At 43.1% G+C, this 57,671-nt stretch carries 45 protein-coding genes, 1 pseudogene and 2 riboswitches (2 of these 48 only partly in view); of the genes and pseudogenes, 26 read left to right on the top strand and 20 right to left on the bottom strand.

Features of this window, described 5'->3' with window-relative positions; all coding sequences use genetic code 11:
- The 4 genes from yidC to rpmH all read right to left on the bottom strand — a co-directional run.
- Nucleotides 1-676, bottom strand: partial view of a membrane protein insertase YidC gene (yidC, locus tag ABWW54_RS02655; protein ID WP_353409830.1) — the beginning only. It extends 992 nt beyond the left edge of the window; 676 of the gene's 1,668 nt are visible here — the first part of the coding sequence; its start codon is at nt 674-676; its stop codon lies beyond the left edge, outside the window.
- Between the two features lie 93 nt (nt 677-769).
- Complete coding sequence (gene yidD / locus ABWW54_RS02650) at nt 770-1,051, bottom strand: membrane protein insertion efficiency factor YidD (RefSeq protein ID WP_353409827.1); 282 nt, start codon at nt 1,049-1,051, stop codon at nt 770-772.
- Nucleotides 1,044-1,424 (bottom strand): ribonuclease P protein component, encoded by a 381-nt coding sequence (gene rnpA / locus ABWW54_RS02645; RefSeq protein ID WP_353409825.1) that lies wholly within the window; start codon nt 1,422-1,424, stop codon nt 1,044-1,046. Before rnpA ends, yidD begins: the two co-directional genes overlap by 8 nt.
- A 200-nt stretch (nt 1,425-1,624) precedes the next feature.
- Nucleotides 1,625-1,759, bottom strand: a complete 135-nt coding sequence (gene rpmH / locus ABWW54_RS02640) for a 50S ribosomal protein L34 (RefSeq protein WP_353409823.1) — start codon at nt 1,757-1,759, stop codon at nt 1,625-1,627.
- Between the two features lie 434 nt (nt 1,760-2,193).
- Here rpmH and dnaA point away from each other — a divergent pair, with 434 nt between their 5' ends.
- The 3 genes from dnaA to gyrB all read left to right on the top strand — a co-directional run bounded on the left by dnaA (nt 2,194) and on the right by gyrB (nt 7,559).
- A complete protein-coding gene (gene dnaA / locus ABWW54_RS02635) occupies nt 2,194-3,543 on the top strand; it encodes a chromosomal replication initiator protein DnaA (RefSeq protein ID WP_502907757.1) in 1,350 nt (449 codons plus the stop codon).
- Between the two features lie 236 nt (nt 3,544-3,779).
- The gene (dnaN, locus tag ABWW54_RS02630; RefSeq protein ID WP_353409819.1) at nt 3,780-4,886 is read left to right on the top strand and encodes a DNA polymerase III subunit beta; all 1,107 of its coding nucleotides are present in this window, start codon (nt 3,780-3,782) and stop codon (nt 4,884-4,886) included.
- Nucleotides 4,887-5,180: 294 nt separating this feature from the next.
- Nucleotides 5,181-7,559 (top strand): DNA topoisomerase (ATP-hydrolyzing) subunit B, encoded by a 2,379-nt coding sequence (gene gyrB / locus ABWW54_RS02625; RefSeq protein WP_353409817.1) that lies wholly within the window; start codon nt 5,181-5,183, stop codon nt 7,557-7,559.
- Nucleotides 7,560-7,749: 190 nt separating this feature from the next.
- Here the strand turns inward: gyrB and apaG are convergent, their stop codons facing one another.
- From apaG to ABWW54_RS02600, 5 genes are all read right to left on the bottom strand, one after another.
- On the bottom strand, nt 7,750-8,160 hold the full coding sequence (gene apaG, locus ABWW54_RS02620; protein WP_353409815.1) for a Co2+/Mg2+ efflux facilitator ApaG/CorD: 411 nt from the start codon (nt 8,158-8,160) through the stop codon (nt 7,750-7,752).
- Between the two features lie 22 nt (nt 8,161-8,182).
- Nucleotides 8,183-9,004: a symmetrical bis(5'-nucleosyl)-tetraphosphatase gene (locus tag ABWW54_RS02615; RefSeq protein ID WP_353409813.1), complete on the bottom strand. Its 822-nt coding sequence runs from the start codon at nt 9,002-9,004 to the stop codon at nt 8,183-8,185.
- A 90-nt stretch (nt 9,005-9,094) separates the two neighbouring features.
- Nucleotides 9,095-9,820, bottom strand: a complete 726-nt coding sequence (locus ABWW54_RS02610) for an MlaA family lipoprotein (RefSeq protein WP_353409811.1) — start codon at nt 9,818-9,820, stop codon at nt 9,095-9,097.
- Between the two features lie 160 nt (nt 9,821-9,980).
- The gene (gene secB, locus ABWW54_RS02605) at nt 9,981-10,460 is read right to left on the bottom strand and encodes a protein-export chaperone SecB (protein WP_353409809.1); all 480 of its coding nucleotides are present in this window, start codon (nt 10,458-10,460) and stop codon (nt 9,981-9,983) included.
- Nucleotides 10,461-10,479: 19 nt separating this feature from the next.
- Nucleotides 10,480-10,914: a rhodanese-like domain-containing protein gene (locus tag ABWW54_RS02600; RefSeq protein ID WP_353409807.1), complete on the bottom strand. Its 435-nt coding sequence runs from the start codon at nt 10,912-10,914 to the stop codon at nt 10,480-10,482.
- Nucleotides 10,915-11,072: 158 nt separating this feature from the next.
- Between ABWW54_RS02600 and ABWW54_RS02595 the strand changes: the two genes are divergently transcribed.
- The 3 genes from ABWW54_RS02595 to ABWW54_RS02585 are packed head-to-tail and all read left to right on the top strand — an operon-like array spanning nt 11,073 to nt 14,395.
- Nucleotides 11,073-12,302, top strand: a complete 1,230-nt coding sequence (locus ABWW54_RS02595; RefSeq protein ID WP_353409805.1) for a murein hydrolase activator EnvC family protein — start codon at nt 11,073-11,075, stop codon at nt 12,300-12,302.
- Between the two features lies 1 nt (nt 12,303).
- Nucleotides 12,304-13,698, top strand: a complete 1,395-nt coding sequence (locus ABWW54_RS02590; protein WP_353409803.1) for a S41 family peptidase — start codon at nt 12,304-12,306, stop codon at nt 13,696-13,698.
- 46 nt (nt 13,699-13,744) lie between these two features.
- A complete protein-coding gene (locus ABWW54_RS02585) occupies nt 13,745-14,395 on the top strand; it encodes an esterase/lipase family protein (protein ID WP_353409801.1) in 651 nt (216 codons plus the stop codon).
- A 22-nt stretch (nt 14,396-14,417) separates the two neighbouring features.
- Here the strand turns inward: ABWW54_RS02585 and ABWW54_RS02580 are convergent, their stop codons facing one another.
- Nucleotides 14,418-14,630, bottom strand: a complete 213-nt coding sequence (locus ABWW54_RS02580; protein ID WP_353409799.1) for a DUF465 domain-containing protein — start codon at nt 14,628-14,630, stop codon at nt 14,418-14,420.
- A gap of 107 nt (nt 14,631-14,737) precedes the next feature.
- Between ABWW54_RS02580 and thpR the strand changes: the two genes are divergently transcribed.
- The 7 genes from thpR (at nt 14,738) to ABWW54_RS02545 (ending at nt 25,826) form a co-directional block, all read left to right on the top strand.
- Nucleotides 14,738-15,319, top strand: coding sequence for an RNA 2',3'-cyclic phosphodiesterase (thpR, locus tag ABWW54_RS02575; protein ID WP_353409797.1), 582 nt, complete (start codon nt 14,738-14,740; stop codon nt 15,317-15,319).
- A gap of 24 nt (nt 15,320-15,343) precedes the next feature.
- Nucleotides 15,344-16,171 carry a PHP domain-containing protein gene (locus ABWW54_RS02570; RefSeq protein WP_353409795.1) on the top strand — a complete coding sequence of 276 codons (828 nt, stop codon included), beginning with the start codon at nt 15,344-15,346 and terminating at the stop codon, nt 16,169-16,171.
- A 2-nt stretch (nt 16,172-16,173) separates the two neighbouring features.
- Complete coding sequence (gene pepN / locus ABWW54_RS02565) at nt 16,174-18,780, top strand: aminopeptidase N (RefSeq protein WP_353409793.1); 2,607 nt, start codon at nt 16,174-16,176, stop codon at nt 18,778-18,780.
- 258 nt (nt 18,781-19,038) lie between these two features.
- Nucleotides 19,039-21,561: a hypothetical protein gene (locus ABWW54_RS02560; RefSeq protein WP_353409791.1), complete on the top strand. Its 2,523-nt coding sequence runs from the start codon at nt 19,039-19,041 to the stop codon at nt 21,559-21,561.
- A 1-nt stretch (nt 21,562) separates the two neighbouring features.
- The gene (locus ABWW54_RS02555) at nt 21,563-23,179 is read left to right on the top strand and encodes a DUF1501 domain-containing protein (protein WP_353409789.1); all 1,617 of its coding nucleotides are present in this window, start codon (nt 21,563-21,565) and stop codon (nt 23,177-23,179) included.
- A 3-nt stretch (nt 23,180-23,182) separates the two neighbouring features.
- On the top strand, nt 23,183-25,012 hold the full coding sequence (locus ABWW54_RS02550; RefSeq protein ID WP_353409787.1) for a PQQ-dependent sugar dehydrogenase: 1,830 nt from the start codon (nt 23,183-23,185) through the stop codon (nt 25,010-25,012).
- Nucleotides 25,013-25,073: 61 nt separating this feature from the next.
- A complete protein-coding gene (locus ABWW54_RS02545) occupies nt 25,074-25,826 on the top strand; it encodes an SDR family NAD(P)-dependent oxidoreductase (protein ID WP_353409785.1) in 753 nt (250 codons plus the stop codon).
- Between the two features lie 150 nt (nt 25,827-25,976).
- On the opposite strand, the gene ABWW54_RS02540 is transcribed toward ABWW54_RS02545, so the two are convergent.
- The 3 genes from ABWW54_RS02540 to ABWW54_RS02530 are packed head-to-tail and all read right to left on the bottom strand — an operon-like array spanning nt 25,977 to nt 28,550.
- On the bottom strand, nt 25,977-26,276 hold the full coding sequence (locus tag ABWW54_RS02540; RefSeq protein ID WP_353409783.1) for a hypothetical protein: 300 nt from the start codon (nt 26,274-26,276) through the stop codon (nt 25,977-25,979).
- A 22-nt stretch (nt 26,277-26,298) separates the two neighbouring features.
- Nucleotides 26,299-26,892, bottom strand: coding sequence for a DUF934 domain-containing protein (locus ABWW54_RS02535; protein WP_353409781.1), 594 nt, complete (start codon nt 26,890-26,892; stop codon nt 26,299-26,301).
- Nucleotides 26,892-28,550 (bottom strand): nitrite/sulfite reductase, encoded by a 1,659-nt coding sequence (locus tag ABWW54_RS02530; protein ID WP_353409779.1) that lies wholly within the window; start codon nt 28,548-28,550, stop codon nt 26,892-26,894. Before ABWW54_RS02530 ends, ABWW54_RS02535 begins: the two co-directional genes overlap by 1 nt.
- Nucleotides 28,551-28,794: 244 nt before the next feature.
- On the opposite strand from ABWW54_RS02530, the gene ABWW54_RS02525 reads away from it, so the two are divergent.
- On the top strand, nt 28,795-29,907 hold the full coding sequence (locus tag ABWW54_RS02525) for an MBL fold metallo-hydrolase (protein WP_353409777.1): 1,113 nt from the start codon (nt 28,795-28,797) through the stop codon (nt 29,905-29,907).
- Here the strand turns inward: ABWW54_RS02525 and ABWW54_RS02520 are convergent.
- The gene (locus ABWW54_RS02520) at nt 29,904-31,136 is read right to left on the bottom strand and encodes a transglutaminase domain-containing protein (RefSeq protein WP_353409775.1); all 1,233 of its coding nucleotides are present in this window, start codon (nt 31,134-31,136) and stop codon (nt 29,904-29,906) included. The two genes, ABWW54_RS02525 and ABWW54_RS02520, sit on opposite strands and share 4 nt — an antisense overlap.
- A gap of 1 nt (nt 31,137) precedes the next feature.
- Entirely contained in the window at nt 31,138-32,355 is a 1,218-nt protein-coding gene (locus ABWW54_RS02515) for a hypothetical protein (protein WP_353409773.1), read from the bottom strand.
- Nucleotides 32,356-32,667: 312 nt separating this feature from the next.
- Nucleotides 32,668-32,767: riboswitch (S-adenosyl-L-homocysteine riboswitch) on the top strand.
- Between the two features lie 29 nt (nt 32,768-32,796).
- On the opposite strand from ABWW54_RS02515, the gene ahcY reads away from it, so the two are divergent.
- The 8 genes and pseudogenes from ahcY to ABWW54_RS02475 all read left to right on the top strand — a co-directional run bounded on the left by ahcY (nt 32,797) and on the right by ABWW54_RS02475 (nt 45,896).
- Nucleotides 32,797-34,218: an adenosylhomocysteinase gene (gene ahcY, locus ABWW54_RS02510; RefSeq protein WP_353409771.1), complete on the top strand. Its 1,422-nt coding sequence runs from the start codon at nt 32,797-32,799 to the stop codon at nt 34,216-34,218.
- Between the two features lie 241 nt (nt 34,219-34,459).
- On the top strand, nt 34,460-35,305 hold the full coding sequence (gene metF, locus ABWW54_RS02505) for a methylenetetrahydrofolate reductase [NAD(P)H] (RefSeq protein ID WP_353409769.1): 846 nt from the start codon (nt 34,460-34,462) through the stop codon (nt 35,303-35,305).
- Nucleotides 35,306-35,337: 32 nt separating this feature from the next.
- Nucleotides 35,338-39,066: pseudogene (metH, locus tag ABWW54_RS02500) on the top strand (methionine synthase).
- 703 nt (nt 39,067-39,769) lie between these two features.
- Complete coding sequence (locus tag ABWW54_RS02495; protein WP_353409767.1) at nt 39,770-41,623, top strand: S41 family peptidase; 1,854 nt, start codon at nt 39,770-39,772, stop codon at nt 41,621-41,623.
- A 191-nt stretch (nt 41,624-41,814) separates the two neighbouring features.
- The gene (locus tag ABWW54_RS02490) at nt 41,815-42,639 is read left to right on the top strand and encodes a hypothetical protein (RefSeq protein WP_353409765.1); all 825 of its coding nucleotides are present in this window, start codon (nt 41,815-41,817) and stop codon (nt 42,637-42,639) included.
- A gap of 221 nt (nt 42,640-42,860) precedes the next feature.
- On the top strand, nt 42,861-43,253 hold the full coding sequence (locus tag ABWW54_RS02485; protein ID WP_353409763.1) for a hypothetical protein: 393 nt from the start codon (nt 42,861-42,863) through the stop codon (nt 43,251-43,253).
- 42 nt (nt 43,254-43,295) lie between these two features.
- Complete coding sequence (locus tag ABWW54_RS02480) at nt 43,296-45,038, top strand: bifunctional helix-turn-helix transcriptional regulator/alpha/beta hydrolase (RefSeq protein WP_353409761.1); 1,743 nt, start codon at nt 43,296-43,298, stop codon at nt 45,036-45,038.
- 21 nt (nt 45,039-45,059) lie between these two features.
- Nucleotides 45,060-45,896, top strand: coding sequence for an acyl-CoA thioesterase (locus tag ABWW54_RS02475; RefSeq protein ID WP_353409759.1), 837 nt, complete (start codon nt 45,060-45,062; stop codon nt 45,894-45,896).
- On the opposite strand, the gene ABWW54_RS02470 is transcribed toward ABWW54_RS02475, so the two are convergent.
- The 4 genes from ABWW54_RS02470 to ABWW54_RS02455 form a co-directional block, all read right to left on the bottom strand.
- Nucleotides 45,879-46,706 carry a phosphotransferase gene (locus ABWW54_RS02470; protein WP_353409757.1) on the bottom strand — a complete coding sequence of 276 codons (828 nt, stop codon included), beginning with the start codon at nt 46,704-46,706 and terminating at the stop codon, nt 45,879-45,881. The genes ABWW54_RS02475 and ABWW54_RS02470 overlap by 18 nt on opposite strands.
- Before the next feature lie 6 nt (nt 46,707-46,712).
- On the bottom strand, nt 46,713-47,315 hold the full coding sequence (gene pnuC / locus ABWW54_RS02465) for a nicotinamide riboside transporter PnuC (protein WP_353409755.1): 603 nt from the start codon (nt 47,313-47,315) through the stop codon (nt 46,713-46,715).
- Nucleotides 47,316-47,558, bottom strand: coding sequence for a hypothetical protein (locus ABWW54_RS02460; RefSeq protein WP_353409753.1), 243 nt, complete (start codon nt 47,556-47,558; stop codon nt 47,316-47,318).
- Nucleotides 47,559-47,646: 88 nt separating this feature from the next.
- Entirely contained in the window at nt 47,647-49,797 is a 2,151-nt protein-coding gene (locus ABWW54_RS02455; protein WP_353409751.1) for a TonB-dependent receptor, read from the bottom strand.
- Between the two features lie 50 nt (nt 49,798-49,847).
- A riboswitch (TPP riboswitch) is annotated at nt 49,848-49,954 on the bottom strand.
- A 365-nt stretch (nt 49,955-50,319) separates the two neighbouring features.
- Here ABWW54_RS02455 and ABWW54_RS02450 point away from each other — a divergent pair.
- From ABWW54_RS02450 to ABWW54_RS02440, 3 genes are all read left to right on the top strand, one after another.
- Entirely contained in the window at nt 50,320-51,459 is a 1,140-nt protein-coding gene (locus tag ABWW54_RS02450) for a glycosyltransferase family 9 protein (RefSeq protein ID WP_353409749.1), read from the top strand.
- A gap of 178 nt (nt 51,460-51,637) precedes the next feature.
- Nucleotides 51,638-54,109, top strand: a complete 2,472-nt coding sequence (locus tag ABWW54_RS02445; RefSeq protein ID WP_353409747.1) for a TonB-dependent receptor — start codon at nt 51,638-51,640, stop codon at nt 54,107-54,109.
- 77 nt (nt 54,110-54,186) lie between these two features.
- Nucleotides 54,187-55,767 carry a tetratricopeptide repeat-containing sulfotransferase family protein gene (locus ABWW54_RS02440; RefSeq protein ID WP_353409745.1) on the top strand — a complete coding sequence of 527 codons (1,581 nt, stop codon included), beginning with the start codon at nt 54,187-54,189 and terminating at the stop codon, nt 55,765-55,767.
- Nucleotides 55,768-55,800: 33 nt separating this feature from the next.
- Here the strand turns inward: ABWW54_RS02440 and ABWW54_RS02435 are convergent, their stop codons facing one another.
- Nucleotides 55,801-57,072 (bottom strand): Xaa-Pro dipeptidase, encoded by a 1,272-nt coding sequence (locus ABWW54_RS02435; RefSeq protein WP_502907746.1) that lies wholly within the window; start codon nt 57,070-57,072, stop codon nt 55,801-55,803.
- A gap of 40 nt (nt 57,073-57,112) precedes the next feature.
- On the opposite strand from ABWW54_RS02435, the gene ABWW54_RS02430 reads away from it, so the two are divergent.
- A protein-coding gene (locus ABWW54_RS02430; protein WP_353409741.1) for a LysE family translocator crosses the window boundary here: on the top strand, nt 57,113-57,671 show its 5' portion. It continues 68 nt past the right edge of the window; the window shows 559 of its 627 coding nt (coding positions 1-559); it begins with the start codon at nt 57,113-57,115; its stop codon lies off the right edge, out of view.

Below are 57,671 nucleotides of genomic sequence, written 5' to 3'. Positions count from 1 at the left end.
GACCAAAGCCACCACCGCTCCCAGCGGGTTCAGTGCGCCTGAACTGTCCATAGAAAAAGCCGCTCCATTGAGAAGAAGTCGTATTATCAATCGTATAGTTAATATCAATAACGTAACTATCTCGTTTGAAAATCAGGTTCTTTGTATACCTAATGCCATCTGTTCCAATGTAGGTAAGAGGCACATTCAGCTGATCTGCGTCACCTAAGTTGTATTCTTTTTTAGCGTATTGGTATGGCGTTCTATGCGTCGGCGCTAAGTTTTCTTTACTTGCGATTAGTAAACCATCTTCGACGATAAACTTTTCTTCGACTTCATTCTTTAATAGAACAAAACCTTGATCAGGAGTTTCTCTAGACGCTAGTTCCTGCTTAAGCTCTAATCGTTCTATCGTTGCACCAATGGTATTGATTGTGGCAATAACCAAATCTGTTTCGACTCTAATTAACGCCCCATCGGTAGCTAAATCATCTTTCTCAGAATATACGTCTTGAGATAATTGGGGAGTCTGCGGAGTTTCACTACTAACGTCAATTTGAGGCACCACTGGTGTGGATTGCTGCTCAACCACAGCGGGTACTTCCGGTGTGGATTTGGAGAATTCTAACCATTTCAAATACAACACCATTGATATGGTGAGGAGGCCAATTAGCAGTAAGTTACGTTGGTTTTCCATAATAAATAATAGTACGAGCAAGAATTGCCTAGATATGGGGGCGTATTCTACCTATTTATAGGGGTAACAAAAGGCGAATAACGAAGATTCACTTTAATCTTTAGTCTTATTTCTTTTCGAATGGTTTGGATTACCTAAATCATCAATATTCTGTCGCACAACATCCGGCACTGGGTCAAAGCCGTGCCCCCCCCAAGGGTGACACCGACAAACTCTCTTAATTGCTAAACAAGACCCTTTGAATGCTCCATGAAGTTCTAATGCATCTCTAGTGTATTCAGAGCACGTTGGCGCAAATCGACAATTTGTCCCCAATAATGGACTAATCACAAGCTTATAAACCCAAAAAACAGCATTGAACAGTTTTTTAAGCATCGTCTCTATTCTGTTGATGTGAGTTCCAACGCTGCCATTTTAATAACTTGACCCAAAGCTCCTCTAATTCAGCTCTCACCTCACCATTAGAGGCATTACGAGCGGCTGGCTTCACGGTAATCACAAGTTTAGCGGCAACTAGCTCCGCTTTTTTATGACGATAAAACTCTCGAACTATTCTTTTCAATTCGTTTCTACGAACGGCCAGCTTAGATACTTTTTTAGAAACGGTGACGCCCAACTGACTTTCATGAGTCACGGATAGAACATTGAAAGTCAACAGCCGTGTATTTCCCCATTGTTTGTTCCCATAGACAAGTTTAAATTCTTCAGGAGACTTTAAACGTTGATGCTTACGTAACTTGAATGACATAGGTTCTTTAGAAGCAGCCTCTTAAGCTGACTAACTATTTGGGAACAAAACTTTTCTTTGATAGAGACTCAGAGGGAATGATTACAAAGTCACTACCCACTAAATATTAAAAGCCGTTTGCTTTTACACAAACGGCTTTTAATATTTCTAGTAAGTGACACACAACTAAGTACGTCGACTTACAGTACACTAACTGAAAATTAAACAGTTAATGATGCACGACCCTTAGCGCGACGAGCATTGATAATGGCTCGGCCATTTTTTGTAGCCATGCGAGCGCGAAAACCATGAGTGCGTTTACGCTTAATTTGACTTGGTTGGAAAGTACGTTTCATTTTAAGGAACCTTTTTTTAACTCAAATTTAATTGAGTGTGACTAAAACTAGTTTTCGTTCTTTCAATCGCGACCTACTCATAAACCATAACTACCTTAAGAGGGTTAATAGTAAACGAATAGTCTGACAGTTAATTAGGCTGTTAAACGACCTACTTCAAACGGGGTGCAAAGGTACTCACTTTATCTACTATAGTCAACAAAATAAGCGCAATCTTTGATGTTTTTTTATAACTCTTTTTTGCCAACTAAATTTTTAAAATCGAGCTGAGAGCGTTATATTATGCGGCCGTCAGCAATGTTTGCGATTCTGGGATGCCAGTACCATTTGGCTAAACGCCAAAGACTATTGTGCAAAAATGGTTTAGCACCACCAAACTCGCTTTGTCTTATGACCAAGCTCACCATCTAATCATTACCAAACTATTTGTAATAATGGAAAATACACTCCTTTGGGATAAGTGCCTTCATAAACTCGAAAGTGAAATAGAGGAACGCGACTTTCACACCTGGGTTCGTCCGTTAACTGCCGACAATAATGACAGTTATCTTATTTTGTACGCTCCTAATCGATTTGTGGTTGATTGGATAAAAGAAAACCTTTTTGAAATCGTTTTGTCTACAGCACAACATTTTGCTGGCAACAGCATTGAAATAGACGTTCGAATGCTCGAAAGCAAGCAACAAGACAAGCCTAAAAGAAGCGCTCCTAAATCATCCGAACCAAACCTAGGTGAATCGATTGATACCTCTTCTGAGTTTGGCACCAACGTACTAAATGCCTCTTTTAGTTTCGAGAATCACGTTGAAGGTAAGTCTAATCAAATAGCTAGAGCTGCCACCAAGCAGGTCAGTGAAAACCCTGGAACCGCGTATAACCCGCTCTTTATCTATGGCGGTGTTGGATTGGGAAAAACCCATTTAATGCACGCTGCTGGCAATTTAATTCATCAAAACAAAAAGAACGCCAATGTTGCGTATGTGCATTCTGAACGGTTTGTGTCGGATATGGTTAAATCCATCGGGAAGAATTCGATGGATAAGTTTAAATCGTATTACCGTTCACTCGACGCCCTATTAATTGATGATATTCAATTTTTTGCTGGCAAGAATCAGTCCCAAGAGGAATTCTTCCATACCTTCAACACATTACTCGAAACTGGTGCTCAAATAATTTTGACCAGTGATAAATTCCCTAAAGAGATCAACAACCTTCAAGAGCGTCTCATCTCTCGGTTCGAGAGTGGCCTAACCGTTAGGATTGACCCGCCTGAACTGGAAACTCGAGTTGCCATCCTAAAAAATAAGGCTCAAAAGAACCAAGTAGAATTAAGTGACGAAGTTGCTTTTCTAGTAGCAAAAAAAATCCGCTCTAACGTCAGGGAGCTAGAAGGGGCCTTACATAGGCTTGTGGCAAGCTCTAGGTTTACCAACCGTGAAATCGATATTGACCTTGCAAAGGACACACTGCAAGACCTTACTCTTTTTCAAGAACGTAAGATATCTATAGAAAATATACAGAAGACCGTTGCTGAGTTTTATAGCATTCGCGTATCAGATTTAAAATCTAAACGACGCAACCGACAAATCGCCAGACCTAGGCAAATCGCCATGGCGCTTTCGAAAGAACTAACCAGTCTTAGTCTGCCGGATATAGGAGACGCCTTCGGCGGTAGAGACCACACAACCGTAATACACGCTTGTAAAAAGGTAGATGAGCTCACTAGAACAGAACCAAAAATCAATGAAGACTATAAAAGCTTATCGAAAATTCTCTCTGTTTAGCTAACCATGATCTCATATGTATAGCACCTAATACCCTGTGGATAACTTCTGTATAATTACGGTATGATTATTTAATAACAGTTATCCACAATTCATCCACAGGTTATGCAAGCCTTGATGATAATGTTATCCACAAGGATAAAATGACGTAGGTTATTGAAAAATAACAATTAATTTCGCTTTTACTAGTTATATACAGCCCTAGTAATAACTATAAAAACCTATAAGTAAACAACATGAATATTAATATACAAAAAGAAACGTTGGAAAAACCGCTTTCGCAAGTAATCGGCGTCGTTGAAAAAAGACAAACACTCCCAATCCTTGGCAATGTGTACATGGAGTTAAATCAAGGAACATTAACGCTCGTTGGCTCAGACTTAGAAACTGAAATAACTACAAAAGTAGATAACGTCAGTGGGCAAGATGGAAGAACGACGGTTTCAGCTAAAAAACTATTTGATATATGTAAATCGCTAAAAAACGAAGCATTGTTAACTTTATCGACAGAAAGCGATAACAAAATGGTTGTCTCGGCTGGTAAAAGTAGATTCACTCTGCAAACATTGTCAGCAGAGGATTATCCCAGATTAGAAGAAACCCATTGGAAGCACGATTTTTCTATTCAACAAAAACAATTGAATAGACTACTGACCAAAACATCGTTTTCCATGGCACAACAGGACGTACGTTATTTCTTGAATGGTTTGTTATTAGAAATACACAATAACGATATCTTATCTGTCGCAACAGATGGACATCGATTAGCCAAAACGCAAGTACAAGTAGACAATACAAATGTCGATTTTGTTCAAAGCATTGTTCCTAGAAAAGCTGTGTTAGAAATAGGTAAGTTTCTTGATGCAGGGAGTGAAGATCTTGTCGAAATGAAACTCAATGCCAGTCACGTATCCATCAAGTCTGGTAATTTCATGTTCATATCCAAGTTGATCGATGGTCGGTTTCCTGATTATGAAAAAGTTATTCCAGCAAATCTTGATAAACACATAATTATTGACCGTGAAAATCTTATCGAAATCTTGAGTAGGGCGGCTATACTGAGCAATGAAAAGTTTAGAGGTGTGTCGCTAAAAGTAGAAAATAACCTACTGCAAGTACGTTCACACAACCCAGATCAAGAGCATGCAAAGGATGAGATGGAGGTGGCTTACGCCGACGCAGCGATAGAAATTGGATTTAATGTCAGTTATTTATTGGAAGCACTTAGAGCTTGCGATTCAGAAAACATCGATTTAGGTTTATTGGACCCAAACACTAGTTGCACTTTTCACGCTGAAGGCTCAGCAGACACGCTCTATTTAATAATGCCGATGCGTCTTTAAGACAAACTATTCATATTAGCCTCGATTAGTACCGAGGCTTTTTTTTGTCTGGTCAAAGTTGGTCTCACATGTTCCACGTGGAACATAACGAGCAAAACACTCACTAAATGTTTCACGTGAAACATACACATCAAAAAGAAGATAATACCCAGATACTCAAAGGAAATGAGGTTGCCCACACTTTTCAAAAATAGATTGAATTAACCGTTATTTAAATAACGGTAACTCAGCTATTCGCCAGATAGTTTGTTACAATGAGTGAGTTAAAAACACGCTCTCACGACGATAAAAATAATGAGTTACGATTCCAGTAGTATTAAGGTATTAAAAGGCTTAGACGCGGTTAGAAAGCGTCCAGGGATGTATATCGGCGACACCGATGATGGCACCGGTTTACATCATATGGTATTCGAAGTTGTCGATAATTCTATTGATGAGGCATTAGCTGGACATTGCTCTGGTGTTAATGTGGTTATTAATCAAGATAACTCTATCTCTGTCTGGGATGACGGGCGTGGTATACCTGTTGGGATTTTAGAGGAAGAGGGGAAATCGGCAGCAGAAATCATCATGACGGTATTGCACGCTGGTGGTAAATTCGATTCAAATTCATATAAGGTTTCCGGCGGATTACACGGAGTAGGTGTGTCTGTTGTAAACGCGCTTTCTGATTGGTTGAAGCTGGAGATTGATCGGGATGGAAAGAAGTATTTCCAAGAATATCATTTAGGAGATCCGCAGGAAGACTTAAAGGAAGTTGGTACATCAGACAAAACGGGTACTAAGGTAACCTTTAAACCCAGTGCTGATATTTTCGCTATAACTGAATATAGTTATGATATTTTGGCCAAACGATTGCGCGAATTGTCTTTTTTAAATTCGGGTGTGCGCGTTGAGTTGTCCGATGAACGGTCCAAAAAACGAGAGGTATTTCAGTATGAGGGGGGTATTGCCGCTTTTGTAGAGCACCTCAATAAAATGAAAACACCTCTAAATAAGGACATTATTCAAGTCCAAGGCGACAAAGATGGCGTCACCGTAGAGGTAGCTTTACAATGGAATGATTCATACAAAGAGAATGTGTTTTGTTATACAAACAATATTCCTCAACGTGACGGGGGGACTCACCTCTCAGGTTTTAAAGGTGCACTCACCAGAACCCTTAATCACTATATTGATGAATCAGGGTTAGCTAAAAAGGAAAAGGTCAACGTAAGTGGGGACGACTCTAGAGAAGGGTTGACGGCTGTTTTGTCCGTGAAAGTACCAGACCCTAAATTTTCATCTCAAACAAAAGATAAACTTGTCTCTTCAGAAGTAAAAGGCGTCGTTGAGTCAGTAATGAATGAGAAGTTAGCGGAGTTTTTGTTAGAAAACCCCGCTGAAGGTAAAAAAATAGCCGAAAAAATAGTGGATGCCGCTAGAGCGCGAGATGCCGCTCGTAAAGCTCGTGAAATGACACGCCGAAAGGGGGCTTTGGATTTGGGTGGCTTACCTGGAAAACTCGCTGATTGTCAAAATAAAGACCCCGCCTTATCTGAAATTTATCTGGTGGAGGGTGATTCAGCGGGTGGTTCAGCTAAACAAGCGAGAGATCGGTCGTTTCAAGCTATTTTGCCATTGAAAGGGAAAATATTAAATGTAGAGAAAGCCCGCTTTGACAAGATGCTCACGTCGGATGAAATAACCATTTTGATTACAGCGTTGGGTGCTGGCATCGGCGATGACGACTTTAATATAGAGAAGTTGCGGTATCACCGTATTATTATCATGACCGATGCGGACGTAGACGGTTCGCACATTCGAACGCTGCTCTTGACGTTCTTCTATAGACAAATGCCCGAACTTATTGAACGAGGCTATATCTATATTGCTCAGCCGCCGCTATATAAAGTGGGGACTGGTAAGTCTCAAAAGTACGTTAAAGACGATATAGAGTTCGAAGCGTATTTACTAGAATTGGCTCTACAAAAGTCTGTGATCATAAATGCCAGCAATAATGTTGAAATAGCTGGAGATGAACTGAAGACAATATGTAGAGAATACTTATCGGTAGAAAAAACAATAGATAGATTATCTCAAGACTATGATCCAGTTGTATTGAAGGCGTTAATAGACAGCTCTGTAGATCAAGATAAATTAACTAATGAAGTGGTTGAAGGAATACAAAACTCTTTAAATAAAGAGGGTTACGAAACTCCTAAGTATGAACTCACTCTGGTTAAGAATGGAGTTGCTAGTTTGAAGATTGAGCGAACTCTTCATGGAATGACATCAGAGAGCGAGTTTGGAGGTGATTTTTGGTCGTCTCCAGAATATACGTCAATCAAAGCGCTTGCCGAAAAACTTGAAACAAGTTTGGGTAGCAATATGTTGGTTCGAAGAGGTGAACGTGAAGTTGAGTGTGACGAGTTTTCTGATGCACTTACGTTTTTGATGAGTAGTGCGAAAAAAGGGCTTAACGTTCAACGGTATAAAGGCCTTGGTGAGATGAACCCTGACCAACTTTGGGAGACAACGATGGATCCTGATGTTCGTAGGCTATTAAAAGTTGTCATAGAAGATGAGGTATCCTCTGATGATACGTTTACCATACTTATGGGGGATCAAGTTGAGCCAAGACGTGAATTTATAGAAAAAAACGCCTTCACAGTATCAAACTTGGATGTCTAAGTAATCACTTTAAAAACAATAACTTAATCCATTTTTTTTGCTGTTTGTGTGTAAATTTTGTCCGCTCTCGCAAATCTTTTTCTGTTTTTAGGGTCGTTACCCAGAATAAGAAGCGAATATGGCAACGATTTTTTACTCGAAGTCATGAAAATCAGAGTTTTATTATTAGAACTCTGGTTTTACTAATTCGTTAGTGAACTGTTCTTGGGATAGTCAGTAAAAACTTAGGAATGGCTACTTCAACCTGATTTCGATTCTCTTCTGTATTGTCTGGAGCGAGAAAATAATACTTCCCTTCCATGGTGCCCATGTCCGTCGCTAAAACCGCACCACTTGTGTATGAATAGCTGGCTCCAGGTTCAATCAAGGGTTGCTCTCCTAAGACTCCTTCTCCGTAAACTTCTTCTACCTTCATATTGGCATCTTGGATGACCCAATGTCTGGATAGGAGCTGATACGGGGTTTGAGTATTATTTTCAATATTGATGGTGTAGGAGTAGACATATCTGGAAGAGGTAATGTCTGATTGTTGTGGCACAAAGTGACTTTTAGCGCTTATTTTAATATTGGGGATGACGGTGCTTTCTGAGACGTTTGACATAGTCGAGTTTAGATATCTTGGTTTACGCAGACTGGGTATATAAGGTAACTGATTTTTCTTTTTTCTTTGGGATGCGGGCCAAGGTCATATCTCTACCCCATACACACCCCGTGTCTAGTGCTAGTAGCTGAGGAGTATTTACCAGTCCGAGAGCAGACCAGTGCCCGAAAATAACACGATACCCATCTAAGGAGCTATTTTTTATGTGAAACCAAGGAATTCTGTTCTTACGCAATTTTCCACTGTATCCACTTTCGATTAGGTTTAGATGCCCCTTAGGGCTACAAAATCTCATTCTAGTGAAGGCATTAACTGTGAACCGCCTACGTTGGGTCTTTCCAAGTTCTGAGCTCCATTTACTTGGAGAGTTACTATATATTTTTGATAAAAACCTAATACACTTCGTTTCATTCTTGAACACATTATGGACTTCGTCAGCCTGCTTTTGAGCTTGAGAAAGCGTCCACCATGGATAAATACCAGCATGACATAGGACAAAGCCCATCTTGTCATTTACTACTACTAGAGGTTGATTCCGAATCCAAGTTGCCAACTCTATTGAGTCATGAGCATTAATAACGTTAGATACGGTGTCGTTATGTTTGGGTGAGCGGAGACCGTAAATCATTGATAGCAAATGAATGTCATGATTTCCTAGAACGGTAACACATTGATTTTTAAGGGATTTCAAAAGTCTTAGAGTCTCTAAAGACTTAGGGCCTCTGTTTACTAAATCACCGACACATAGAAGTGTATCTTGGTTTGTATCAAAATTAACCCGATCCAGGAGTTTAGCTAATGGGTCGTAGCATCCTTGGATATCTCCGACTGCGTAGATAGTCATATTGGCTCCCACCTATCGGTCGTAAAGACGACAAAAAAGAGCCTTATTGAAACAATCAATAAGGCTCCATGATTAACATCAATGCAAAATCTAAAAATCAAATTCTTCTTCTATAACTTTACCGTCATTGATTGAATCTGTACGACCATTCTCAACGGTGGTCTTAATGAAAATATAAGGATCAAGTTGCTTCTCAAGAGCAGAATCTATCCCCAATAACTTTGCGCGACTGTCGACTAAGTCCAACGCCGTTAGTCCTAACCGCGTGCCACCATTGTCACTGATTTCGTTAATAGGATAATAAACAGCGCTTGAGACGCTTCTTCCAATCCCATCGCGGAGATTAGTTGGCCCTAAAAATGGAAGCATCAAATAGGGGCCGGGTTTTACACCCCAAACAGCAAGGGTTTGCCCTAGATCTTCGGGTGTCTTATTAACACCTTGATGTTTTGCTACATCGAATAAACCAAGAACACCGATTGTGCTGTTAACGACAAACCGATAGGTGTTTCCTAGAGCTCGGTCAACCTTACCTTGCAGTAAATTATTAACAGCGCTTATTGGCTCTCCTAGGTTTGAAAAAAAGTTCGAAACACCAGTTTTCGCTGGTTTAGGAAGCACAGCATCGTAGCCCTTTGCTATTGGCCTTAAAACCAGTCTATCCGCAGTAGTGTTAAACGAATAAATAGAACGGTTTAATCCTTCTAAGGGGTCCTTACTTTGATTCCATTCATACGACACCGTTTTGTTAGTGCTGCTACATGCCTGAATAAATGAAAAAACAAATAATAATAAGATAACGCGAGTGATTTTCATATTTTCAACAACCTCCATCTTGTCTAAATAAGGACCATTATACGATGCAATTAATCACAACGAGCTCACATATAATTAACAATTTGAAACCTGATACGCTAAGTAAAAAAAGCGCGAACAATATGGTTCGCGCTTTTCACCTATATTAATAACAATTTTCTTACTGTGCAGGTGCTTCCTGTTGCGATGCTTCTTCAGAGGCCGCTTTTAGTTGAGCTTGCTTTTGTTGAAACAAAGCTTCGAAATTAATAGGAGAGAGCAATAATTGTGGGAACCCTGCCTTACCTACAAGATCAGAAATAGCTTCACGAGCAAAAGGCAACAAAATATTTGGACAAGCGATTTCGAGAGCCAATGGAATGTCTTCTTCTGTAAGGCCAGAAATGTGGAAAACACCAGCTTGTAGTACTTCCACCAAAAATGCAGTCTTTTCGCCCATTTTTGATGTGACCGTCATCCCTAGAACAACTTCAAAAAAGTCATCTTGATCAAGCTTAGCTGTCTTGATCGAAGCTTCGATAGAAACTTCAGGTTTAGAAGGGTCATCTAAAAATATTCCTGGTGCATTAGGGGACTCTACAGACGAGTCTTTGAGGTATATTTTACGTATATCGAAAGCGTGAGCTTGTTCTTCAGCCATAATAGTTTATTAAGTATCTTTAGTTTTTGTTCGGTTGAATGCTAGCAACAGGAAGGTTTTCCTTTGTCCAGGCAATTAGTCCACCGCGTAGAATATTAACGTTTGAAAACCCCATTGCAACCAACTTTTTGGCAGCACTTTGGCTTCGACCGCCTGTGTGGCAGGTCAAAATAACCGTTTTGTCCTTGGATTTCAGAAGATCCTTATTGGAATCTTCAAAATCTTCAAGCGGTACGTTGATAGATTTTGGAATATGAGAAACAGAAAATTGATCAGGCTTATTGACATCAATTACGATGGATTTACCACCACGCTGAAGCGCCGGTAGTTCAAGCGCAGACACAAAGTTAGCACCACTTACACCACCTCTAAGAAATGAAAAGATGACTAAGTTAAATAGCACCGCCCAAGCGACAAACCAGATAATATTCTGGTTAATAAAATCAATAAACATATAAGTGTCGGACGCCAAGGCCCAAGCTATAATTCAAAGCGCGAATTATACAGTACAGTCCTAAGATTTGAATGCTAAAACCCAAGAAAATAGGGCCTTTGTGCGTTACATTTAGTAATTAGTAATCTGTTTCCAATTGGTACGCCCATCAGTAAAAAATGATCAGCTCAAGTCGCCTATTTTTTTTTGTATTACTTTGCCTTTACTTTAATGCGCAAAGCATTACTTATGCGCAAACGGAAGACAGTTATCAAACATCGTTGGATAATGTTACTAAAGAAATACAAAATATTAGCCGTAGTCTTAATGCGAACAAGACTAGACTTCTAAAAGAAGAATCTGGCTTATTGGATATCGAACGTAAGATACATAAATTAGCCAAGAGTATTAATGAATTTAAGGCCAAGATTCGAATAGCAAAGGCAGAGCTAGCTGCCTTGAAAATACAGCAAGAGGAACTTGCGAATAAACAAACACAAAGTAGGCTCTCTCTGGCTAATCTAATTCAAAGCAACCACAAAAATGGAATTACGAACCAGCTAAAAACGATGCTCAATCAAGAAAACCCCTATGCAGTGGGGAGGTTGAGCAATTATCGATCGTATTTTGCTCTTGCAATAGAGCAACGCTTCAATGAATTAGAAGAACAATTGATGGCCTCGAATCAGGTAGCAGAAGAGCGAAGGAAGCAAATATTAGAACTACAGTCATTAGAGCAAGAACAAAATTTTCTAATGCAAACGCAAGAAAAACAAAGTGAGTCGAGGAAATTAGCGGTAAAAAAACTCAATGCGAAGGTGGTTAGCAATGAGAGTAAGCTAGAAAAACTCAAACAGGATAGGTCCCGATTAAACTCTTTGCTTAAGACATTGCAGAAAAGAAAACTGGAATTGGCAGAAATACAACGAAAACGCAGAGCAGCAGAACTAAAAGCACTTGAAGAGTCGAAAGTAAAAGAAACACCTAAAAAGAAACCCAGAAAGTTAGTAAAAGGCGGGTTTTCTAAACAAAAAGGCAGATTGTCTTGCCCCCTTGATCAAGCTCCAAGAACGCGATTTGGCGAACGTTTAGTAAGTTCTGGAATGAAGTCTGAAGGGGTATTTTACGAGACGGGGGTTTCTACGCCAGTTCGATCTATATTTCGAGGTCAAGTGTTGTTCTCTGATTTTCTAAAGGGGTTTGGCTTACTTATTATTGTGGATCACGGTGACAACCACATTAGTTTGTACGGTCACAATGAGGTACTCTATAAGAAAGTTGGAGATACCATAATCACGAACGAGATTATTTCTAAGTCTGGTATGACAGGAGGCTTAAAAAGCCCCGGTCTATACTTTGAGATACGAAACAATACAGCACCCATTAACCCTAGTATTTGGTGCAAGTAAAATGAGGTTTAGAAAAAATATGCGCAGTAGAATTAAGTTTTCTTATGTAATCAGTAGCCTCATGGTTTTGGCTTTTTCTTCGTTGTTAAGCGCTCAAGAAGTTGAAGAAATAGATAAAACGGATTCTCAAACACGGGTTGATCAAGTAGAAAAAAATGAGACCTCAGAAGAACAAACACCGTTACCGCTTGAGCAAATAAAAACATTTGCCGATATTTTTACGCGAATAAAACTCAGCTACGTCGAACCTGTGACTGACGAGCAATTGTTAGATTACGCTGTTGAAGGAATGTTGGCGGGATTGGATCCGCACTCTGTCTATTTAAAAGGCGATAGTTACCAAGAGTTGGATGAAGACACAAAAGGACAATTTACGGGCTTGGGCTTAGAAGTTGTAATGGAAGGTGGTTTTGTAAAGGTTATAGCACCAATTGATGATACCCCAGCTGCCAAGGCTGGGATTAAATCGGGTGATTTAATCATACGAATTAACGGAGAGGTTATATCTGGGTTGACCTTAAATGAAGCCACAGAGAAAATGAGGGGGGAGCAAGGCACCAATATTACCTTAACTATTTTACGTGAGTCGGAGCCGGACCCGTTCGATTTAGAGATAACTCGGGCTATAGTGAAATTGAGTTCGGTTAAGCGTAAACGATTAAGTGACGAAATTGGGTATTTACGGGTAACCCAATTTCAGTTAAACACCAGTGCAAATTTTCGAAAGCAATTAAAAATGCTAAGGCAAGGAAAAAGCTTTTCAGGCTTAGTATTAGACCTAAGAAATAATCCTGGCGGCTTACTGACCAGCGCAGTTTCAATATCCGACACTTTTATTACTCAAGGGAATTTGGTGAGTACCAAAGGTAGAAGTGACAGCAGCAAAAAAGATTATGAGGCGACCGCGGTTGATCTGATTGATGGTAAGCCTATTGTTGTTTTGGTGAATGGTGGCTCGGCAAGCGCTTCTGAAATAGTCGCCGGTGCATTGCAGGACCATAAAAGAGCAATCGTGATGGGAACGGAAACATTTGGAAAGGGTTCTGTTCAAACAGTGCTTAATATCAATGATGCCGATGCAATAAAATTAACAACAGCGCGCTATTTCACGCCAAGTGGTCGTTCTATTCAAGCTGCAGGTATTGTCCCTGATGTTATTGTTCAGCAAAGAGAGTTTAAAGAGACCACACAAACGTTTAAAAGGATTAAGGAGAACGATCTTCCTGGGCACCTAGATAATGAACGTGACGTAGAAGGTGAGTCTAATACAGACGAAACCAAGCAATTATTAGCCGGAGATTATCAGCTTAATGAGGCATTTAATTTGCTTAAAGGGTTGATTCTGTTTGATAGAAAATCAGATAGTCAAACAGTATCTGTAAGCCAAGTTGAATAAGAACTTTGTTTTTCTGTTGCTCTTTTTTGGGTGATCGGCAAACGCTATGAGCAAAGAGTGTGTGATTTTATTGCATGGATTGGCGAGAACCATCGGATCCATGAACCGTATGCAATCCGCACTTAATAACGAGGGTTTTCATACCGTAAACCAATCATACCCATCTCGAAAGAATTCGATAGATAAATTAGCTAAAACTGCCATTGATGACGCTCTTAGAAAGTGTCCAAAAGAGAGCGAAATTAGTTTCGTGACGCATTCGATGGGGGGGATACTTGTCAGACAATTTTTATCGCAACACTCAATAGAAAACCTAAAAAATGTAGTGATGTTAGGGCCACCAAATAAAGGAAGCGAAGTGGTGGATAAAATATCCAACGTGCCTGGATTTGAATTTTTCAATGGGCCAGCAGGATTGCAGTTAGGCACCACAAATGACAGTGTTCCAAACAGTTTAGGTCCTGTGGATTTTAATCTCGGAGTAATTGCAGGGAATAGGTCTTTTAATCCGATTCTATCGATGATGTTACCAAACCCTAATGACGGAAAAGTATCAGTAGAGAACACCAAAGTTGAAGGAATGAAAGATCATGTAATCTTGCCAGTTAGTCATACCTTCATGATGAAAAATAGACTTGTTATCCATCAAGTGATCAGCTTTCTGGTGAGAGGGCGCTTTAATAATCCAAAAAGTTAGTTGTTAAAAAGAAGGGTATCCATTAGGCGTGTAAGTCGGGAATCATCTTACTTTCTAATTTGGCAATTGCATCTTTAAGCTTTAGCTTTCTTCTTTTTAATCGGCTTACTTCCAACTGATTAGTCTGTAAGGTTTTTGCTAAATCTTCTATGGCTATGTCCAGTTCTCTGTGGTCTTGTTTTAACTGAGCAAGTTCTTGAATAAGCGAATTTTTTTCTGTCGTGCTTATTGTCATAATCTCACCTGCTTAGTGCCTCGTTAGCTTGAATAATTCATTAAAAGACCGCTTAACTCTACCATAGCAGTGGTATTCTAGGTGAGTATCATTAAGCATTAATTATCATGACTCTAAGAACATTCATTGCATTGAGCATACCGCAGGAAGCCTCAAATCAACTCGGAGATCTTGCTGCGAAGATGTCGTATCAAGATAAAAGTGGAGCACTGAGGTGGGTAGATCAAGAAAACTATCATGTCACACTAGCTTTTCTGGGTGAGCAGGAACAGTCAAATCTAGAAACATTGGCAGAGACTCTTGATCAGACCTTAATCGAATCCGAGTTCACGGTAAATGTTGCTATGTTAAGCCCATTTCCTGAAACAAAACCTAAACTAATGGCTGCTCTGTTGGAAAAAAACGACAGTCTTATTAATATTCATCGGCAGGTATTGTCTTCGGTCAATGCGACGGGGTTACTCATTGATAAACGTAAATTTATTCCACACGTGACGTTAGCCCGATATCGTCACAGTCGAAATGAGTTTGCGGGAGCAGTGCCGACTAAAATAGATTGTCCAATTTATTTTGATGAAGTAGTTTTGTATGAAAGCGTGTTAACAAATTCAGGGGCTGAATACGAACCAATATATCGGTTTCCATTAGATCTGATAGATTATGATGATGTATACGTCGCTACCGAATAAGACTAATTCCCGATTAGACATCAAATGAAACATGACCTTCACTGCCATTCTTTCTATTCGGATGGCGATTTAAGTCCCGCTGAGGTCATTCAGTTGGCTGATCAGCAATCAATTACTCATTTAGCGTTAACTGACCACGATACAGTTGATGGTTTAGCTGAGGCTCATAAGGCGGCCGAAAATAGTTCAATCACATTGATTAATGGTATTGAACTGTCTTGCACTTGGGAGCAACGACTTATTCACATTGTGGGTTTAAATATTGACCCCAAAGAGAAGACACTGCTTGCGGTGATAAAAGAGAATAAGCAGAGACGTCTCCTTAGAGCGGAGGCTATGTACGAGGATTTTGAACAGAATGGCATCGATATTAGGCTGGCTGTTCAATCTAAAATACCTAAAAATGGAGTTCCCACTCGGCCTCATTTTGCTGAGGCCTTGATTGAACTTGGTTTGGCTAAAGATAAAAAGCAAGCTTTTAAACGGTACTTAGTTAAAGGGAAAACGGGCTATGTACCTATGCGTTGGCCAGACCTGGCACAGATTGGTCCGGCAATCACTGCCGGCGGCGGAGTCGCCGTGTTAGCCCATCCTACGAGGTATAAACTGACAAGAACCAAACTTAGTTGGCTCATTAAAGATATGGTGGCGGCCGGTGTGAAGGGAATGGAAATATGCACTGCGTCAACGGATAAACAACAAATAGCTATGTTGACTGACTTGGCGGAGAAATTTAATTTATTTGGCTCTACCGGTTCGGACTTTCATTCCGAGCACCAACCATGGGCAAAGCTGGGACGATTCGAACCTTTGCCTAAAACACTAACGCCCGTTTGGAACACATTCAAATAATCATGACAGAATTAGACCTCACACGCTCGCTGGAACCTGCAACTGTTTACCTTAAGGATTACCGAAAGCCAGATTTTTTAGTACCTACCGTCGATCTTACTATAACGTTATCCGGGGAACTGGCGACCGTGGTTTCCGTGATCTCTGTCATCAGAAACGATATCCATCAACGCTCGGTTGTTTTAGATGGCGAAAAAATGGACTTATTAGGTTTAAAGCTCAATGGTCGAATATTGGCTGATAACGAGTTTGAGTTAGAAGCTCAATGTTTGGTCATTTTTACGGATTTGAACGAATTTGAATTGGAAATCACAACTCAACTTAAACCCAGCTTAAATACTGAGTTGTCTGGTCTTTATAAATCCAGTGGTAATTTCTGTACGCAATGTGAGGCGGAAGGCTTTCGACGAATAACCTATTTTCCAGACAGACCGGATGTGTTGAGTGTGTACACTGTTACGCTAATAGCCGAAAAGTCAGAGTGTCCCATCTTATTGTCTAATGGAAACCTAATATCAAGTGATGATAATAGTGATGGTACTCATCTGGCCTGTTGGCATGACCCTCATCCTAAACCTTGTTACCTTTTTGCCCTTGTTGCGGGTAATCTTAAGTACATCAGCGATCACTTTGTGACTGCCAGTGGACAAAAGGTCGAGTTAAACATTTACACACAAGAACATAATATCGGTAAATGTGACCACGCAATGAAGGCGCTTAAAGATTCGATGGTGTGGGATGAACAAAACTATGGCAGAGAATACGACCTGTCAATCTATAACATCGTTGCTGTTGATGACTTCAATATGGGGGCAATGGAGAATAAGGGGTTGAATGTGTTCAACTCGAAATACGTGTTAGCAGACCAACAGACTGCAACAGATACCGACTTCGAAGGTATAGAAAGCGTCATTGGTCATGAATACTTTCATAACTGGTCGGGAAACCGAGTTACTTGTCGAGACTGGTTTCAACTAAGTTTAAAAGAAGGGTTTACCGTTTTTCGAGATCAAGAATTCAGCGCGGATATGGGTTCCAGGGCGGTTAAGAGAATTCGCGATGTTCAAACGCTTAGAGCCTATCAGTTTAAGGAAGATGCTGGCCCTATGTCGCATCCAATTCGACCTGAATCGTATCAAGAAATTAATAATTTCTACACGGTCACCATTTATGAAAAAGGAGCTGAAGTGATTAGAATGCTCCATAGTTTACTGGGAGCAAAAGGGTTTAGAAATGGTACCGATCTCTATTTTTCTAAGTTCGATGGTCAGGCGGTTACTACGGAGGATTTCGTAGGCTGTATGGAGGCAGCTAATAATACGGATTTATCTCAATTTCGGCGTTGGTACACACAATCAGGAACACCGACAGTAAATGTAGAGCAAGAGTATCAAGATGGGCGATTGATAATAACCATGATACAAAGCTGCCCACCAACGCCAAACCAGCCAACCAAAGAACCATTTCAAATTCCAATTAAGATGGCATTATTTTCCTCACAGGGAACGAAAATCGAAGAAGAAACCCTCTCACTTACGCAAGCCCGTCAGAAGTTTGTTTACGATGGTTTGAGCGATAAGCCAATTTTGTCATTATTGAGAGATTTTTCAGCTCCAATAAAGCTTACGGTTTCTAGGACTGATGAAGAGTTGTCTAGATTGATAAAGATAGACGATAACGGCTTTTCTCGTTGGGAAGCCATGCAGGAGTTAAGCCTCAGGATAATTATTGAAGCATTAGAATCTGAAAGTATCAGTGATGAGGCATACAGTGTATTACTTGTTGCCTTGACGTCTTTAATTGAATCTCCTCCAGAAGACAAAGCCATATACTCAGAAATGCTATCGCTGCCGTCGGCTTCTTATATCACGAGCTTAGTGGAAAATGTAGATCCTATTAAAGTTGTCGAGGTGAGAGAGGCATGTATAACAAGGTTGTCGAGAGATTTGGAGTCACAGTTTCACGTCATTTACGCGTCCAATAATCAAAGAGCCGAGTTTTCTTTATCCGCAGACGCGATGGCTGAAAGGGCGCTTAAAAACACGGCATTATCCTATTTGGTGGCAACCGATCAAGCGGCTTATCATGCGCTGGCTAGCCATCAATATCATATGGCTAATAACATGACGGACCGATTGGCAGCGTTTGCGGCCCTTATTCAATCGAACTACCCAGACAGAAACGTATTGGTCGAACACTTTTACGACCAGTGGAGTGATCAGGCTTTAGTGATGGATAAATGGTTTGCTTTGCAGGCCACCAGTCCAAGATTATCGGTACTTGAAGAGGTCAGACGATTGTCGTCTCATCCTTCATTCTCTCTGAATAATCCGAATAAAGTGCGTTCTCTTGTCGGAGCATTTACTTCTAATCCTCGAGGTTTTCATAGAAAAGATGGGGCCGGTTATGAGTATTTGATTGGTAAAATCATTGAGCTCAATAAAATTAACCCTCAAGTAGCAGCGAGACTTACAGGCACGTTTAACAATTGGAAGAGTTTTTCTGAACCACATCGAAGCTTGATGAAGGCTCAGTTAGAAAGGCTTTTCAATCAAAAAGACCTGGCTAAAGATGTGTCAGAAATTGTCAGCAAAGCCTTACAAAATTAGTCACAGGTTGCTAAACCTAAGATTAATAGGCTTTTTTTAACTATTTTTAATAGATATAAAGATGGTTTGCGAACTTATGAGCTCCCGCATATCATACTTGTGGGTTAGGTAGGGGTTCGAACGCAACTTATAACGGCAGACTCACCGTGCTGATATGGATCTCGAACCAGATGTGGATCTATTACAGCAAGTCGCATGAAGTGCAAGCCTCCTTGTCACTTAGCGCATGTCAGTTCGCCACAGTGAATTAGACTCTATATGTTCAATACAGATAAATGCTGTGATGGCGAAGCCGTTTCTTTAATTGCTTCCGATATCCAGATAAATAATCTCGTAACCAGAAATGGTTTTAGTTTTGGTAAGCTTTTGCTTTCTTCCCTTCTATTATTCTTTCTTATATCAAGCCTTGATGTAAAAGCCCAATCTGAACAAAGAAGAGTGGCCGCTGTACTAACGGTAGTTAATACACTATTGTTAGAAGAAACCAATATAGACTTGGAGATTAATGAATTTGACGACACAAGCAGGGAAGTAAGTCAGAGCTTTACTACTGGGTTTCGCTCCCCGAATAGGGATGTTGAGTATTGTTTTCAGCTAGATGCGAATAAAGCTGTCACCACAAGTAATTTAACGCTTCGAATAAATGGCGTTATCCAACGGGGTCAAAATCAACCTGTCTTGGGTGAAAATTGCTATTCCATACCACTTTCACAGTTGCAGTCTGAAAACCGAATTGAGATTTCCGTTAAAGGCGGATTGGTGGTAACGCTTAATGCGTTGGGTTTAGAGTCCAGCAACCCTACCAGGTTGTCTTTACCTGTTTTGACACGAAGCTCTTGGGATCAAAGAGCCGTGAGAAAAGTGTTGAAGATTTTCGCATTTGGTGGTCACGCAACCGATGCTCAAATAAAGACTTGGGCTGACATGCGTCCTAACTCGGCCATCGCCGAGATGCTAAATTTTAACCAGCATAATTTGAAGCTTTCCCCAATACTAAGAAATGAAAAATACACTGAGCCTGCTACTAATCATGGAACGTTAACTGAATTCTATGACTACATAGGGTCGGAAAGTTCCAATATACCCATCAGACCAGATCAACGACAATATCTTGGGATTGATGGGTATCGATTTGCGTCTACGTTTGGTCGTATGATCGCAATGAGAGGGCTCAACCCCTTTCGCCAACGAATCGGCTTTTGGGAGACTAATTATCACCTAGCGACCAACAGAAATGCCGGAGTCAGCAGGCGGCAAATGGTCGCTTATTACGATGCGATTATGCAGGCTCATGAACAACGAGTGCCTTACCACGAAGTTATGGGGGTTGCTGCGAAATCGGCCGCGGTCGCTATGCAATATGGTCATCGGCGAAATCAATGGGTTGAACGTTGGGTGGATGTTGATGGTGATCGAATACGAAAGTACATCCTAGAGGGTAACCATGACTTTGCACGAGAAATCCACCAATTGTTTTTTGGTATTTTCGGTGGGGATGACCCGACTCATGAAGACGTAACGATTGATAATACAGGCAAGATGCTCACAGACATGCGAGTGCCTTATATTCAGGATTTTGGTTTCGATACTAAGGTTACATTCGAGACTGACGACCATCATCGTGATGAATTCGGGCCATTAAGAATCTTAGGGCATAATATTACCGGCGTGGATGCGGCGGCAAAAATAGACAACTTAATGCCGATTTCCATTTCTCATCCTGAGAGTCTGAAAAATCTGCCTGTATATATTATCAATACGTTGGCTGACGACAGCCTAACAGAAGCTAAACGGGAGCAGTTAAGAACGGCTTGGGCCAGACTCGGCACCAACAAAGACTTTCTGACATTCATTCGAGCCTATGCAGTGTCTGAAATGTTTCATGGAGATGATCACTCTAAGTTTCTTACCAGCTATGAGCGCGCATACTACATCGCAAATAAATTCAATATCGATAATATAGAAGCATTTTTGAGTGGCGATAATAGTGATGGACGAGCTGGACGGGATACTGACGATGTAATGGCGGGTGATAATGCCAGTGAAGTGTTTGAACCATTGCACAATGTATTCGGTAACCAGAATTCTTTGGAAGCCTCCGATTCGGCCGTTTCGTTTGAAAAGAACTATAATCGAGCAGCAACTCAATATCATTGGCAATTTGAGAGTAATTTGTCCGCCGGTTGTGACGGTTGTGATCTAGGTCAATCATGGATTAAAGATTGGACCAAAGTAATTCCAGTCTACAGAGGCGGCTACTCGGCTGATTACGTCGCTAAGTGGTTATGGATACACGTTGTTGGAAATCTCGATAATTATACAGCGCTTGAGCGAAGCCAATTGTTGTCTATTCTTGGTGCAAAGCGTTTACCAAGGGAAGATGGCACTGAGCCATCTTGGCAAGTTAATAACCGGTTTCCGTACTTTGATCTAAACTATCTACTGTGTTTGAGAGATGATCGACTTGAAGATGGTGTCTCTCAAAATAGTCTTTCAGATTTAATGGCTTACGATTCCTGGGATGATTATTGTCGACGAAGTAGCGGTGAGTATTCTCAGACTGAACAAGACGCTTTCAACTTGACGTTTACCGGAGACGAGCTCACAAATAGTAATCAAGATCCATACCCCTATTTGAGAGGTTTAGTTTCAGAACTAGCGGCTGTGGACATTGGGCTAACAGACACTGATCCGATCGAGAAACGGCGCGCCAATGAACGTATCCATACCGCTTTAGCCTTTATCTTTGCTACCCCGTTTGTGTTTGCGGAGGGTCAATAAAATGAATAGACGACACTTTTTACAATCCGCTCTTTACGGTTCACTAATTTATGGTGTGGGCGGTACCCCAGGGATTATTAAGCCAGCATTAGCGGGGTTTGAGCCAGTACAAAATAACTTATTAGTAAATCTGTTTTTGAGTGGTGGCCCTGATATACGACATTTCATTGTTCCTGAATTTGATAGCAATCAAAATAGCTTTGGTTACAAATATTGGAGTAATCGGTGGCGGGCTCATGATTTAACCGAAGATTCTAGTACATGGCAACAACGCTGGAGTGATGATTATTATAAGATCACAGTAGGCGGTAGTAATTGGAATGGCAGCCTAGTAGATATTGCAGGAATTAATAACGGGGTGACGTTCGGTATTTGGAAACACGCTGGTTGGTTAATAGACATGTTTCGCGCTGGGAATGTGGCTATCGTTTCCAATGCCGTAGGTGGGCGCAATAGGGCGCATGATTTGTCTAGTTTACAAATGCACCAAGGCAACCTGCTTTCAGGGTTGAATGATTCTGATCGCTCTGGCTGGGGTGGACGACTAGCGCGATCGGCGGGTGGCAATTCGATAGCGATTACAAACTCACCGTTACCTTTTACTTTTGGCCCGGTTGGGAGTGCACCAAACTACGATGTCAATGGGATTGATAATCGAGATCTAGTTGCGGTGCAAAATTCTCGAGAAATGGGGCTAAATGAGGCTGACTTAACTCAAGATCAACTGTATAGGCCCAATGAGCGAATGGCCCGTGCTTTAAAACAATATTACACAGGCTTGAGAAACGAACAAATTTCTTTAGCGTATGAGAAGTTTAGAGATCATGAGCAGAAAGTACGCCAGTTCGGTGAGCTTATTCGAGATAGGTTGTCGGACTTGCCGCTTCCTCTGCTGATTGACGCTTTACGTAATGGTGTTGAAATTGGAGGACAAGCGGTTAACCCAGATTCAAGTGGCGATGCCAGACGGGTCTTGAGAAGTGGCTACAGCTTTGGTGCTCAAATACGAAACTTATATGACGTGTTAGCCGCCAATGATTTGTTAAATGTACGCACCGTATCGATGTATTACGGTGGATGGGATAGCCATGGTGACCAAAGACAAAACGCGGGTAACCTAGACATAAATGACCCGAACGTAAACAGAGGTATCGAAAGCGGTTTTAAGGATATTTTTGGTGGCCAGTTCGGGGCCAGCCCAAGTGATTCTAATGCTTTGCATTCTGGTTTCTCTGCATTGTGGGAAAGCCTAAACTCCGTCGATAGACAAAAAATGGTCATTACTGTGGCTGGAGAATTTGGTCGTCAGATAAGAGACAATGGAGATGCAGGAACTGATCATGGTAAGGGTAATACTATGTTCATAATTGGTGAGGGCGTTACGGGTGGTGTTTATGGAGAAATGTTTCAAGACGATGAAGTCGATAAGTACGACGACTCCTCCTTGCGCACGCCTGATATTGAACCTAGAACTGATCTGGATTCAATGTTTGCCAGTGTTTGTGATTGGGTACAACCTAACTCAGGGGATACGGTGTTCCCTCGAACTGCATCGGGATTTTCAGGCGAACAACCTGAAGAAGAAGTCTCTGGTATGTTTCAAAATTTAATGAGTTAGTTAATGAAAAACACCAGAGCGAGTATTGCCAAGATAAGTATCTTAGCTACAACTCTGATCTTAGCGCCCCTTCAGGGGTTAGCGCGGGATGACTATCTACAATGGTGGGGTGAAGTCTACCCATCATCAGACTCAGATGATTCTGTGTGCCAGCTTTGTCATGAAAGAGGGGGTGGTGGTAACGGCTGGAATCAATACGGTTGGTCTATTCGTAGCGCGTATTTTACCAACCTAATGAGCAGTGGAAATTCAGAAGTTGCCCTAAAACAATCTTTACAGGACATTTCGAGTTTGAGCGATGGAGGGTCGTCGACCTATATTGCAGAAATTACGGCCGGTACCCAGCCAGGTTGGCGACCAGGAGAGGTTAATCTTATTCGCTTTAATGGCAATCCGAACGAAACTATTTCTCCTCCAGCAACATTGCCATGTGGGTTAAAGCTTGATGTACAAAGTGATGATGTAACCTGCTCTACTGTTAACCCCATTTCTTCAGATATCCTAAAAGATGGCGTTGAAGTGTCGCTGGAAATGGTGGCTGATGAATTTACCGCGCCTGTGTTGGCACTGGCTGCGCCAGATCAGCCAGGATCGCTGTACGTAGTGGAGCAAGGTGGGCAAGTTTGGCGAGTTAACTTAGAAAGTGGAGCTAAGCAGTTATTCCTGGATTTTAGCGCTAACCTTGTGAGTAATTTCGGGCAGTTGTTTGCCGGCAGCAGTTTTGAGGGCTACGACGAAAGAGGGATGCTAGGGTTTGCATTTCATCCAAACTATGCATCAAACCGCAAAGTATTTACCTACATTTCATCAGATTACGTGGCGAACACGGCCCACTTCAGCACAAGGACTGGAATGGAAGTTCCCGACCACATGACCGTGATATCAGAGTGGGTGGTGACTAATCCTTTAAACAGCTCTAGTGCTGCGAGTGCCGAAAGAGAGTTGCTGATAGTGGATCAGCCGCAATTTAACCACAATGGCGGGATGTTAGAGTTTGGGCCCGACGGGTACCTCTACATAGCTCTTGGAGATGGTGGGTCGGCCAACGATGAAGGTGATGGTCATGGCAGCGATGGAAATGGGCGGAACAACCTCAATCCATTGGGATCAATTTTGCGCATCGATGTGGATACGCCTTCGCCCAGTAATGGTCGCTATGCGGTGCCTGTTGGCAACCCATTTGTCGGTCAACCAGGGTTAGATGAAATTTTTGTATACGGCTTACGGAACCCGTATCGATTTAGTATCGAAAATAGTAATTCGACCACTCCCCAACTATTTATCGGTGATGTGGGCCAAGACGCGATTGAAGAGGTAAACCGTATTCCCTTGTCAGCTGCAGGCACTAATTTTGGCTGGAATTATAAAGAAGGCAGTTTTTTCTTCTCTGTCATTGATGGCAGCACTTTTGTAAGTACAACGCCACCGAGCGGAGTGTCTATTCCTCTTCTGATGGATCCTATCGTAGAATACGATCACGAGGAAGGAATCTCTGTTATCGCTGGTTATGAGTATGATGGGCAAGCTATACCAGCTTTGTCAGGAACCTATGTTTTTGCAGACTGGGGACGAAGTTTTGCTAGAGCCGATGGCCGTCTTTTTTTTATCAATCAGGATGATCAGCTTAGAGAGTTTAACGTCAACCCTGCGATAGACATACACATTACAGGCTTTGGAAAAGATCTGGATGGTGAACTGTATGTGGTTGGTAATCGAGATTTTAGAGCGACGGCCGTGGGCCGTGGTTCTTTGCAAAAAATAGTGGCTGCTGATTCTGAAATGTGTGTTCCTATCAAGGCAAAAAACGAGCGGATTGCGCTGATCTGTTTGTGATGGTCAATAGATCAGACTACAGGTAGAATTGCAGTTTGCAATTCTATCGCGGCCTTTATACATGACACAAAAAACAGCGTTAATCACGGGAGCATCAGTTGGTATAGGTGAGGCTACCGCGCGTCATTTACACGCGCTTGGTTTCTCGTTGATATTGGTGGCGCGTCGCAAGGAAAAGCTTGATAAGCTAAACTCTGAATTAGGTGGTAAACATGCTGTTTACGAATGCGACGTTAATGATAAGGGTGCAATTTTAACATTGCTTGAAGGCTTAACCTGCGACGTGGATGTGTTACTTAACAATGCTGGATTGGCATTGGGCTTAGACTCTGCTGATAAAAGTAATTGGGATCATTGGGAAACGATGATTAATACAAACTGTCTAGCGTTAGCTTACTTAACTAGACAATTACTGCCAAAGATGGTTGCGCGAAATCGCGGGCATATCATTAATTTGGGCTCCATTGCTGGAACATACGCTTACAAAGGCGGCAATGTTTATGGAGCTACCAAAGCTTTCGTTGAACAGTTTAGTTTAGGGTTGTTAGCGGACTTGATGGGTACGGCTATTAAGGTAACTAACTTGGAACCTGGGTTGATCGGTGGTACGGAGTTCTCGAATGTTCGGTATGAAGGTGATGATGACAAAGCGAGTTCGATGTACACAAATTGCCAACCGTTGACTGCAAATGACATTGCCCAGACGATCGGTTGGTTAGTCACTCAACCGGAGCATGTTAATGTAAATCGCATGGAGATCATGCCAGTCTGTCAGGCACCCGCGGGGGTCTCAGTGTATAAAGAAGGGAGTTAGTGCAGTTAATACGCGCTTGTATTGTTAATACTCCACACTGGAAATACTAATTATTTTTATTCGACTTAATTAAAAAGTAGACTAAATAAGCAGGCAGCGCGAAGATAAACACCACAATTGCTATTTTAAGAAGCAAGTACCAATCCATAATTAAAGTTCCTTAGCCTTAGCTTCGAAGCCTTTACTCGCCATGTGCTTTTTGAACTTAAAATAAATATCGAACACCGTTACTTCTTCGTTTTCTTCGACCAAGAAAAAGGGTGCGCGTTCAACGTCGTATTGTTTTGCTAAACGCATTCCTTCAGATTCAGCGTCTCTCTCATCGGCAATAGCTATGTGATTGATTTGCTCAATCAAGCCTTCAACGTTTAGGCGGTCGTTGACCTCTTGACATTTTTTGCACAGTTCGCCGTTGGCTAGTATCTTTTTTACAAATGTGATGTGGCTCATGGTATCGATTCGGTATTTTTCCTTAATGAAGGGCGCGCCGCCTAGAAAATATTAGGTTGGCTCCGTCAGCCGACGGTTGGTAAACATCACTGAACTCGTTAAAGGCTCTGAGAGCGGTTTCCAAATTTTCGGTATCGGGTAACTCAAAGGCATTACAGCCGACTCGAGTTAAAAAGCTAAGCTGATCAAACTTAACATCACCAATGGCTCTTATTTCGCCTTTAAAGCCAAAACGAGTTCGAAGTTTGTAGGCATGAGAATACGCTTGACCGTCTACGTGGTTCACAAAGGGCAGGACCACAATATCAATTTCAGCCAAGTCGTCTACTAAATCCTCTGGCATTTCATCAACGGCTAACTGGACGGCCACCTTTCCTGCGCGATCTTTAATCTGCTTTTTTTCATCTAACCAAAGATTTAAGGGAACACTGACCTGATGATTGGGCAAGTCAGCCGCAACAAGATCTTGCGTTTCAGCGATGTGCACAATCTCATTTTCAATAATTTCTCTGTCAACAATCGCCTGCTTAGAGGCGATGTTCTCTTGTATTCTAGATGGAGTAGCTTTGGGTCGAACTTTCTTACTACGGTTCGCAATGGATTTATCAGAGGCCATTAGTTTATCTCCGCGTAAACACGTTCTTTAAAAGGTTCTACACCAATCCGTCTGAATGTATCGAGAAGCCGCTCTTCGCCTTCTCGTTGATCTCGGTATACATGCAGAATATCGGAGACAGCATCTCCTACTTTTTCTTTCGCTATTGCTGGCCCTAAACGGGTACCTAGCTCGGCTTTATTACTGGCATCTCCACCAACGGTAAGTTGATACCATTCGACGCCTTTTTTATCCACACCAAGTATGCCGATATGACCCACATGGTGATGCCCGCATGCGTTCATGCAGCCAGACATTTTCAGTTTTACTTCACCGATGTCATACAGCTCATTGAAATCCGTAAACTTATCGTTAATCTGCTTCGCTATCGAGATGGAACTTGCATTAGCCAAGGAGCAAAAATCAAGCCCCGGACAACAAATCATGTCATTCACAGACCCGATATTTGCTGTTGCTAGGCGTTGTGTATCCAGCGCCTTCCATACGTCAAGTAAGTCTTGTTCACGTACGTCCGCCAAAACTAAGTTCTGCTCATGGGTGGAGCGAATTTCTCCAAACGAATATTTATCAGCAATATCGGCGACAGCGTCCATTTGTTCATCGGTAATATCACCCGGAGCAACACCGTGTTCCTTCAATGAGATATTGACGATCCTATACCCAGGCTGCTTATGTTGCACGGTATTGTTGTCGAACCAGTTTTTAAAACGACTGTCCAACTGTCGCCACTTATTTACTCGCTCATCACCGTCACTCAACTCCTCATAAGCGGGAGAGGGGAAGAACGCAGACATTGTTTCAAAATCAACGTCATGCAGTTTTAGTTCTCCTTCTTTGATATGAGCCCACTCGGATTCGACTTCGTCGCGAAAGGATTCGATGCCCATGGCGTTCACCAAAATCTTGATGCGAGCCTTATACTTATTGTCTCGACGACCGTGTAGGTTATAGACTCTTAAAATTGCTTCGCAATAAGAGAGAATATCGTCTCGAGGCAAGAACTCCTTGATGACTTTTCCTATAACTGGCGTCCGACCGAGTCCGCCACCGACGTAGACTCGAAAGCCTATCTCTGCGGATTCATTGTGTACGACTTCTAAGCCTATATCATGAAATTGGACGGCCGCGCGATCTTCTGTAGCGCCAGTAACGGCGATCTTAAATTTTCTAGGTAGCCAATAGAACTCAGGGTGTAATGTGGACCATTGCCGTATTATTTCACAATAGGGTCTTGGGTCTATTATCTCGTCTGTTGCCACGCCTGCGTATTGATCGGACGAGATGTTTCTAATGCAATTACCACTGGTTTGGATAGCGTGCATTTCGACGTCGGCCAGTTCATCAAGAATATCTGGCACGTCGATCAACTCAGGCCAATTGTACTGAATATTTTGACGAGTAGTGAAATGCCCATAACCTTTATCGTACTTGCGCGCTATGTGAGCAAGTTTGCGCATTTGCTCGGCATTGATTAGACCGTATGGGATGGACACTCTCAACATATGAGCGTGTATCTGCATATACAATCCATTGCGGAGCCGCAGTGGTTGTAAGTCTGCAGCGGTTAATTCTCCATCAAGATGGCGTTGAACTTGATCGCGAAATTGTGCGACACGTTCCTTTACTATGGTCTTGTCGACCGAATCATACGTATACATGGCATCTCTGCTTTTCTGTCTTCAGCAATAATTGGCATTAACCAACTGTGGCGCGACTATACCGCTTGCCGTTTATAATTCAAAGTAATAAGGGCTTATAACTATATAAGGAACTAAATGCACTAGATGAGTAATTATCATTGGCATTTATCAGATCTATTATACCTCATGCGTCAGGGGGTGATATCTAATGCCTATTTTAATAAACACCCTGTCAGAGTATTAGCTATAGACGAGGCGTATAATGGGGCTATTAGAAGTACTTATATTGACGCCCGTTGTGACCTATTTAGATACCGAATTCTCTCCGAAGCCAATCTTAGAATACCCGTTCAATAAAGAGTGGGCACCAGAGCCTGGAAAGCCGTTTGAAGTTGCGGAGGGTGTCTTTTGGCTACGTATGCCGATTCCAATGTCTTTAGATCACATAAACCTGTGGTTATTAAAAGACAATGATGAGTGGGTAATCGTTGATTCAGGCGTCGATCATCAATCATGTAAAGACATTTGGGATGGGGTTTTCGATGAGTTTCTCTTAAACCAGAAGGTGAATAAAATCATCGTAACGCATTTTCATTTAGATCATATAGGCTTGGCATCTTGGTTAGCACTAAAGTGCGAATGTGAAATTCACATGACTCAAGGCGAATTTAGTCACTATCATGAGATCATTACTCGAAATGACGATGAAAATTCAAAAACAGTCGGAGAGTATTTTCAATCACTGGGTTTTGATACTCAAACTCGAGATTCGATCGTTGAGTTTTTTAAAAATGAAGAAAAGCCTAGGGAAGCTCGAGTTCAACCAGAACAAGTTAGGTTCATTAAAGAATCTGATTTACTCAATATTGGAGACCATGTTTGGTCTGTGGTGATTGGTAATGGTCACTCACCTGAACACGCGTGTTTGTATTGTGAAAAATCTGATGTGTTCATTTCTGGAGATCAATCATTGCCGAGAATCTCTTCTAACGTGAGTGTGTTTCCAGGCAGTCGAGTGCCTGATCCGTTAGGTGATTGGCTTCTGTCTTGTGAAAAATTGCGTGACCTAATCCCAAGAACTACGTTGATATTGCCCTCTCATCAAGAGCCGTTTAGAAACAATCCCGAGCGCATGCAACAAATGATCGACGATCATCACGCTCAATTGAACAGGTTGCGGGTTTCGCTAGATGAGCCTAAAACAGCAATCGGAGCTCGTAAGGAGATGTTTCGTAAAAAGCTAGATCCGATACAGAAAGTACTTGCTACAGGCGAGACCATGGCTCATCTGAGGTATTTAACAGAACGAGGGGAAGTGGTTTCGACACTCGATTCACAGGGAGTGATGCAATTTAGTAATATCTCTAAACTCTAATTATTAAGTTGACGATAGGGCGACAGTTGTAAGTCAGTATTTGACAATGCACGTCTGTTTTTTCTATTAATCGCTTCTTCTTCTGCGCGTTTAGCGACCAATCGAACTTTATCAAAGTATCGGCCTCTTTCATCAACGTCTTTGCTCATATTGAACGCTTTTTCTAAGTCTAGAATTGCTTCTTTGTATTGCCCTAGGTGTTGATGTATCACACTGCTTAATTCGAAAAACTTAGGATCTTCGGAATGAAGTTTGATAGCCCGTTTTATAGTGCGTTTCGCTGGTCTAAACTTCTTTCTATCTAACTGTTCTTGAGCCAGCTTATATTGAACATAGGGGTTTTTTTGCCGAGCTCTGTGCGCGATCTTTCCAAAACGATCAGCTAAAGCGTTTTGATTTAATTGGCGATACAATCGCTCCAAGTTGCTGGCTGCTAAACTTTGTTTGTCGTCGAGTTCCAAGGCAATTTTGAATGAATGTTCAGCCAAATCAAACTGCTCAAACCGTTTGTAGGCTGCCCCAAGGTTTATCCAAAGGTCTGGATTGGACGGATCCAATGACGCTGCTAATTTAAGATGATGGTACGCTAGTTCTTGATTGTCTTTTCTTAATTGATCGACCCCTAAATTGCTATGTAGCAGTGCGCCAGCGGCTTGTTGGGATATGGTTCGTTGAGGGAATCCTGCATCATAATCTTCAATAGCTAGGTCAAAAATTTGAGTGTGAGTGGCAGTACGATATATGGCATTTATGTGCCGGTAGAAGACCAGACCCGCCTGCTCATCGAGGCTCCACATACTGGGTAGGTCCACATCATTGTATTTTAGTTCAATTCCCAAATCATTGGCTAATGTGATGAGTAATATGGTAAAGCTTAAGCAATTTCCTTGCCTTTTCTTAAACGCTTCATCAGGCGTTAGGTTAGCCTCGATTTTATACTCCATATCATGCCCAGAGCTTTCTATGAGCCATTGCGCTAATCTACGCGCGCGTTTGTGTTTGTCTTTTGAGGTAAATTTGCGTTGAATCAACTTTCTTGTTTCATCGCTCACCGAAAACATATTTTCTATCTGGTCGGGATGACTTGGCGGAAGTGTTTCCTTGTATGCAAGGGTCTCGTCATACCAGTCTTGATCTGACCATGACGTGATTGGGCCAGACGTCGTACTGCAACCTGACGTTATCAATATCAGGCAGGTAATTGAAAAGAATGAGGATGTATTTCTCATATTACCCGCGCCCCGTGCCCAAGACTTGCCCGTTTCGTTGTTCGCTTCTTGTTGGGATATAGGAACCCTTTCGTTCGAGTTTTAAGAACTTAGCCGCGTATCGATTTTTCTCTTTGAGCCGTTGCGCTACTTTGTAGGCCTGACCCAGGGATTGCAATGCAGCCAGAACGTTTTTCTGGCGTAGGTCTATTTTGCTTTGTAATTCAAAAAAACGAGGGTCGTTACCGTGTAATCGTAGTGCAACCGATAATGATTTATTCGCTGAATCCACTTGATTGTTGGCAAACAAACTTTCTGCCTTTCTAAAGTGATAATAAGGGTTGTTGCGACGGGCTCGTTGGGCTAACTTAGAATACTTATTAGCTCGACTGTGCCTGTTTTGAGATCTGTAGAGCCGCTCTAGGTTACTCGCAGACACAATATTAAAACCGTCTAATTGCATGCTATGAAGAAAGGCCTTCTCAGCCTTTTTGTCGTCCCCCATTCTCTTGTACACGACGCCTAAATTCCCCCAGATGGAACTGTTTGAGGGGGCGTATGCCGCAGCTAATTTGCCATTATGAAAGGCCGATTCCATATCACCGCGATTCAAGTTAGAAACCGATCGGTTGCTGAACAGTTTAGCTATTGCTACATTTTCTTCGATTAGCCGTTGAGGGTAACCGTAGCGATAATCACCGATCGCGAGATCAAATATCCGCTTTCGAAGAGGTGAAATTTGTACTGCGTTTACGTGTTCATACAACACAGACTCATTGACACCATCGCTTCCCCAGGCTTCCGGGACATCCACTTCGTTGTATTTTACTTCGATATTCAGAACATCAGCTAAGGTGACCAACAATATTGTGAAACTCAGGCAATTCCCGGTACGCTGGTTAAATGAGTCTTCTGGGGACAGGTCGGCTGATATATCGTACCGAAGCCCCTTACCTGAAGTGTCGATCAACCAGCTCGCGAGAGCTTCAATAGCTTTGTTATCTGGTAGGTGGCCGAACCGGTGAACGATATCTTCGGATATATGGGCTGGTAGTGCCAATAAGTGTTCAATTCTGTCTGGATGTTTTGGCGGTAATGATTCTTTGTAAGCCAATACATTGTGTTTCCAGTCAATATTATCCGAGACCGGCGAAGGAGAAGTCGTTTTTGATGTGGCACACGCAGTTAAACCCATGACTGCGGCTACCAACAACGACCGAAATAAAATTCTATGGACCATAAAACTAACCTCGCTGATGCTCAACGTAGATGTTGTGCATACCCATACGATAATAGTAGATTTTACTAAAAGCTGCCAATTAAGTGACAAACCTGGCTTCATCCTATGCTCTGCGGGGGCTACTCGGTGTGTGAAAAGCTGACTGTTTTACAAGCGGTTTTCGTTGTGGGTTCTTGAGGGTTCCAAGACATTGTGCGTAGATGGAGTTGATACTGTTGTGTTACACAGACGATAGTAGAATCGATAATTGAGGTAAAATTGAGATCCAGAACTGGAAATTGTTGGCGTTGGTGACTATACTCGCGCTACATTTCACTTGAGGAGCGTTGCAATAGGTGTCCTACCTGTCAGGCTCAAGTGGTTACGAATGCTCTTTTAGAGTAATCGAAAATTGCAACGACGCTCATTTTTCATTAACTTTTTACTAAGCGGAGATGAAAGATGAGTGTTAATCCATCTATCCCAGAATTTACTGACTATTTAGTCAAAGATATCAATTTAGCGGATTTCGGTCGTAAGGAAATTGCGATTGCCGAAACAGAGATGCCAGGTCTTGTTTCCATCCGTGAAGAGTATCGCGCTGAGCAACCCCTTAAAGGTGCGAAAATTGCTGGCTCATTACACATGACAATTCAAACCGCGGTTTTAATTGAGACGTTAGTGGCTCTAGGTGCCGATGTTCGTTGGGCATCATGCAATATTTATTCAACTCAAGATCACGCCGCGGCGGCGATCGCAGCTCAAAACATTCCTGTATTCGCGTTCAAAGGTGAAAACTTGGATGAGTATTGGGAGTACACCCATCAAATCATGAGTTGGGAAGGTGATACAGGGCCAAACATGATTTTGGACGATGGTGGTGATGCCACCATGCTTCTGATTTTGGGTTCGAAAGCAGAGAAAGACATTTCGGTGCTTGATACTCCTGGAAGCGAAGAGGAAATCTGTCTCTTTAATGCAATTAAAAAGACTTTAGCGCAAGACAATACATGGTATTCGCGCAGACTTGCTGGTATTCAAGGCGTCACCGAAGAAACAACCACCGGTGTTGCTCGTTTATACAAAATGGTCGAAGAAGGCGTATTGCCATTCCCAGCCATCAACGTCAATGACTCTGTAACCAAATCTAAGTTCGACAATTTGTATGGGTGTCGTGAATCATTAGTGGACTCCATTAAGCGAGCGACAGACGTTATGATCGCTGGTAAAACAGCCGTAGTCTGTGGCTATGGCGACGTAGGTAAAGGGTCTGCTGCGTCACTTCGTGGATTGGGAGCTATTGTAAAGGTGACTGAGATCGACCCAATTTGCGCACTACAAGCTGCGATGGAGGGGTATGAAGTAGTCACTTTAGAGGACGCGGTTGCAACCGCAGATATTTTTGTTACGACTACCGGTAACTTTAATATCATTCGTCGCGAACACATGGAGGCCATGAAAGATCAAGCTATCGTGTGTAATATTGGCCATTTTGATAATGAAATAGACGTGGCTGGACTTGAAAAAGATTGCGAGTGGGAAAACATTAAAGATCAAGTTGATCACGTTATCTTCCCTGATGGCAAACGAATTATATTGCTAGCTCGTGGCCGTTTGGTAAATCTGGGTTGTGCCACTGGCCATCCAAGTTTCGTAATGTCTAACTCATTTACCAATCAAACATTGGCTCAGATTGAGTTATGGAGTAAGGGTGAAAACTATCAAAATGAAGTTTACATTCTACCCAAGCACCTTGATGAAAAAGTAGCGCGTTTACACCTAGAAAAGATTGGCGTTAAGTTAACACAATTGACTCAAGAGCAAGCTGATTACATCAATGTGACCGTTGATGGTCCGTATAAGCAAGAGCACTATCGCTATTAAGCTGGGTGCCGGCTGCAATTAGCCAATCGAGTAGTGGAGAGTAACGAGTGAGACACTTGCTCGTTGCTTTCATCCTACCTACTTCTTGCCTGAACTGAAGTTATGTCTGTGTTTGAAGTACTCTCGCTTAAGTCACAGATTAACCTTAAAAAGTTGTGGACAGCTCTGATGAGGTTTCGGCGTTACTCCGAAGCCATAGAGCTCTCTGCGGTTATAACCTAATAAAATTAGGAGTCTAACCATGAGTAGTAATAACCCCGAGCTCAGCTTTGAGTTCTTCCCAGCTCGTACTCCCAAAGGGTTCGAAAATTTGATGGAAGTGCATTCTGAACTCGTAAAGTTTGACCCCACTTTCTTCTCTGTCACCTACGGTGCGGGTGGTAGCACACAAGAAGGAACGTACGATGCGGTTAAATCTATTTTGGAATCGGGTTCGAGCGCAGCGCCACATCTTACCTGTGTAGGTGCTTCAAGAGACCATATACGAGAGACCGTTAGCTCTTACTTAAAGCTAGGTGTAGAGCGAATCGTGATTCTCCGCGGAGATCTTCCTGGAGGAATGGTTGAACGTGGTTTCTTTAAGTACGCAGAAGACCTTGTTCGATTTGTTCGAGAAGAATTTGGCGATGACCTCCACCTTGAAGTAGCTGCATACCCAGATTTTCACCCTGAATCAGCGAGCCCATTAACCGACCTCCAATACTTAAAACGAAAGTTTGATGCGGGAGCCAGCTCGGCCATCACACAGTATTTCTATAATGCCGATAGCTACTTTGCGTTTGTGGATGAAGCTCAGCATATGGGAATAAGCGCACCGATTGTGCCTGGCGTGATGCCAATAACGAATTACGCAACTTTGGTACGGTTTTCGGACGCATGTGGGGCGGATTTGCCACGTTGGATTCGCGCTCGCCTAGAACAGTATCAATACGATGAGAAATCACTAAAAGCATTTGGACTGGACGTCGTAACGCACCTTTGCCTCGATTTGTTGGACAATGGAGTACCTGGAATTCATTTCTACGCTCTTAATAAAATAGAACCAGTGAGCGAAATTTGTAAACGCATTGGAATAGTGAGGCAGTAATCGTGAACACTCGCGAACAATTGATATCGCTCATGGCGGAACGTATCCTGGTTCTTGATGGTGCTATGGGAACGATGATTCAACGTCATAAACTCGAAGAAGAGCATTACCGTGGTGATCGCTTCGCTGAATGGGGTTCGCCATTGAAGGGCATGAATGACCTTCTAGTGATCACACAACCCGAAATCATAGCTGGCATTCATAAGCAGTACCTAGAAGCAGGGGCCGACATTATTGAAACTAATAATTTCAATGCCACCACAAGTGATCTGATGCGCTATGGCTTGCAAGACCATGCCCACGAACTGAATGTTGCTGCAGCAAAATTAGCTAAGCAGTGCGCGCAAGAATACTCAACGCCGGAGAAGCCGCGTTTTGTAGCGGGTGTATTGGGTCCAAATCAAAAAACCGCATCGGTGTCAGTAGATGTAAACGATCCGGGCGCTAGAGCAATCAGTTTTGATGAGTTGGTGGAAGACTATTCATTGGCCACCCGAGGCTTGATCGAAGGTGGAGCCGATATCATTTTAATTGAAACGGTATTCGATACGTTAAACGCAAAAGCGGCGGTGTTTGCCGTGAAAACAGTGTTTGATGAAGATGCGGTTGAACTGCCAATTATGATTTCCGGGACCATCACTGACGCGTCAGGTCGCACACTCACTGGACAGGTGACGGAGGCGTTTTATAACAGCCTACGTCATGCTAAACCAATCACCATTGGTTTGAATTGCGCCTTAGGCCCAGATGACCTTCGTCAGTACATAGCCGAAATGTCGAGAATTTCCGAGGTTGGTGTATCCGCACACCCCAATGCAGGATTACCTAATGAGCTTGGCGAGTACGATTTAGAGCCGCCCGAAATGGCGGAGCATATTGTTGAATGGGCCGAAAGTGGTTTCTTAAACATTGTGGGTGGCTGCTGCGGATCCTCGCCAGAGCACATTAAAGCCATTGCTGATGGTGTTTCCACTGTGGACCCGCGACCGGCGTAAATCGCAGTTTTACAACTTTCCGATCTAACACACTTCAAAGTTCTGGCGATGCCGAACTAAATAGAATGAGAAATTAGCATGAAAACCGAAGTTTCAATGCGCCTTTCAGGCCTAGAGCCGTTTAACATCAACGAAGAAACACTCTTCGTTAACGTGGGTGAAAGAACCAACGTTACCGGTTCTGCTAAGTTTAAAAAGCTGATTAAAGAGGAAGACTATGAAGCGGCGTTAGAGGTCGCGCGGCAACAAGTTGAAGCGGGCGCGCAAATCATCGATGTGAACATGGATGAAGGCCTGATAGATGCCGAAAAGGTCATGGTCACTTTTTTGAATCTTATGGCCTCCGAACCCGATATTTCGCGTGTGCCGGTCATGATAGATTCTTCGAAATGGGAGGTCATCGAAGCGGGGTTGAAATGCCTTCAAGGCAAAGGGATCGTAAATTCCATTTCACTTAAAGAAGGTGAAGAAAAGTTCTTAGAGCAAGCTAAGTTGGTTCAGCGATATGGCGCCGCGGTTATTGTGATGGCGTTTGATGAAGTTGGGCAGGCTGATACAAAAGAGCGTAAAGTGGAGATCTGCACGCGCGCCTACAATATATTGACGCAGCAATTAGACTTTCCGCCTGAGGACATTATTTTCGATCCCAATATTTTCGCTATCGCGACTGGTATCGAAGAGCATAATAATTACGCCGTAGACTTTATTGAAGCAACCAGAGAGATAAAACAGACACTTCCGCACGCTAAGGTTTCTGGCGGAGTGTCAAACGTTTCGTTTTCATTTAGGGGCAATAACCCAGTACGAGAAGCGATTCACTCTGTCTTTTTGTATTACGCTATTCAAGCTGGTATGGATATGGGCATTGTCAATGCCGGTCAGCTTGCCATCTATGAAGACCTGCCAAAAGAGCTCCGAGAAAAAGTGGAGGCGGTGGTTCTTAATACCACCGACACCGCCACAGAAGACCTGTTGGAAATCGCTGAGAAGTATCGTGGCGATGGTAAAGTTGTTGAAAACAAACAAGACTTAGAGTGGCGCTCTTGGGACGTTAAAAAACGTCTGGCACACGCCTTGGTTAAAGGGATCACGGAGTTTATCGAAAGTGATACAGAAGAAGCACGCCTTGCGGCCGAGAAGCCTTTGCACGTAATTGAAGGGCCGCTGATGGACGGCATGAATGTCGTTGGTGATCTGTTTGGGTCCGGCAAGATGTTCTTACCTCAAGTAGTTAAATCGGCTCGCGTAATGAAAAAAGCCGTTGCTTACCTTATGCCCTACATCGAAGAAGAAAAAGAGGTCGGCGACACCAATGGCCGAATTCTGATGGCCACAGTTAAAGGCGACGTGCACGATATTGGTAAGAATATCGTGGGTGTTGTTTTGCAGTGTAATAACTTTGAGGTGGTTGATTTAGGCGTCATGGTGGCCGCTGAAACCATCTTAAAAGAAGCGGTTGCCAATCAATGTAATATCATTGGCCTGTCTGGTCTGATAACCCCATCATTAGATGAGATGGTCTACGTGGCAAAGGAAATGGAGCGACAAAACATCGATATGCCATTGATGATCGGTGGTGCAACCACCTCTAAAGTGCATACCGCACTTAAGATCGAACCAAATCTTCTAAATGATCAAGTTGTTCATGTCGCTGATGCTTCAAGAGCGGTGGGTGTTGCTCAAAACTTACTGTCGTCGGATAACAAAGAAAGTTTCGTTGATGGTTTAAAAGATGAATATGAGCGCATCAGAGTCGAGCGAGCTAAGCATGGCAAAGTTCATCGAACATTAGAAATTAAAGAGGCTAGAGCAAACTGCGTCGACATAGATTGGACTGATTACCAACCAGAGGTACCAAGCTTTCTTGGTTTAAAAACCTTCGACGATTATGATCTGAATAAACTTATTGCCCGAATCGACTGGACGCCATTTTTCAGTGCATGGGAATTGGCTGGACGCTATCCGCGAATTTTAGATGACGAGGTCGTTGGTGCGGAAGCCAAAAAATTGTTCGCCGACGGCCAGGCAATGTTGACCCAATTGGTAGAAGAAAGTTGGTTAGAAGCGCGCGGCGTCATTGGTTTTTTTCCGGCTAACAGCGATGGCGATGATATTAGTGTGTATTGTGATGACACGCGCAGTGAAGTGTCACATACACTCCATCACTTACGCCAGCAAGATAAGAAAAAGAACACACAGCCAAACTATTGTTTGTCTGATTACATAGCGCCTAAAGACACTGGCATAGCCGACTACATTGGTGGTTTTGCTGTCACTACGGGACATAAAATTGAGTCAAAGATCGCCGAATTTGAAGCCGATAATGACGACTATCAATCGATCATGCTCAAGGTTCTGGCCGATCGTTTAGCGGAAGCATTTGCTGAACACATGCACGAACGAGTCAGAAAAGAATTCTGGGCGTATGAGGTTGATGAGTCGCTGACTAATGATGAGCTGATTAAAGAGAAGTATCGAGGAATACGCCCGGCGCCAGGTTATCCAGCGTGCCCTGATCATACTGAAAAAGCGACTCTTTGGGATCTCCTGTCTCCCGAGGAAAATGCTGGGATGACCATCACGGAAAGCTTTGCAATGTTGCCAACCGCTGCGGTTAGCGGATGGTACTTTTCACACCCCATGTCACGGTATTTTTCCGTTACACGCATTCAGCAAGATCAAGTAATAGATTACGCGGATCGAAAAGGCATGGACATGATGACGACCGAACGATGGTTAGCGCCAATCTTAGGCTATGACACCTAAAAGGGTGATTTTTACGTAAAACAGACTTTAGCGAATAAAAGCACCCATTTGGGTGATGTTAAACAGACCCTTTCGGGAATAAAATCTCACTCGTTGGAATTGGAGAGAGGTTTCCATAGCTCTGTTTAGAGGCTAGAGTTGAATTCGGCACACATTAGGAGTCATTCGCTGAAGGTAGCGAAACGCGTAAGCGGGTAGCGCGGGTCAATCGGGGTTCTTGTTCCTAGGTTTGCGTTGGAAGGACCAACGCAGGGGCGTGATTAACGTCATGCAATTGCTTGAAAAGGTAATTTGGGGTAACGGAATTTGAAGCCCAGTCGAATAGGGTCAGCGGGTCTAAAGAGAACCAACATTATAATGATGGGCAGTAAGCAGATTGGTCTTTGCTTGCTGCCCATCATCTAACATGCGCACGATATGACCCTTTACAACCTGTCTGGTTCGAAAGTGGGCTCGGTTCATCAACGAACTCGACGTTAAACAATGATTGCGTCAATATCATCAAAAATCCAAGCAAACCTGAGCTACTTTAGACTGCATAAGTGATGATAGCTGGGACCAATTTCATCTCATCATGATAAGACCAATTCAGTCGAGGATGGTCTTAATCAGTCTTAAATTGAGTACAGAGTGATACAGACACAAAGTGTCTCCGTTGGCTATGTTAAAGACTCTCTTTAGCTACATATCACGTGATACAAACATGAAAAACTTCACTATATTGATTGCTGTTTGTTTGCTTTGCTCGGTCGCAAATGTATTCGCAATCAATGGCAAAAAACACAGCCTTCGTAATAATCAAGTTCAGGAAGATCTTCGAAACCTCAAAGGGTTTTGGCAGCAGGATGGCTATGGAAGTCTGCTCGTAGTAGGTGATTCGACGATTAAGGAATATGAGACCAGCTCTAAGCATTGCCTGTTAACCAATGAGTATGATTTCCCTGACTTTCCATTATTTCCTACAACGGTCAAAGTAAACAGGGAGCGATCTCAATTTTATTCAAGGCCAGATCTAACCATTCATTCGTACGCTTATAATCTAATTGCTGACTTACCTGATGCTTGTAGGTATGGAATTACGAAGAAAACACGAGACCCTTTAGCAAATTTTGAGGTGTTTTGGGCAATATTCAACGAAAACTACGCCTACTTTAAAGAGCGCAACGTTGATTGGCTGGGTGCGTATGATGAAAATCTGTGGCGCGTTGAACAATTAGGTGAGACGAAAGAAGATCAACTTGCTCTGTTTGAAATTTTTAGTTCAATGATCATGCAGCTCGATCGTGATGGGCATGCTGGCATTGAGTATATTGATTCAGACGATCCTTCGACCACGATTGTGCGCGATGCGGCTAGCTATCGTGAGTTTGGTGAGCGGCTTCGAAGTGAGTTTTCTAAGTCTTATAGTGAAAATGAATTACGGGCGTTATTTGAATCGTACTCTGACTATTTTGATGATTTTGGCGCATTTAAGGAGTACATGTTAATTAATGTGTTTTTCGCCAATTTGAGCCGTAAAGATGCAGAAATAGTAAAGTCCTATATGACGCAAAAATCGCTGCAAGAAGCGGCGAATGGTCAAATTAATTGGGGTGTTATGGAGGGCAATATTGGTTACATTCAAATTTTATCAATGGGGGGATTTTCAACTGACAGAGAGGCATCAGTTGAGGAATTCTTGGCCTCACTCGAAATAGAAATGAGTCATATTGTCAACGAGTTCAGAGACACGGATTCGGTGATTCTAGATGTGCGTCTAAATGGAGGCGGACTAGATCTAATCGGTCTCGAGATAGCAAAATATTTTTATGATAGGCCGCGAACGGTGTTCAGAAAAAAAGCTCGCAGCGAAGATCGAGACGCGAATAAGGTGAATATTAGAATTAAGCCCGCACCCATTTCTTACATAAAGCCGATTTACTTATTGACCAGTTCGGTTACGGCGAGTGCCGCCGAAATATTTACATTGGCAATGAAAGAATTGCCTTACGTGAGGTTGGTTGGGGAGCCTACTAATGGAATATTTTCGGACGTGCTAGTTAAAACGTTACCGAACGGGTGGACTGTCGATGTTTCCAATGAAATCTATGCTGACCATCAAGGAATTAGCTATGAATACGTAGGAGTTGTGCCAGATGAAACTGCCTTGATGTTTGATAAAGCCTATCGAGGCGCTGGTAAGGATTCTGCGTTAGAGCGCGTGAGTCAATTGGTAGGGCAGGCTGACGGCGTAAGTTGCGAGTATCGAGTTAACCACACCTGGCCAAATCATTTCCTAGCTAAGGTGAGAGTGATTAATGTCAGTTCTGAGCCAATTTTTGGATGGAGTGTTGGTATGCAATTCAATGAAGATGCCGAGATTAATCTATTTTGGAACGCCAATATTAACGGTGATGCCTCAGAGTTTAGTGCTAAAAATAAGCCTTGGAACTCGCAGATTAAGCCAGGAGGAAGTGTAACTTTCGGGCTTATTGGGTCAACTTTAAATGGAGAAACCCCCAGCCCGTACCTCACTGGAATTTGTAATCCAGACCTTTCTAAAGTGGTGGTTAAGTAATTCCTAAAGTAGAAATACATAGGAAAAGATGACGTTAGGAGGGTCGTTGTTACTTGGATTGGAGTTGATAAAACCTCAATTCCAATCCAAAACAGGACACAGTGCTCGTATGCTGTTTATTTAATTGATTTTTGTCAGTTAGTTAATTATCTTAGTCGTCAGGGATTAGATAACTTAAAGGAGAACTATGTATGTCTAAGAAACCTAACTTCATGGAACGAGGGTTGGTTGTGCAGCCTAATTCGAAAAATCTTGCTCCGGAAAACCAAAAGGTACTTGATCGTTTAGCCGCGCTCGTTGGTTTTGTAGCCATTAGCTTACCGTTAATAATGATTATTGGTGGTACTGTTGGTGGCAGTTGCTTTCGCGATAGTATTTCGCACTTTTATCACGCACAATTTCTCGGGGGCTTTTTTGTTGGCTTACTGTTTTTCATAGGTGGTTTCTTGCTGGCGTATTCTGGAGATCATTGGATGGAGACGATTGGTAGTACTATTGCTGGATTAGGCGCATTCGGAGTGGCACTATTTCCAACTGCAGGAGCAGGATGCGAAGCACAAACCAGCTTTTTATCGCGAGTGTTTGTCAATGTGAGCAATAAAGCAGATAACGGAGTTTATGAAGTGACTGCGGTGGAGCAGGGACAACGCTACTTTGAATTATTTGGCGCTGCCAGCGAGTACCATATGATTGGTGCCGGCATTGTCTTTATCTATTTGGGTTTGTTCTGCATTATTGTTCTACGGCGAGTAATTCCAGAAAAACATGGTGCTGGAACGAATATGGTGTCCACGAAGCGGGCTAGAAATGCGGTCTATTTTTGGTGTGGTGTTATCATTCTTTTTAGTGTCGCTGTTCTTGGTTTGAAAGGCCGAGTTTTTGATGATGATCTTGTATGGTGGAATTCGTTGAATTTAACGTTTTGGGTGGAACTTGTCGCCTTGTGGGCGTTTGGATTTGCATGGATTATCAAAGGGCGTATTTTTGCTAGGCTTAATGATGATGTCATTGGTTGAAGAATAACCAGCGGCCGTTAATTATCTAATTAAGGCAAGCGCCTTTGCTTGTTGTCTACCACCCAAACCGATAATCGGATTTACTGCTGTTGGACAGCCTAGCCTAAAAATTGACGTTGTTATACAACTGAGCGTTGGTGAAATTATGGTTTGTCTGCGTACGTACTGATAAAATGACTGCCTGAAAACACTCTCATTTAATTCATATCAGGAGATTATTCATGTTTAAGGCTGTAAACAAATTAAGCGTAGTTACAGTGATGAGCTTTAGTGCAGTATTGGCAGTACAATCTCATGCCGAAAAAATTAAAGGCGACGCTATCTGCAGTAAGATAAAGACATGCGCGTTGGAAAGCATTGAGGGTCAGCAAATTCCGGAGCAGATGATGGAAATATTGATGAGTCAACTAGACACTCAATGTGCCACGGCATTTAAAAGTAAGGAAAAAGAGATTGTCGATGCTGGCTTAACGGATGAAGCCAATGCGTGCGCGGATTCAATGGTGTCTCTGTCTTGCGAAAAACTAATGTCTCCCGAGGGTGGCGCTAACAAGACACAAGAATGTGAGGCGTTTGAAGCATCCGCTAAGAAAGCAGGAATAGACGTCAACTAGCTTGATAGAAACTTTTAAGCTCACCTATCGGCGTTTTTGAACGTGAATGCAGAGAGTGTTAATTCGAATCGTGATCTTCTTCAAGTGGATTCCGACGAATTAGTAGATGCAATCTATGGGTTGGCATTAAACCCCGATCAATTTGATAGCTTTTCCTTGGTTTGGGATGAGTTTATTAGATCTTCCTCAGATGGTAATGAAAGCCATGAAGAGATAAATGGACGTCTAAATGAGCTATTAGGCCATCACTTCGAGCGTGCATTTAAGCTCATGGAACGGATAGGACGCGATGGTCACTTGGAAACCTCCACAAGTGATTATGTGGCTAGCCGTTTAGCTCCGTCTATAGAACTAGATTCTTCAGGCGGGTTATTAACCGCTAACCATGCTGCCAGTGAGTATTTTTTAATCTCTCCAACGGCACCAACTTTGCTCGAATTGTTCAGTAATGTGCTTCATGAGGACAGCATTAAGGCGATAACTCAGTCTTTTGAAAAAGTGTGCAATGGTCAGAAAATGGTAGCCGTTTTGGTGTTACTTTCTGATCGCACACCGTGTGTATTTGTTGTAAAGCGACTTAAGGGTTCAAGTTCAATTATTATTGACGTGGCCGCGACACGCTGGAGTAATAGTGCCGAAAGTATTCTGAACAGTAATTATGCATTGACCGTTCATGAGTGCGAAATTGTCTCTTTATTGTATCAAGGTTTATCAGCTAAACGCATTGCGCAATATCGGGATCGGTCTGAAGAGACTGTCAGGACTCAGATCAGGTCTGTCTTAAAAAAGATGCACTGCGAATCTCAGGCACAGCTGGTTAGGCTATTGACGGGATTGGTTTTCTTAAGTGGTGAGCAAGAGCATTCAGGGTGGTTGAGTAATCGCTATTCGATCAATAGAGTAAGCGTGAAAAACAATCGTTCTATTGAGTTTTATGATGTGGGGAATCCCAGTGGCAAGGCTCTCGTCATCTTTCACGGGATTATGCATACGCCCGAGTTGCCTGAGTGTTTGTTGGATTCCTTGTTAAATAATGATTATCGGATCATAGGTGTTTGTCGAGCTGGTTACGGTCATTCTTCGCCTCCGAGTTCGTGGCGTGGATTGTTGGAGTCTAATGCTGATGACGTGAATTCCGTTTTGTCTCATTTGAGCATTTCGAGAGTCAGGTGTATTGGTATACTGGGAGGCAGTGCTTTTGCGTATGCATTTGCAGCACGGTTTACGGGGATAGTTGATCAAGTCCTCGCTATATCGGGTGTTGTTCCTTACATGAGTAAGCGTGACGTAGAGCAATTGCCTCCGGTAGCTCGTGCAATGGCAGTCGCTTCAGCGAGTTTTCCAAAACTTCTCCCTTTATTGGTTCGAAGTGCGGTGGCTGTCGTTGACCGAGGTGACACACAAAAAATTGCGCAAATGGCCTATCGAGACTCTCCAGTTGATCTTACCGTGGCGCTTACGCCAACGGTGTTGCCAAAATTAAACCAAGCGTATCGTTTTACAGCCAGTCAAGGCTACTCGGCTTACGCGTACAACGGGGTAGCCGTAACCGCTGATCATCGGTTGTTTGTTAATGAGTTAACGTGTCCTATAGCGTTGATTCATGGAGTGGAGGACCAGATTCAATCGATAGAGTCGGTTAGGCGGTTTGCTGAAAATTATGACAACGTCACACTGTCGGAAGTAGATAATGTTGGGCAGTTGGCGATTTTTTCCGAACCTGAAGAGATAACAACGCTGGTGATGCGAGCTTTTGAGCGTAGTGCTTTTAAAGCAGCCAGTTAAGAATAGAAGTTAAGAAGTAGAATGTCTAAATCAAGCAGTCCATTACTGGACTTTTTAAACTGTGAAACCTTGGACTTAAACCTGTACCGAGGGCAAAGTCGAGATTTTAAAACTGGGCAAGTATACGGTGGGCAGGTGTTAGGCCAAGCGATTAAGGCTGCTTATAATACGTTGCCCGAAGACCGCTTTATACACTCTGCGCATGCTTACTTTTTGTTGCGCGGTGATGTCGATGCGCCCATCATTTATGAGGTTGATCGAAGCCTTGATGGAGGCAGTTTTTCATCTAGGCGTGTCGTTGCCATACAGCATGGCCGGCAGATATTTCACTTATCGGCTTCGTTCCAAAAGCCTGAAGAGGGTTTGGATTTTTATCGTAAATGGGTACCTCCTGTCGATGCGCTACATGAGGCATTGGAGCAAACAGTTCCGTTGGATCATAATTTTCAAAATGAGTACTTTGATGTTCACTATTTACCGTCGGAGAAAGTGACTCGTGAGGACTGTGTTCAGTATTGGATGAAAGCCAAGCACCCTTTGCCCGACGATCTTGCCTGTCACCACTCTGTGTTAGCTTATATTTCTGACATGGGCTTACTTCAGGCCACACTCATTCCACATAAGTTGGATGAACCAGATCTGCAGAAGCGGCATGAAAAGGTATTGCTAGCGACCATAGATCACGCAATTTGGTTTCATCGACCATTTCGGGCTGATGATTGGTTGTTTTATGAGTGTCGTGTGCAATCAACCGGCAATGGTCGAGGTCTGGCTCACGGACGCATACACGATCAATCAGGCGCATTGGTTGCCTCAACTTCACAAGAAGGGTTGCTGAGGTTACGCAGGCTGAAGTGACACTCCGAGTTGCGTCGCTAACTCGTCTACTTTGTCAAAGCGAGCCGTGTTTTGTTGAGCGTAGTCATTTCCATATTTATGAAGATGCCACAACAAATCTCCCCATAGCAGTGTGAGCTGTGAAGATAAAAATATTCGCTCACTCGTTTGATCACTCCAATCATTTGAGTAAGCGCTCAAAAAAGCCTTAGCTTCGTCTAAACTTAAATCTCGGTATAAGATAATTGCAGCCAGATCAAACCACGGATTATTAGCTTGTGCAAATTCCCAATCTATGATGATGGCTTGGTCATTCGAGCCCAAGCAGTTTTCATTAACCAGATCGTTATGGCAAAAGCAGACAGAGATAGGGTGCGTCAGAAATTCATCAACCAAGCCGGTTAGTTGCTCATGCCATGCTTTGATGCTTCTTGGGGCGTTTTCCAGATACGACGCGTAAAAGCCCTTTAGGTCAAAAGGTTTCTGATCCGTTATTGGGATACTGTGAAGTAGAGTTAAAGCTTGGGCTGTCGATTCCAGACTGGGCTGTTCTGTATTCACGTACTCCATCAACGCAACTGGCTTCTGCGAAAAAAGTACTTTAGGTGCGATGCCCAGCTTGCTGGCTCTAGTTTGCGCGATGACGGCTTGCTCGAAGGAGTGATCAAAGATCTTTAGAACCAGTTTGTCATTGTTATGACTCAGTAACGCTGTCAAATGATTTTTGCCGGCAGTAAATACGCTTATCAGTCTTGGTTCAGATTGAAGACCCCAGTCGGCCCATTGCGTTAAGAAGAAGTTCAGGCGCTTGCGGGAGTGAGTCGATGGCATTTTAGTTTAAGCGGTTTGTGATCTGTAGTTACTTCGCCATTGGAAGTAACCCCACACAGCAATGATTACGTAGAGCAAGAATAGAATTGCGTATAAATAGAACTCGCGACTGATAAATAAATAGATAGACGCACTGTTGATAACAATCCAATACAACCAATTTTCCAAAACCTTTCGGGTCACCATCCATGTTGTGATCACGGCTGACCACGTTGTGAATGAATCCAAATAGGGCAATGCGGCGTCAGTGTGCTGGCTCAAACTATAGCCGCTTAGAAGGCACAGAAAAGCAACAGTGCCAATACTGGTGATGTGTTCCTTAGCGCTCCATGAACGAATGGGTAGGTGGGAACTGTTATCTGGCAATTTTCTTTGCCAACACCACCAGCCGTAGACAGCCATGATTAAATAGTACGCGTTGAGTGCAGATTCCATTGGTAGCATCCCCTCGTAAAAGAGAACAACCGCTGTGCCAGTACCAATGAGTGCACAGGGCCAACACCAACTGTTTTCGCGAGCAGCTAAAATCACATACGCCAGCCCGAATGAGACAGACACGACTTCAAGGTCGCTGGTGGCTGCCCACGCTTGAGCTAATTGCTCGAGCATTCAATCATAACCTTTGAGTTCTCGTGCATCTCCTTGTAAATACTTACACACAAATACTATCTTGCCATACTTTTGCATTGAGGCTCTCATGGCATGGTTTAGCAAGGCTGTGACAGCATCAAAGGTGCCAAAAAGTCTTGTGCTCATATTTGAAGATCGAATCTCGATATCACCGGCCCGGTCATTGATATCGTCTAAGAACTCTTTAATCTTAGGTTTGTATCCGTCTTGTAACGGATACATACTAATTTCCACTGATAAATACATAGGCAGTTGATTTTCACCTTGCTGTTGAAGCTGTTAATCGAAAAATGGCGATAGCTCTGAGTTGCTAGAAATCCACTACCGCACGCACACCAACGACTCGAGGTGCGCCAAACTGATTGTATGGTTCAGTTTCGTAGAACTTCCTTGGGTCATTCCCAAAGCTGCCAAAACCACGAGTTTGGACTAGCTCATCCGACAGATTCTTGCCAAATAATGCTACCCGCCAGTTTTCTTGTTGGTAGGTTAGCTCCAAGTTTAATAGCTCGTAAGCATCAGAGCGTTCCTCGTGGCGTTCTGAGAAGAAAAAGCCGTCTTTTGCTTCAATCGACCCACTGATGATGAGATGGTCTGTAATTGCGAACGCTCCACCAATAACCCATTGGTAGTCTGGGGCGTGGGCTTGAGAGCGACCCTTAAGATTGAAAGGGGTGCCAGTGTCTCGGTCGGCGTTAACATGATCGAATGTCAGAAAGTCATCAAATTCAGTATCGAGTAAGCCAACAGAGGCGATCAACTCCAGTTTGTCGTTAACTAGCCACGTTGTCTCCAACTCAACCCCCTTGTTCGACCCACTGGAAGCATTGCCAACGAAGTCGGTAAAGCTGCACGGGCATGAGCCACCTACGATTCCGGACTCGATAGAACGAACAATTGACTGACGACTCTGAATGTCCTCACGGTCTTGGTAGAACATGGCCACTTGTAATTGCACTGAGCCATCTAGGTAAGTGTTTTTAATCCCCACCTCATAGTTGATCATGGTTTCAGTATCAAATTCTCGATCTCGATTATCCAGATCGCCGCTTAAATTGAAGCCGCCTGCTTTATAGCCCCTTGAAATTAGACCGTAATAGAGTGCGCCATTATCAGCGTTGTATTCTAAGGCGATGCGTCCCCCCCACAAACTTTCATCTGGGGACGCCTGATTACCATTGTTGTCTCGATATTGTGTGTCGCGGTGTTCAAGCCTAAGTCCACTGGTCAAAGCAAGTCGATCAGAAAGAGGGAGTTGTATTTGTCCGTAAATCGCTGAGTTTTTTGTGTCTAGAACGCTATTAAAGTCGCCTTCATTAAAGGTATACACACGGTCTAACTCGATTTCTTGGTTTCGGTGGTACACGCCGATTACCCAGGTGTCTGATTTAATGCGTGCGTCAAAACTTACATTTTGATTCTCGCGTTGGTAACGGTCAAAGCTCGAATAGAACCAATCAAAGCCAAACAAGGAGGTATCGCAGGCTGTACCGTTACAAATTCCCAGATGGCTCCAATCTTCATCGTAGCCATAGTCTAAATCAGAATCAGCGGCGCTTAATAGCCCTTCAAATGACAAAGCATCGGAAATTTCATAGATAACTTTAACCGAACCAGCGTTTGTTTTTTGCCTGTCAAAACCCGGCTCATCCGAATACGTCTGTCGTGTATTATCGAGACTAAAGGCATCGTATCCGTTATCAACGTCTGCTAAAAAAGCGGTCAAATCGACTGCCAAGCGTTGGCCTAAGTCTGCTGTGTATCTGAATCTGGCGGTGGTTTCATCAATGTTGTTGGTGTCGTCTCTTTCGAGAAATACATCTTCTGTAAAGCCATCACTTTGATACCGCTTAAGCGCTATGCGGTAGCCCGATGTGTCTGAGGTCGGGCCAGAGACAACCGCACTCAGCTCTTGTCCACCAAAATCCTCAATGCCCGCGCTAATGTGGGTCGTTAGTTCGGTGCTGGGTTTGTTAGATACGATATTGATTAAACCAGCCAGAGCGTTTGCTCCAAATAAGGTACCTTGAGGGCCGCGTAAGACTTCAACCTGCTTGACATCTAAGGTGCTGGCGCCGGAGGCGATACCGGTGAAGTCGATGCCATCAATGACGACGCCAACCGAATTAATTATTGGATCTTGGAATTCACTGCGCTCGCCAATTCCTCTGATTTGTATAAAGCGACCTCGAGATGCGCCCGTCGCAAAGTTAACATTGGGTGCTAGATTTAAAAGGTCTTCAAGGTGTTGGGCTCCACGCGTCTCGATTGTGGAGCTGTCTATGACACTCACGCTATTCGGTAGATCTAGAACGCTTTCTTCGATGAATTCAGCGGTGACTATAATTTCCTCTAAGGAGGATTGTTGAGCGTGGGATAGGGGCGTAAAACTACACGCGATAGCAAGTAACGCGGTAACAGGCCGTAATCTAATTGTAGAATTACAGTTTACTAACTTCATGTTGGTCTCTTCTCTTTAACAGCATGTTGAGACCCGGTAGGCGAACGAGGTGGTCAAATAACTCCCATCCCTACGCCGGTGTTAGCCGGATCAGGTTCTTAGGGTTTTCGTCGTTGGACAATTCTCAGACTGTAAACAGCCTCCCCTTGGGTGCCTTAACTTCAAGCACGTCTATTCTAGCATGTTGAAACAGTACCTACCTCATCTTGCAATCACTAAGGTGATCTATTTGCTGATTTTAGCGAGATCAATGGAATGGGGTGATGAAGGTTTGCAAACCGAGCCTTGATATCGTAAATGTGGATATCTTTTTGAGAGCAGTGAGTGATGGTTTGCTTACTTTTCAATTCGATGGAGAATGAATCTTGGTCGAAAAAGAAGAGCGGTAATGTGAATCTACTAATTCGAGCATTTTCAAATAAAAAGGCGTATATTTACAGGCTCGCCTACGCATTAGTGCGTTGTGTAATACTTCTGTAACTTTGGCGCGTAGACTGCGGGTTTTCTATTTAGAGAGTAATAATGAACGCGTATAATCACGAAACTTCACCGCTAAACTCACCAACCGCTGAGACTGCAAAGATTTTGGTGGTGCGTTTTATGGCGATTGGCGACGTAGTATTGTCGTCTGTATTGTGCAATTCCTTGAAAAAGACATTCCCTAAAGCTCAAGTTGACTTTCTTGTTCATGAAGTCAGTGCCAGTCTTTTTGAAATGCACCCTTATATTGATAACATTATTCCTATCACATCCAGTGAACGTAAGAACCCTTTTAAGTACTGGCGTAAAATTCGAAATGTTACTGCCCAGGGCTATGATTTGGTGGTAGATGCTCAGTCTACAAATAAAAGTGAGTTCATCTCTCTCTTTGCTCGTAAACGTGCAATCTGCATTGGCCGCGTAAAACGAGGACGAGGATTTTTTTATACCAATAAAGTTGATCCTAAGGCTTCCGGCGGAAATAAAGTTGCCGAACGTTTACGTTTGCTCGAGCCATTAGTGGCGATGGGGTTTGATGTAAAGCGTGACGAGCGCTTTGTTATTAATACCCCAATGGCTCTTAAGAATGAGTTGCGGGCTGGTATGGAGGCGTCAGGTATTGATTTTAATAGGCCTGTATTTTTGATGTCTGTAACGGCAAAAGAGACTGATAAGCGGTGGAGCTCAGAAAAAATGCAAGGCTGGGCTCAGTATGCGATCGACGCCTATAAGGCTCAAATAGTATTGTTTTGGGGGAGCGTGGAAGAAAAGTCTGAGGTTGAGAAGTTTTACGAAGCCATGGGGCAACATCCAGATATCCATCCTTCCATCAATACTGACAGTTTACCTAAGCTTGCCGCGGCAATGTCTCATTGTGATCTTTTTTTAGGTAACGAAGGAGGCCCGCGTCATATTGCTCAAGCTTGTGGCCTTCCGAGCGCTTGCGTTTTTTCTCCAAGTGCCAAAAAAGGAGAGTGGTTGGTCAGCGATTCAAATTTACATCAAGCTGTTGAGTGGGATGATGTTTCTGAGCTTTCTACTAAGGAAATAAATGTCATTAATGCATCATTAGAAAGAGATAGTGAGCAGTACAAATTGCTGTATTTGACCATAAATTTGGAACATGTAACGAAATTGTTAGATGCCGTTGCGCTAGCGGCTGGCATACCTAAGAAGGTGTGAAATAGCGGTTTTATGTGATCAAAAAACGTCCTGGTGGTTTGAGTCTGTTTTGCAGTGAAAATAATGAGCTTTCTTGCTTGAGTTTTCATCATATTTTGTAAGAAAGGCATCCTTTACAAAAAAATGTCGTAATGGCATAAGGGCACTATAACAACATAAAATATAGTGAGAGCCTTAAATGAAATATACTCAGAAAAATCCGTTGATAGCGGTTTGTCCAAGAGCGATTCGTCCAAGCAAGTTGGCTGTCGCGATGGCAATAGTCACCTTTCCTTTGTTAACTCCCAGCGTTGCGCTTTCCCAACAAAATACCGTAGAAGGCTTGGACGAAATTGTCGTAACTGGGTCGCGTCGGTCTGAAAACCTACAAGACGTTCCCATCAATATAGCGGCGGTTAATACCGAACAAATCGAAGCATTGCGATTGGCCGGTATTAACGAGATAGCTCGCTATGTGCCGGGCCTTACTGTTATCGATCGCGGACCGCGTGATGAGAATCCGGACCTGTTTGTACGCGGACTTAATACCACCGGTTTGGGGCCTGGTTTTGGCTCTGATACCGTAGCAACGTATTTTGGTGACATCCCACTTCAAGTTGATTTTAAACCCGTCGATTTAGAGCGAGTCGAGGTATTGATTGGCCCACAAGGTACCTTGTACGGTCAAGGTACGATGGGCGGCGCTATTCGTTACATTCCTAAGAAAGCAAACTTTAACGAGTTTGAATTTTCAGCACGAGGTGGCTTCAGCCAAAACAGTGAGAGTGAGAGTGTCGGGTATGAGACGGGCCTGACTCTGAATATACCTTTAATCGATGACAGGTTGGCATTGCGCGCCAACGTAGATTATTTGGACGACCCTGGTTTTATAGATTATAACTTCGTCGTGCGTCAAGGTGGCGTATCTAACCCAGAGCCCACTGCGGCTAATCGTGACGCCAACCTTCGACGAGTTGAAGACGCTAATGGAGAACAGTCATTATCCGCTCGATTGAATTTGAATTGGGCCGTCAGTGACACCGTTAACGTTAATGCCTGGTATTTGTATCAGGATACCGAAGCCGAAGGTCGTCAAATAGCCAATCAATTGTCGTTTGGTACCGGCCCCTACGAAGCTGGTTTGCGATATGAAGAGCCAAATGACTTTACCGATGAGCTATTTAGCATCGAGGTTGAAGCAGACTTAGGGTTTGCGGATGCGACTATATCGGCAGGTCATAGCGAATATGATGAAATAGGCCAACGTGATCAAACTGATTTATTGCTTAACTTTCAGTACGGTTATGAATTTTTTCCTAGTTTTTCTTCATTCACTCGTGAAACAGCGCATGAGGAATCAGACACCATTGAAATTCGTTTAACGTCTAATGGAGATGGTGCATTGTCTTGGACGGCAGGGTATTTCTATAACGATTTCAGTACCGATGCCGTCAGTGAAGAATTTACGCCAGGATTTTCGCAGTTTGCGGTTGATAACTTTGGCGGCGTGCAAGTGCGTCCAGATGACCTTGAATATATTCAACTAACAGATGCAAATGTGACAGAGCAGGCTCTTTTCGGCGAGCTTACTTGGAATTTCACTGACAATTTAGCCGCCACAATCGGCTATCGTCGATATGACTTTGAAGTTGATACTACCGGTGGGTTTGGTCTTCCCCTTTTGGAGACCGTATTTAATGGTGAGTCACCAACGGAGATAAACAGTTTTATCGATTTAGGAACTAATCGAGGTGAAGATGATGGAGATTTGATTAAATTTAATCTGTCGTATGACCTTGATGAAGATAACTTACTGTACTTCACTTACTCTGAAGGTTATCGCAATGGCGGTGTAAACTCGGTGCCAGAATGCACGCCAGAGCAATTAAACAGTACATCTCAGCAGCTTTGCGCACAAGCTAACGAGGTTTTAATTGATCCCGATACTATTGAGAATTACGAGTTGGGTTATAAGGGAAGGTTGTTTGATAACCGCTTAACAGCCAACGTTTCTTTTTACTATATTGATTGGCAGGATCTACAGGTGAGTACAACAACTGCTTTAGGCAGCTTGCCCATTACTGGAAACGGTTCAGCTGCGGAAAGTAAAGGTTTTGAGTTTCAAGGACGATGGTTAGTAAGTGATCGCTTAGAAGCAGCGTTAACTTACGCTTATACAAACGCTGAGTTAACCGAATTCGCACCTGGGTTAGTTGGGCCGCTGGATGCATTGGCTGGTTCTCGATTGCCAGGGCACGCAGAGCATCAAGGTTCACTTAACTTAACGTACGCCACTGAGGCCTGGGGCGGAGAGTTGGATTTCAACTATGGTCTGGTTTTCTTTAGCGACGTTTTTAATATTGTAGGCGGTGATGAAGATACATTACGTGCTGCAGATGGAACTCCTGGCGACCGAGGTGGTGAAGCAATCCCGTCATACGATGTACATCATATGGCCGCAACGTACCGAAGAGATAATTGGAGCGTTCAAGCGTATATCGACAATGTTTGGGACGAGTACTACGTGACTGGAACTCGAACTACCCGCCGCTTTCTGCAAAACGAAACCTCGGGGCCAGGTAATTTGATAAATGGTTTTACTCTCAGAACGTACGGACAGTTTGTTGGTGCGCCGAGAACCGTTGGTGTTAAATTCACCTATGATTTTTAGGAGCACCAAAAATCTCGTCGCCTTGTCGAAAGGTTGACGTATATTAAGAGGGGTATTTTTAATACCCCTTTTTTTATATGGATCAGAACGTAAAAGCGCTACATCGGCTGGCAGTTGCCGCGATAAATGAACGTGATTTCACGAAATGCGAAGCCCTAAGCGCGCAAATTTTGGATGTTGATAGCCAAGTCGCAGATGCTTGGTTTTTAAGAGCGATGAGCTTTCTTGCCATGGGTAAGCTTCAAGTCTCGCTGGCGAACCTCCTTAAAGCACTTAAATTAGAGCCAACCAATCCTGAGTACCTCGGTCAGTTTGCGAAGCTATGCTTAATGGTGAACGAGCCAGCCAGAGCGGGCGAAGCAGCGCGGCGTGTATTAGCGTTGTGTTCGCAGGATGCGTTAACGTTGGATACCGTCGGAGTTGTACTGACTAAGCTGGCAGACTACGAAAGTGCTTATAATGCGCTTAAGAGGGCAGTGGAAATTTGCCCCGATAATTCACAGTTTAATTTTAACTTGGCGTCAGCGGCACACTTCATTGGTAACGAGTCGGAAGCTGAAACTTACTATTTGGAGGCTATCGCCCTTAATCCGAAGTTCGCCCGGGCCTACTGGGCTCTTTCTGAATTGTACAAAAATCGCCATGAACGCGCACCGCAAACGCAGGCATTGGAAGCACTGTTAGAAGGCCGTGAACTCAATGCGGAGGATGAGTTATACCTTTGTCATACGCTGGCTCGAATTAGAGAGGATGAGGGCCGCTTTGTTGATTCGTTTAAATTGTTGAATCGAGGTAAACGCCGCTTTGGCGAGCGGATATCCTATTCCTGGGAGGATGACCAAAGCCTATTTAATTCAATTAAAAAATCTTACCCATTAGTTCAAGGCTCGCCCCAAGCCATGAGTTTAGGTGAAGAAGCTATTTTTGTATTGGGAATGCCTAGGTCTGGTACCACTCTGGTAGACCGAATTTTGAGTACACATTCATCGGTACAATCGCTTGGAGAACTACAAAACTTTGCTCTTGTTACTAAACAACTCACGAAATCAAAAACGGCAAGCGTTTTGGATGAGGACGTTAATACCAAAATGAATCAGCTTAATTTGATTCAAGTTGGGCAGGCATATTTGAGCTCTCTGATTAATCGAGACCGTCAACAGCCTAAGTTTGTTGACAAGACACCGTTAAACTTTCTGCAATTGGGTTTGATTTGTGAATCGTTGCCGGCTGCAAAAATTATCCTGGTACGGCGTAATGCCATGGATACTTGCCTTAGTAATTTTAGGCAACTTTTTGCGGTTTCCTTTTCATATTACAATTATCAATACAGCTTAAAAGACACCGCTAACTATTATCGATTGTTTGATGATTTAATGGCATTTTGGGCTGGATTGTACGGGGATCGAATCCACACAGTGAATTATGAAGACTTGCTTGATAGGCCAGAATCGGAATCAAAAAAAATGTTAGAACATTGTGGTTTAGAGTGGGAAGAACAATGCCTTAGGTTCTATGAAAACAAAGCGGCTGTGGCTACAGCGAGTGCTATGCAAGTCAGAGAACCTATTTATAAAACGTCGGTAGCAAGATGGAAAAAGTATGAGTCTCAATTGCAAGATGCAAAACTCGTGTTCGATGCTGCAGGTATCAAATATTGATCAAGACTTTAAGCTAGCCACAACACCATGACGTTACTCGAAATCAGCTGGAAGTTTGATAGTCTTGCCACCTTTCATCACGAATTGAACACTCTCGAGAATGGAGATATCAGAAAGCGGATTTCCTTTAACGGCAATCACGTCGGCGTAGGCGCCAGCCTTTAATACACCAATATGGTCTTCTTGTTTGAGGAGCTTAGAGGCGTTTATCGATGCAGCTTGAATCGCTTCAATCGGACTCATGCCGAACTCGACCATTCTGGAGAGTTGTTTCAAGTTGTCTCCATGCGGGTAGACTCCAGCATCAGTACCCATCACCATTTTTACACCGGCATTCACCGCCTTTCTAAAATTCTCGCGCTGTGTTCCGCCAGTCTTACGTTCTTTCTCCAAGCTTTCTTCAAGGATGCCGGCCTTTTCTCCTTCGCCTAAGATGTATTCTGTGACGTAAATATCCATAGACAAATGCGTTCCGTTTTTCTTTGCCAAAGCAATACCTTTATCATCAATAAAGCTCGCATGCTCGACGGAGTCCACGCCGGCTAAAATAGCATTGTAAACACCTTCGGTACCGTGTGCGTGTGCGGCAACGATTTTTCCTCTACGATGTGCCTCTTCAACAATTTTCTTCATTTCTTCAAGCGAATATTGTTGCACGCCAACTTTGGTTCCCTTGGACAAAACCCCACCGGTGGCACAGATTTTGATCACATCGGCACCATATTTAATGTTTCGCCTGACAGCCTTGGCTGCTTCCCAAGGACCGTCCGCTACTCCTTCACTCTCAGCTTGAAACTCGTAAGCAAGTAAATTGTTATCACAATGTCCGCCAGTAATTCCCAATGAGGGGCCGGAAACGTACATTCGTGGACCGATTACATCCTCGTCGGCTATCGCATCCCGTAAGGCAACATCAGTGAATCCGGGTGCGCCCAAATTTCTCACGGTTGTGACGCCTGCCTGCAGAGTGGCTTTTGCGTGTTTAACACCTCGCAGAGCGGCACGAGTTTGAGAGCTTGCCAGTCGTTTATAGCCATGTTCCAAATGACTCGCAGTAAGGTGTGCATGCATGTCTATGAGACCCGGTAATAAGGTATGACCGCTCAAGTCGATTAACGTTCCGTTCGGTATGGGCCCACCGAATGTAATTGAAGAAACACGGTCGTCAGCTATGACGATACGAGGTTCTGCCATCATTTTTCCAGTTTCAACATCAACTAAATGGTCCGCGATCAATACTGTTTGCGCGAAGCAATTAACATTTAACAACAATGGAATAATAAATAGAATTCGAAACATAATCATTTTGGGTGAATGGCCATAGAGTTAACTTTATACTATAACGATGAATGAATACTCGTTTTTAGTTGCAATAGCGGCTGCATTATTAGGGGGCGCGATGAGTCCCGGGCCAAGTTTCTTAGTGGTTGCTCAAAATTCGCTATCAAAGTCTCGAGGACACGGTATTGCAACGGCCGTTGGGACCGGACTTGGTGCTGCTTTATTTGCGCTATTAGCGGCATTAGGTGTTACCACGTTGCTTGAGCAAACCCCAACTGTTTATGTGGTGTTTCGAGTTGGAGGAGGGTGTTATCTGCTTTGGTTGGCGTATCGAATCTTTAGAGGAGCTACCGAGCCCTTGCAGGAGGGAGTGGTTTCTGGTGAACGTCAGGGTGGTTTACTGTCGTCACTTCTAAAGGGCTTGGTCGTTCAAACAAGCAACCCAAAGACGATTTTTATAATTGCCAGTATATTTAGTGCAGTGATGCCATTAGAACCCCCTATTCACACGGCTCTGTACGTCACTCTGATAGCACTTGTAATAGATTTTGGTTGGTATGCCGTGGTCGCGGTGAGTTTATCAAACAATAAGAGCCGCAACTTTTACAAACGGACTAAGACGC

This window comes from Arenicella sp. 4NH20-0111, from assembly GCF_040366405.1.
Taxonomy (GTDB): domain Bacteria; phylum Pseudomonadota; class Gammaproteobacteria; order Arenicellales; family Arenicellaceae; genus Arenicella.
This window is presented reverse-complemented; position numbering and strand designations above follow the sequence as displayed.

Excerpts from the sequence above, each read along its gene's own strand:
- ABWW54_RS02485 (WP_353409763.1), top strand. The coding sequence starts at position 42,861 with ATGTTTAAGGCTGTAAACAAATTAAGCGTAGTTACAGTGATGAGCTTT.
- ABWW54_RS02435 (WP_502907746.1), bottom strand. The coding sequence starts at position 57,072 with ATGATTATGTTTCGAATTCTATTTATTATTCCATTGTTGTTAAATGTT.
- ABWW54_RS02545 (WP_353409785.1), top strand. The coding sequence starts at position 25,074 with ATGACACAAAAAACAGCGTTAATCACGGGAGCATCAGTTGGTATAGGT.
- ABWW54_RS02535 (WP_353409781.1), bottom strand. The coding sequence starts at position 26,892 with ATGGCCTCTGATAAATCCATTGCGAACCGTAGTAAGAAAGTTCGACCC.
- ABWW54_RS02570 (WP_353409795.1), top strand. The coding sequence starts at position 15,344 with ATGAAACATGACCTTCACTGCCATTCTTTCTATTCGGATGGCGATTTA.
- ABWW54_RS02600 (WP_353409807.1), bottom strand. The coding sequence starts at position 10,914 with ATGTTTATTGATTTTATTAACCAGAATATTATCTGGTTTGTCGCTTGG.
- ABWW54_RS02540 (WP_353409783.1), bottom strand. The coding sequence starts at position 26,276 with ATGAGCCACATCACATTTGTAAAAAAGATACTAGCCAACGGCGAACTG.
- ABWW54_RS02450 (WP_353409749.1), top strand. The coding sequence starts at position 50,320 with ATGAACGCGTATAATCACGAAACTTCACCGCTAAACTCACCAACCGCT.
- ABWW54_RS02615 (WP_353409813.1), bottom strand. The coding sequence starts at position 9,004 with ATGACTATCTACGCAGTCGGAGATATCCAAGGATGCTACGACCCATTA.
- ABWW54_RS02445 (WP_353409747.1), top strand. The coding sequence starts at position 51,638 with ATGAAATATACTCAGAAAAATCCGTTGATAGCGGTTTGTCCAAGAGCG.
- ABWW54_RS02460 (WP_353409753.1), bottom strand. The coding sequence starts at position 47,558 with ATGTATCCGTTACAAGACGGATACAAACCTAAGATTAAAGAGTTCTTA.
- ABWW54_RS02495 (WP_353409767.1), top strand. The coding sequence starts at position 39,770 with ATGAAAAACTTCACTATATTGATTGCTGTTTGTTTGCTTTGCTCGGTC.
- secB (WP_353409809.1), bottom strand. The coding sequence starts at position 10,460 with ATGGCTGAAGAACAAGCTCACGCTTTCGATATACGTAAAATATACCTC.
- ABWW54_RS02530 (WP_353409779.1), bottom strand. The coding sequence starts at position 28,550 with ATGTATACGTATGATTCGGTCGACAAGACCATAGTAAAGGAACGTGTC.
- ABWW54_RS02440 (WP_353409745.1), top strand. The coding sequence starts at position 54,187 with ATGGATCAGAACGTAAAAGCGCTACATCGGCTGGCAGTTGCCGCGATA.
- dnaN (WP_353409819.1), top strand. The coding sequence starts at position 3,780 with ATGAATATTAATATACAAAAAGAAACGTTGGAAAAACCGCTTTCGCAA.
- ABWW54_RS02490 (WP_353409765.1), top strand. The coding sequence starts at position 41,815 with ATGTCTAAGAAACCTAACTTCATGGAACGAGGGTTGGTTGTGCAGCCT.
- yidD (WP_353409827.1), bottom strand. The coding sequence starts at position 1,051 with ATGCTTAAAAAACTGTTCAATGCTGTTTTTTGGGTTTATAAGCTTGTG.
- ABWW54_RS02520 (WP_353409775.1), bottom strand. The coding sequence starts at position 31,136 with ATGAGAAATACATCCTCATTCTTTTCAATTACCTGCCTGATATTGATA.
- ABWW54_RS02610 (WP_353409811.1), bottom strand. The coding sequence starts at position 9,820 with ATGAAAATCACTCGCGTTATCTTATTATTATTTGTTTTTTCATTTATT.
- rpmH (WP_353409823.1), bottom strand. The coding sequence starts at position 1,759 with ATGAAACGTACTTTCCAACCAAGTCAAATTAAGCGTAAACGCACTCAT.
- ABWW54_RS02550 (WP_353409787.1), top strand. The coding sequence starts at position 23,183 with ATGAAAAACACCAGAGCGAGTATTGCCAAGATAAGTATCTTAGCTACA.
- ABWW54_RS02585 (WP_353409801.1), top strand. The coding sequence starts at position 13,745 with ATGAGCAAAGAGTGTGTGATTTTATTGCATGGATTGGCGAGAACCATC.
- dnaA (WP_502907757.1), top strand. The coding sequence starts at position 2,194 with ATGGAAAATACACTCCTTTGGGATAAGTGCCTTCATAAACTCGAAAGT.
- ABWW54_RS02475 (WP_353409759.1), top strand. The coding sequence starts at position 45,060 with ATGTCTAAATCAAGCAGTCCATTACTGGACTTTTTAAACTGTGAAACC.
- ABWW54_RS02555 (WP_353409789.1), top strand. The coding sequence starts at position 21,563 with ATGAATAGACGACACTTTTTACAATCCGCTCTTTACGGTTCACTAATT.
- ABWW54_RS02595 (WP_353409805.1), top strand. The coding sequence starts at position 11,073 with ATGATCAGCTCAAGTCGCCTATTTTTTTTTGTATTACTTTGCCTTTAC.
- ABWW54_RS02590 (WP_353409803.1), top strand. The coding sequence starts at position 12,304 with ATGAGGTTTAGAAAAAATATGCGCAGTAGAATTAAGTTTTCTTATGTA.
- apaG (WP_353409815.1), bottom strand. The coding sequence starts at position 8,160 with ATGTCAAACGTCTCAGAAAGCACCGTCATCCCCAATATTAAAATAAGC.
- pnuC (WP_353409755.1), bottom strand. The coding sequence starts at position 47,315 with ATGCTCGAGCAATTAGCTCAAGCGTGGGCAGCCACCAGCGACCTTGAA.
- ABWW54_RS02455 (WP_353409751.1), bottom strand. The coding sequence starts at position 49,797 with ATGAAGTTAGTAAACTGTAATTCTACAATTAGATTACGGCCTGTTACC.
- ABWW54_RS02470 (WP_353409757.1), bottom strand. The coding sequence starts at position 46,706 with ATGCCATCGACTCACTCCCGCAAGCGCCTGAACTTCTTCTTAACGCAA.
- ABWW54_RS02560 (WP_353409791.1), top strand. The coding sequence starts at position 19,039 with ATGTTCAATACAGATAAATGCTGTGATGGCGAAGCCGTTTCTTTAATT.
- pepN (WP_353409793.1), top strand. The coding sequence starts at position 16,174 with ATGACAGAATTAGACCTCACACGCTCGCTGGAACCTGCAACTGTTTAC.
- metF (WP_353409769.1), top strand. The coding sequence starts at position 34,460 with ATGAGTAGTAATAACCCCGAGCTCAGCTTTGAGTTCTTCCCAGCTCGT.
- gyrB (WP_353409817.1), top strand. The coding sequence starts at position 5,181 with ATGAGTTACGATTCCAGTAGTATTAAGGTATTAAAAGGCTTAGACGCG.
- thpR (WP_353409797.1), top strand. The coding sequence starts at position 14,738 with ATGACTCTAAGAACATTCATTGCATTGAGCATACCGCAGGAAGCCTCA.
- ABWW54_RS02525 (WP_353409777.1), top strand. The coding sequence starts at position 28,795 with ATGGGGCTATTAGAAGTACTTATATTGACGCCCGTTGTGACCTATTTA.
- ABWW54_RS02580 (WP_353409799.1), bottom strand. The coding sequence starts at position 14,630 with ATGACAATAAGCACGACAGAAAAAAATTCGCTTATTCAAGAACTTGCT.
- rnpA (WP_353409825.1), bottom strand. The coding sequence starts at position 1,424 with ATGTCATTCAAGTTACGTAAGCATCAACGTTTAAAGTCTCCTGAAGAA.
- ahcY (WP_353409771.1), top strand. The coding sequence starts at position 32,797 with ATGAGTGTTAATCCATCTATCCCAGAATTTACTGACTATTTAGTCAAA.
- ABWW54_RS02515 (WP_353409773.1), bottom strand. The coding sequence starts at position 32,355 with ATGGTCCATAGAATTTTATTTCGGTCGTTGTTGGTAGCCGCAGTCATG.